This is a genomic window from Nocardiopsis rhodophaea (genome assembly GCF_039530945.1).
GTDB lineage: Bacteria > Actinomycetota > Actinomycetes > Streptosporangiales > Streptosporangiaceae > Nocardiopsis_C > Nocardiopsis_C rhodophaea.
Window position 1 is genome coordinate 1 of the sequence record NZ_BAAAPC010000008.1, and the last position, 55,136, is coordinate 55,136.

General features: G+C 68.8%; 57 protein-coding genes and 1 rRNA gene (1 of these 58 running past the window's edge). 34 read left to right on the forward strand and 24 right to left on the reverse strand.

Going from position 1 to position 55,136, the window contains the following annotated elements:
- Positions 1-34: 34 nt before the first annotated feature.
- Entirely contained in the window at positions 35-472 is a 438-nt protein-coding gene (locus ABD259_RS10445) for a hypothetical protein (RefSeq protein WP_344161811.1), read from the reverse strand.
- A gap of 191 nt (positions 473-663) precedes the next feature.
- Between ABD259_RS10445 and rrf the strand changes: the two genes are divergently transcribed.
- Positions 664-782: ribosomal RNA gene (gene rrf / locus ABD259_RS10450) — 5S ribosomal RNA — on the forward strand.
- Between the two features lie 357 nt (positions 783-1,139).
- Here the strand turns inward: rrf and serB are convergent.
- The 4 genes from serB to ABD259_RS10470 all read right to left on the reverse strand — a co-directional run bounded on the left by serB (position 1,140) and on the right by ABD259_RS10470 (position 4,971).
- The gene (serB, locus tag ABD259_RS10455; protein ID WP_344106954.1) at positions 1,140-2,381 is read right to left on the reverse strand and encodes a phosphoserine phosphatase SerB; all 1,242 of its coding nucleotides are present in this window, start codon (positions 2,379-2,381) and stop codon (positions 1,140-1,142) included.
- Between the two features lie 112 nt (positions 2,382-2,493).
- On the reverse strand, positions 2,494-3,150 hold the full coding sequence (locus ABD259_RS10460) for a DUF1707 SHOCT-like domain-containing protein (protein WP_344106845.1): 657 nt from the start codon (positions 3,148-3,150) through the stop codon (positions 2,494-2,496).
- 65 nt (positions 3,151-3,215) lie between these two features.
- Entirely contained in the window at positions 3,216-3,938 is a 723-nt protein-coding gene (locus ABD259_RS10465; RefSeq protein WP_344161814.1) for a DUF1707 SHOCT-like domain-containing protein, read from the reverse strand.
- 247 nt (positions 3,939-4,185) lie between these two features.
- Entirely contained in the window at positions 4,186-4,971 is a 786-nt protein-coding gene (locus tag ABD259_RS10470; protein WP_344106848.1) for a hypothetical protein, read from the reverse strand.
- Between the two features lie 223 nt (positions 4,972-5,194).
- Between ABD259_RS10470 and ABD259_RS10475 the strand changes: the two genes are divergently transcribed.
- The 3 genes from ABD259_RS10475 to ABD259_RS10485 all read left to right on the forward strand — a co-directional run bounded on the left by ABD259_RS10475 (position 5,195) and on the right by ABD259_RS10485 (position 8,257).
- Entirely contained in the window at positions 5,195-5,980 is a 786-nt protein-coding gene (locus tag ABD259_RS10475) for an ABC transporter ATP-binding protein (protein WP_344161817.1), read from the forward strand.
- A gap of 352 nt (positions 5,981-6,332) precedes the next feature.
- On the forward strand, positions 6,333-7,289 hold the full coding sequence (locus tag ABD259_RS10480; protein WP_344106852.1) for an SPFH domain-containing protein: 957 nt from the start codon (positions 6,333-6,335) through the stop codon (positions 7,287-7,289).
- A gap of 209 nt (positions 7,290-7,498) precedes the next feature.
- Positions 7,499-8,257 (forward strand): sulfite exporter TauE/SafE family protein, encoded by a 759-nt coding sequence (locus ABD259_RS10485; RefSeq protein ID WP_344106955.1) that lies wholly within the window; start codon positions 7,499-7,501, stop codon positions 8,255-8,257.
- Between the two features lie 211 nt (positions 8,258-8,468).
- Here the strand turns inward: ABD259_RS10485 and ABD259_RS10490 are convergent, their stop codons facing one another.
- The 3 genes from ABD259_RS10490 to ABD259_RS10500 form a co-directional block, all read right to left on the reverse strand.
- Positions 8,469-9,089 (reverse strand): HD domain-containing protein, encoded by a 621-nt coding sequence (locus tag ABD259_RS10490; protein WP_344106854.1) that lies wholly within the window; start codon positions 9,087-9,089, stop codon positions 8,469-8,471.
- 480 nt (positions 9,090-9,569) lie between these two features.
- Entirely contained in the window at positions 9,570-10,448 is an 879-nt protein-coding gene (locus tag ABD259_RS10495) for an alpha/beta hydrolase family protein (protein WP_344106855.1), read from the reverse strand.
- A 101-nt stretch (positions 10,449-10,549) separates the two neighbouring features.
- The gene (locus ABD259_RS10500; protein WP_344106956.1) at positions 10,550-11,116 is read right to left on the reverse strand and encodes a TetR/AcrR family transcriptional regulator; all 567 of its coding nucleotides are present in this window, start codon (positions 11,114-11,116) and stop codon (positions 10,550-10,552) included.
- 962 nt (positions 11,117-12,078) lie between these two features.
- On the opposite strand from ABD259_RS10500, the gene ABD259_RS10505 reads away from it, so the two are divergent.
- Positions 12,079-13,584: an aldehyde dehydrogenase (NADP(+)) gene (locus ABD259_RS10505; protein WP_344162119.1), complete on the forward strand. Its 1,506-nt coding sequence runs from the start codon at positions 12,079-12,081 to the stop codon at positions 13,582-13,584.
- Between the two features lie 218 nt (positions 13,585-13,802).
- Positions 13,803-14,843: an adenosine deaminase gene (gene add, locus ABD259_RS10510; RefSeq protein ID WP_344161820.1), complete on the forward strand. Its 1,041-nt coding sequence runs from the start codon at positions 13,803-13,805 to the stop codon at positions 14,841-14,843.
- Positions 14,844-14,922: 79 nt separating this feature from the next.
- Here the strand turns inward: add and ABD259_RS10515 are convergent, their stop codons facing one another.
- Entirely contained in the window at positions 14,923-16,098 is a 1,176-nt protein-coding gene (locus ABD259_RS10515; RefSeq protein ID WP_425573510.1) for a CapA family protein, read from the reverse strand.
- A gap of 324 nt (positions 16,099-16,422) precedes the next feature.
- On the opposite strand from ABD259_RS10515, the gene ABD259_RS10520 reads away from it, so the two are divergent.
- The 5 genes from ABD259_RS10520 (at position 16,423) to ABD259_RS10540 (ending at position 22,365) form a co-directional block, all read left to right on the forward strand.
- Positions 16,423-16,881 (forward strand): Fur family transcriptional regulator, encoded by a 459-nt coding sequence (locus tag ABD259_RS10520; RefSeq protein WP_344161823.1) that lies wholly within the window; start codon positions 16,423-16,425, stop codon positions 16,879-16,881.
- A gap of 97 nt (positions 16,882-16,978) precedes the next feature.
- Positions 16,979-18,427, forward strand: coding sequence for a catalase (locus tag ABD259_RS10525; RefSeq protein WP_344106860.1), 1,449 nt, complete (start codon positions 16,979-16,981; stop codon positions 18,425-18,427).
- Positions 18,428-19,150: 723 nt separating this feature from the next.
- On the forward strand, positions 19,151-20,263 hold the full coding sequence (locus ABD259_RS10530) for a chaplin family protein (RefSeq protein WP_344106861.1): 1,113 nt from the start codon (positions 19,151-19,153) through the stop codon (positions 20,261-20,263).
- Positions 20,264-20,471: 208 nt separating this feature from the next.
- Positions 20,472-21,332, forward strand: a complete 861-nt coding sequence (locus tag ABD259_RS10535) for an SURF1 family cytochrome oxidase biogenesis protein (protein WP_344106862.1) — start codon at positions 20,472-20,474, stop codon at positions 21,330-21,332.
- 184 nt (positions 21,333-21,516) lie between these two features.
- Positions 21,517-22,365, forward strand: a complete 849-nt coding sequence (locus ABD259_RS10540; protein WP_344161826.1) for a class I SAM-dependent methyltransferase — start codon at positions 21,517-21,519, stop codon at positions 22,363-22,365.
- Positions 22,366-22,442: 77 nt separating this feature from the next.
- Here ABD259_RS10540 and lpdA read toward each other — a convergent pair whose 3' ends face one another.
- Positions 22,443-23,846 carry a dihydrolipoyl dehydrogenase gene (gene lpdA, locus ABD259_RS10545; RefSeq protein ID WP_344161829.1) on the reverse strand — a complete coding sequence of 468 codons (1,404 nt, stop codon included), beginning with the start codon at positions 23,844-23,846 and terminating at the stop codon, positions 22,443-22,445.
- 200 nt (positions 23,847-24,046) lie between these two features.
- A complete protein-coding gene (locus tag ABD259_RS10550; protein WP_344161832.1) occupies positions 24,047-24,403 on the reverse strand; it encodes an ArsR/SmtB family transcription factor in 357 nt (118 codons plus the stop codon).
- A gap of 275 nt (positions 24,404-24,678) precedes the next feature.
- On the opposite strand from ABD259_RS10550, the gene ABD259_RS10555 reads away from it, so the two are divergent.
- The gene (locus tag ABD259_RS10555) at positions 24,679-26,289 is read left to right on the forward strand and encodes an OmpA family protein (protein ID WP_344106866.1); all 1,611 of its coding nucleotides are present in this window, start codon (positions 24,679-24,681) and stop codon (positions 26,287-26,289) included.
- Positions 26,290-26,445: 156 nt separating this feature from the next.
- Here the strand turns inward: ABD259_RS10555 and ABD259_RS10560 are convergent, their stop codons facing one another.
- From ABD259_RS10560 to ABD259_RS10570, 3 genes are all read right to left on the reverse strand, one after another.
- Entirely contained in the window at positions 26,446-27,156 is a 711-nt protein-coding gene (locus tag ABD259_RS10560) for a hypothetical protein (protein ID WP_344106867.1), read from the reverse strand.
- A 200-nt stretch (positions 27,157-27,356) separates the two neighbouring features.
- A complete protein-coding gene (locus ABD259_RS10565; RefSeq protein WP_344106868.1) occupies positions 27,357-27,818 on the reverse strand; it encodes a Clp protease N-terminal domain-containing protein in 462 nt (153 codons plus the stop codon).
- Between the two features lie 217 nt (positions 27,819-28,035).
- Complete coding sequence (locus tag ABD259_RS10570) at positions 28,036-28,731, reverse strand: class I SAM-dependent methyltransferase (RefSeq protein WP_344106870.1); 696 nt, start codon at positions 28,729-28,731, stop codon at positions 28,036-28,038.
- 251 nt (positions 28,732-28,982) lie between these two features.
- On the opposite strand from ABD259_RS10570, the gene ABD259_RS10575 reads away from it, so the two are divergent.
- The 5 genes from ABD259_RS10575 (at position 28,983) to ABD259_RS10595 (ending at position 32,985) form a co-directional block, all read left to right on the forward strand.
- Positions 28,983-29,795, forward strand: a complete 813-nt coding sequence (locus ABD259_RS10575) for an SDR family NAD(P)-dependent oxidoreductase (protein ID WP_344106872.1) — start codon at positions 28,983-28,985, stop codon at positions 29,793-29,795.
- 134 nt (positions 29,796-29,929) lie between these two features.
- The gene (locus ABD259_RS10580) at positions 29,930-30,193 is read left to right on the forward strand and encodes a phosphoribosyl-ATP diphosphatase (RefSeq protein ID WP_026126358.1); all 264 of its coding nucleotides are present in this window, start codon (positions 29,930-29,932) and stop codon (positions 30,191-30,193) included.
- 97 nt (positions 30,194-30,290) lie between these two features.
- Positions 30,291-31,145 (forward strand): ATP phosphoribosyltransferase, encoded by an 855-nt coding sequence (gene hisG / locus ABD259_RS10585; RefSeq protein ID WP_344106874.1) that lies wholly within the window; start codon positions 30,291-30,293, stop codon positions 31,143-31,145.
- Between the two features lie 75 nt (positions 31,146-31,220).
- Complete coding sequence (locus tag ABD259_RS10590) at positions 31,221-31,940, forward strand: spermidine synthase family protein (RefSeq protein ID WP_344106876.1); 720 nt, start codon at positions 31,221-31,223, stop codon at positions 31,938-31,940.
- Positions 31,941-32,151: 211 nt separating this feature from the next.
- Complete coding sequence (locus ABD259_RS10595; protein WP_344106878.1) at positions 32,152-32,985, forward strand: SDR family NAD(P)-dependent oxidoreductase; 834 nt, start codon at positions 32,152-32,154, stop codon at positions 32,983-32,985.
- 174 nt (positions 32,986-33,159) lie between these two features.
- On the opposite strand, the gene trxA is transcribed toward ABD259_RS10595, so the two are convergent.
- Positions 33,160-33,543: a thioredoxin gene (gene trxA, locus ABD259_RS10600; RefSeq protein ID WP_344106880.1), complete on the reverse strand. Its 384-nt coding sequence runs from the start codon at positions 33,541-33,543 to the stop codon at positions 33,160-33,162.
- A 235-nt stretch (positions 33,544-33,778) separates the two neighbouring features.
- Here trxA and ABD259_RS10605 point away from each other — a divergent pair, with 235 nt between their 5' ends.
- Together ABD259_RS10605 and ABD259_RS10610 are read left to right on the forward strand one after the other, a co-directional pair.
- Positions 33,779-34,147, forward strand: coding sequence for a YidH family protein (locus ABD259_RS10605; protein WP_412759448.1), 369 nt, complete (start codon positions 33,779-33,781; stop codon positions 34,145-34,147).
- Positions 34,148-34,152: 5 nt separating this feature from the next.
- Entirely contained in the window at positions 34,153-34,665 is a 513-nt protein-coding gene (locus ABD259_RS10610) for a DUF202 domain-containing protein (protein WP_344106883.1), read from the forward strand.
- A gap of 104 nt (positions 34,666-34,769) precedes the next feature.
- On the opposite strand, the gene ABD259_RS10615 is transcribed toward ABD259_RS10610, so the two are convergent.
- From ABD259_RS10615 to ABD259_RS10625, 3 genes are all read right to left on the reverse strand, one after another.
- On the reverse strand, positions 34,770-35,759 hold the full coding sequence (locus tag ABD259_RS10615; protein ID WP_344106885.1) for an NAD-dependent epimerase/dehydratase family protein: 990 nt from the start codon (positions 35,757-35,759) through the stop codon (positions 34,770-34,772).
- A 90-nt stretch (positions 35,760-35,849) separates the two neighbouring features.
- Positions 35,850-36,563: a PIG-L deacetylase family protein gene (locus ABD259_RS10620; protein ID WP_344106886.1), complete on the reverse strand. Its 714-nt coding sequence runs from the start codon at positions 36,561-36,563 to the stop codon at positions 35,850-35,852.
- A 124-nt stretch (positions 36,564-36,687) separates the two neighbouring features.
- On the reverse strand, positions 36,688-37,404 hold the full coding sequence (locus ABD259_RS10625) for a WbqC family protein (RefSeq protein WP_344106887.1): 717 nt from the start codon (positions 37,402-37,404) through the stop codon (positions 36,688-36,690).
- Between the two features lie 350 nt (positions 37,405-37,754).
- Here ABD259_RS10625 and ABD259_RS10630 point away from each other — a divergent pair, with 350 nt between their 5' ends.
- Together ABD259_RS10630 and ABD259_RS10635 are read left to right on the forward strand one after the other, a co-directional pair.
- The gene (locus ABD259_RS10630) at positions 37,755-39,323 is read left to right on the forward strand and encodes a glycosyltransferase family 2 protein (RefSeq protein WP_344106888.1); all 1,569 of its coding nucleotides are present in this window, start codon (positions 37,755-37,757) and stop codon (positions 39,321-39,323) included.
- A 289-nt stretch (positions 39,324-39,612) separates the two neighbouring features.
- On the forward strand, positions 39,613-40,029 hold the full coding sequence (locus ABD259_RS10635) for a DUF3817 domain-containing protein (protein ID WP_344106889.1): 417 nt from the start codon (positions 39,613-39,615) through the stop codon (positions 40,027-40,029).
- On the opposite strand, the gene ABD259_RS10640 is transcribed toward ABD259_RS10635, so the two are convergent.
- The gene (locus ABD259_RS10640; RefSeq protein WP_344161835.1) at positions 40,002-40,841 is read right to left on the reverse strand and encodes an SURF1 family protein; all 840 of its coding nucleotides are present in this window, start codon (positions 40,839-40,841) and stop codon (positions 40,002-40,004) included. The genes ABD259_RS10635 and ABD259_RS10640 overlap by 28 nt on opposite strands.
- 634 nt (positions 40,842-41,475) lie before the next feature.
- Here ABD259_RS10640 and ABD259_RS10645 point away from each other — a divergent pair.
- The 4 genes from ABD259_RS10645 to ABD259_RS10660 all read left to right on the forward strand — a co-directional run bounded on the left by ABD259_RS10645 (position 41,476) and on the right by ABD259_RS10660 (position 45,805).
- On the forward strand, positions 41,476-42,216 hold the full coding sequence (locus ABD259_RS10645) for a response regulator (RefSeq protein ID WP_344106892.1): 741 nt from the start codon (positions 41,476-41,478) through the stop codon (positions 42,214-42,216).
- Positions 42,217-42,218: 2 nt separating this feature from the next.
- Complete coding sequence (locus tag ABD259_RS10650; protein WP_344106894.1) at positions 42,219-43,769, forward strand: ATP-binding protein; 1,551 nt, start codon at positions 42,219-42,221, stop codon at positions 43,767-43,769.
- Entirely contained in the window at positions 43,766-44,332 is a 567-nt protein-coding gene (locus tag ABD259_RS10655) for a GerMN domain-containing protein (protein ID WP_344106896.1), read from the forward strand. Before ABD259_RS10650 ends, ABD259_RS10655 begins: the two co-directional genes overlap by 4 nt.
- Positions 44,333-44,497: 165 nt before the next feature.
- Complete coding sequence (locus tag ABD259_RS10660; protein ID WP_344106897.1) at positions 44,498-45,805, forward strand: DUF418 domain-containing protein; 1,308 nt, start codon at positions 44,498-44,500, stop codon at positions 45,803-45,805.
- Positions 45,806-45,893: 88 nt separating this feature from the next.
- Here the strand turns inward: ABD259_RS10660 and ABD259_RS10665 are convergent, their stop codons facing one another.
- The gene (locus ABD259_RS10665) at positions 45,894-46,103 is read right to left on the reverse strand and encodes a DUF5988 family protein (RefSeq protein WP_344106898.1); all 210 of its coding nucleotides are present in this window, start codon (positions 46,101-46,103) and stop codon (positions 45,894-45,896) included.
- Positions 46,104-46,324: 221 nt separating this feature from the next.
- Here ABD259_RS10665 and ABD259_RS10670 point away from each other — a divergent pair, with 221 nt between their 5' ends.
- From ABD259_RS10670 to ABD259_RS10680, 3 genes are all read left to right on the forward strand, one after another.
- Entirely contained in the window at positions 46,325-46,795 is a 471-nt protein-coding gene (locus ABD259_RS10670; protein WP_344161838.1) for a helix-turn-helix domain-containing protein, read from the forward strand.
- Positions 46,796-46,836: 41 nt separating this feature from the next.
- On the forward strand, positions 46,837-47,358 hold the full coding sequence (locus tag ABD259_RS10675; protein ID WP_344106957.1) for a VapC50 family PIN domain-containing toxin: 522 nt from the start codon (positions 46,837-46,839) through the stop codon (positions 47,356-47,358).
- 223 nt (positions 47,359-47,581) lie between these two features.
- Positions 47,582-47,935 (forward strand): helix-turn-helix domain-containing protein, encoded by a 354-nt coding sequence (locus tag ABD259_RS10680; protein WP_344106900.1) that lies wholly within the window; start codon positions 47,582-47,584, stop codon positions 47,933-47,935.
- A 79-nt stretch (positions 47,936-48,014) separates the two neighbouring features.
- On the opposite strand, the gene ABD259_RS10685 is transcribed toward ABD259_RS10680, so the two are convergent.
- From ABD259_RS10685 to ABD259_RS10695, 3 genes are all read right to left on the reverse strand, one after another.
- Entirely contained in the window at positions 48,015-48,629 is a 615-nt protein-coding gene (locus ABD259_RS10685) for an ATP-dependent Clp protease proteolytic subunit (protein WP_344106901.1), read from the reverse strand.
- Complete coding sequence (locus ABD259_RS10690; protein WP_344106902.1) at positions 48,626-49,312, reverse strand: ClpP family protease; 687 nt, start codon at positions 49,310-49,312, stop codon at positions 48,626-48,628. The genes ABD259_RS10685 and ABD259_RS10690 overlap by 4 nt, the downstream gene beginning before the upstream one ends.
- A 410-nt stretch (positions 49,313-49,722) precedes the next feature.
- Entirely contained in the window at positions 49,723-50,085 is a 363-nt protein-coding gene (locus ABD259_RS10695) for a hypothetical protein (RefSeq protein ID WP_344106903.1), read from the reverse strand.
- Positions 50,086-50,116: 31 nt separating this feature from the next.
- Here ABD259_RS10695 and ABD259_RS10700 point away from each other — a divergent pair, with 31 nt between their 5' ends.
- From ABD259_RS10700 to ABD259_RS10715, 4 genes are all read left to right on the forward strand, one after another.
- Positions 50,117-50,317, forward strand: a complete 201-nt coding sequence (locus ABD259_RS10700; RefSeq protein WP_344106905.1) for a hypothetical protein — start codon at positions 50,117-50,119, stop codon at positions 50,315-50,317.
- Between the two features lie 719 nt (positions 50,318-51,036).
- The gene (locus tag ABD259_RS10705) at positions 51,037-51,804 is read left to right on the forward strand and encodes an alpha/beta fold hydrolase (RefSeq protein WP_344161841.1); all 768 of its coding nucleotides are present in this window, start codon (positions 51,037-51,039) and stop codon (positions 51,802-51,804) included.
- 195 nt (positions 51,805-51,999) lie between these two features.
- Positions 52,000-52,539, forward strand: coding sequence for a fluoride efflux transporter CrcB (crcB, locus tag ABD259_RS10710; RefSeq protein ID WP_344106909.1), 540 nt, complete (start codon positions 52,000-52,002; stop codon positions 52,537-52,539).
- The gene (locus ABD259_RS10715) at positions 52,536-52,898 is read left to right on the forward strand and encodes a fluoride efflux transporter FluC (RefSeq protein ID WP_344106910.1); all 363 of its coding nucleotides are present in this window, start codon (positions 52,536-52,538) and stop codon (positions 52,896-52,898) included. Before crcB ends, ABD259_RS10715 begins: the two co-directional genes overlap by 4 nt.
- On the opposite strand, the gene ABD259_RS10720 is transcribed toward ABD259_RS10715, so the two are convergent.
- Positions 52,895-53,365 (reverse strand): VOC family protein, encoded by a 471-nt coding sequence (locus tag ABD259_RS10720; RefSeq protein ID WP_344106912.1) that lies wholly within the window; start codon positions 53,363-53,365, stop codon positions 52,895-52,897. The genes ABD259_RS10715 and ABD259_RS10720 overlap by 4 nt on opposite strands.
- 248 nt (positions 53,366-53,613) lie before the next feature.
- On the opposite strand from ABD259_RS10720, the gene ABD259_RS10725 reads away from it, so the two are divergent.
- Complete coding sequence (locus tag ABD259_RS10725; RefSeq protein ID WP_425573508.1) at positions 53,614-54,585, forward strand: ABC transporter ATP-binding protein; 972 nt, start codon at positions 53,614-53,616, stop codon at positions 54,583-54,585.
- Positions 54,582-55,136: the 5' portion of an ABC transporter permease gene (locus ABD259_RS10730; protein WP_344161844.1), read on the forward strand. Its footprint extends 303 nt past the window's final position; 555 of the gene's 858 nt are visible here — the first part of the coding sequence; its start codon is at positions 54,582-54,584; its stop codon lies off the right edge, out of view. The genes ABD259_RS10725 and ABD259_RS10730 overlap by 4 nt, the downstream gene beginning before the upstream one ends.

Below are 55,136 nucleotides of genomic sequence, written 5' to 3' on the forward strand. Positions count from 1 at the left end.
ACGGCCAGCTCAGTCCGGCCGAGTATGAACGTCGTCACGCCGCAGCAGCCGACAGCAGTCTGTCCGACCTGGCAGAGGCCGCGTAAAACCCAAGCTCACAGGCGTCTACCGAACCGAAGCAACTCCAATCGAGCGTTCGCCGCCGCTCTTCCTTCGCCGAGACATAGACGGCGTCGTCGTAGACGAGTGAGCCGCCGAGCTTGGCCCAGGTGTAGTTGGCCCGCACCGGCGCTTCGGGGTCCGCCTCGGATTCGGCGGCAGGTGCCGGCGCTTCCGGTGTAGGAGGTTCATTCGCCTCAGGGGTGTCTCTGGCCAACGCCGTCACCAGGGCCGAGGAGAACTCGTTCGCAGGACCGACCAGGATCGACAGCGCGGCCAGCCCGATGATCCCGGCCAGTGCCCACCGCCTGGTGACTTCCTTCTCACGCCCGCCATGACTGGGATCGCGGTTTCCATCGGAGGAGTCAGGCATGTCCGGATCCTAGGCGCTTGCGCGACGCGTCCCTGCCGTGGGGAGAGGGGGAGGAGTCGTCGCGTCGTCGACGTCGCCGCCAATGTGGTCACGGCATGCGCGCCGATGGTCTATACTCAACAGTGTTGTCGCACTCCGACGCGGCCCATAGATTTCCACGCTCCCGGTATCCGGGGGTGATGGGCAAGGTTTGCGGCGGCTATAGCGAGAAGGAAACACCCGGTCTCATTCCGAACCCGGTCGTTAAGCTTCTCAGCGCCGATGGTACTGCCCCCATGGTGCGGGGTGGGAGAGTAGGTCGCCGCCGCATTTAACGTGAGAAGAGGGTCCCTGGCTGAGGTCAGGGGCCCTCTCCGCGTCTCCGGGCGTTTTCAGTGCTGGTCAGCGCGGCATAGTGCCTAATGTCAGGGCCGCACTTCCAGTCGGACCCGGGGAGCCGACATCGGGACTGCCCCTTGCCCACGTCACGAGACGCCCGCGCCGTCGCTGTCCCCTTCGGGCCCTGGGCTTTGACCAGGACGGGAACGTACGTGGGGCGGGGGCGAATCCACCGGTGCAGCATCTCGGTACCGCCGCCGTCCCAGTTCGGCCGCCCTTCCCGACGGTATGGCGCGGGAGCTGCAGGCGCGGCAAACATACGGCGGGAGACGCCGCCGAACGCGGGACGCTAGTCGGACTCGGTACTGTCCCCACTGTCCCCGACCGCGAGGTCGGCGGCTTCGATCTCCTCCCGGGAAACACCGAGAAGGAAGACGATCGCGTCCAGGTAGGGGAAGTTCACCGACGTGTGGGCCTGTTCTTGCACCACCGGCTTGGCGTTGAACGCCACGCCGAGGCCCGCTGTGCGCAGCATGTCGAGATCGTTGGCGCCGTCCCCGATGGCGACGGTCTGCATGAGCGAGACGTCGGCCTCCTTGGCGAAATGCCGCAGCGCCTGGGCCTTTCCCTCGCGGTCGATGATCGGGCCGACGAGGTCACCCGTCAGTTTGCCGTCGACGATCTCCAGGGTGTTGGCCGCCGAGTAGTCGATGCCGAGGCGCTCCACTAGGGCGTCGGTGATCTGGGTGAATCCGCCGCTGACGATCGCGCATTCGTAGTCGAGTCGTTTCAGCGTCCGGATCAGGGTGCGGGCTCCGGGGGTCAGGACGAGTTCCTCGCGGACCGCGTCGATGGCTGAGGCGTCCAGTCCCTTCAGAAGGGCGACGCGGCGGCGCAGCGACTCCTCGAAGTCGAGGTTGCCGCGCATCGCCTCCTCGGTCACCCGGGCGACCTCCTCAGCGCATCCGGCGTGCGCTGCGAGCAGCTCGATGACCTCGCCCTGGATCAGGGTGGAGTCGACGTCCATCACCACCAGGTGCTTAGCCCTGCGGTGCAGGCCGCTGCGCTGGACCGCCACGTCGATGGACTGGGTGGCGGCCTCCATGGCGAGATCCCCGCGGAGCCGGTCCAGATCGGTTCCGGAAATGTCCAGTTCGATCGAGGTGACCGGGTAGCTCGACAGCCGCTCGATGCGGTCGATGTTGGACCCGGCCCGCGCGACGCAGGAGGCGATCGCGCCCAGCGCGCCCGGACGCAGCGGGTCTGCCAGGACCGTCACGTGCAGGCGCCCTTCGCTTGAGGCGCTCACCCGAGCGTTGCCTTTCGAGAACTCCACATCCATGTCGAGATCGATGGCGGTCTTCTCGACCGCGCTGCGGAGCTCCTCGAAGAGCCGCGCCTTACTGACGCCGGGGGCGACCGTGTCGTCAACGCTGAGCAGTGCTCCGAGTACGAGCCGACCGCCGATGACGACCTGTTCGAGATCGGAAAGTGTCACCGGAAACACGGACAGTGTGCTGAGCAGGCGCGCGCTGACGCCGGGCCTGTCGCGTCCGGTAACTGTCACCAAGAGCGTCGAATCATCATTCATGGCGTCAACTACGGTACTCGGCCAGTTCATGGGGGTGTAGGGCCGGGGGGTGAACATGTTTCCGTAGTTCATCTGACCTTCACCTGGGCGATGGTTCGAGCACGGAGAGCGATTATCGGTCCTTCTTGAACCACTTGCGCTTGGGGCCCTTGGCCCGGACCTCGATGGTGCCGAGGATGCAGGTCCCGGACAGCCTGATGGTCGGTGCGTTGGGATCGGTCGCGGCCTCGGTGCCCCGGATCTCGGAAGTACCGAGGACAGCTGTTGTGTTGTTCACCACACGTACCCCGTGTGGAACGGTGATCTCCAGGGTCCCGAGGAACACGGCGCACTGCACACCCACCTCGCGCTGGGTGAGAACAGCCTCGCGGAAGTCGAGGTCGATTGCGCCGAGCAGGGCGGAGACGTTGGTGCGCGGTTCTACCAGCCAGCGGCCTTTGCGTTCGGCGGCGCTGAGCACGGAGACGATGTTCTCCTGGCCCGTGCTCTCGGCCGCCAGCTGCCGCGCCGCTTCGGAGGAGAGTGAGGCGGTCATGGGCAGGGCAGCGCTGTCGCCCGGCCCCCGGAGGTCGGCGCCGTTCCGCGCGGGCGGCGCAGGCAGGTCGTGAGTGATGGACGCCAGGTCGCCCACCGTCGTGGCCCGGTACACCGCGTCGATTCGCTCCTCGTGCTCCTCGTGGGTGAGTCGGCCCTCCGCCAGGGCCTCTCGGAGCTGCTCGGCGACGCGGTCGCGGTCGGCGTCTGATGCGCGGATGTGTTCGGGCTCCATCGCTGTCCTCGTCTTCGGTTCCTCGCCACTGCCCCTGGTCGCCCCGACGACCCGATTATCCCCGGTCACCAACAGCAGGGTCGTGCGTCCGGTGACGACTTGACCTCAATGCCACCCAAGAGCGCGTGTCCGGTGATGACGACCTTGGGCGCCCCGGCCGCGGGTGCGGGTCGGTCCTTCTCGACGCCGACACCGCCCAGCACCGAGGTGACGCGGTTCTCGATCTCGACGCCGTGCGGCACGACCAGTGTCACTCTGCCGAGGATGACGGAGGTCTGCACGACGACCCGGTTCTGCGAGAGCAGGGCCTGGCGCATGTCGAGATCGACAGAGCCGAGCAGGGCGGAGACGTTGGTGCGCGGTTCTACCAGCCAGCGGCCTTTGCGTTCGGCGGCGCTGAGCACGGCGACGATGTTCTCCGAGCCGGTGGCCGACGCGAGGAGTTCGGTGTCCTCCTGGGACGTCGGCTGCGTGGGCGTCGCACCGGCGCCGGAGGCACTGGAGGCCCCCGAAGCCGCGGTCACAGCCGCTCTTCCGCCGGGCAGGTCGGCGGTGAGCGGGGCCAACTCCTCCAGGGTCCTGGAGGCGTAGACGGCGTCGAGACGCTCGGTGTGCTCCTCGTGGGTGAGCCGCCCCTCGGTGAGGGCCTGGGACAGGACCTGGGCGACACGGTCGCGGTCGGCGTCGGAAGCGCGCAGCGGTGGCGGGGCGCCGGGCGCGGGGTCAGGCGCGTGACCAGGGGTGTGACCAGGGGCGTGACTAGGCGTGCGGTCGGTTGTGTCGTTCATATCACCGAGTATTTGCCTCCCGAGATGGCGTGCGGATCCGGAGGCGACCCTGGGGTTCCCCTGATTCGGTGGCGGGACGACCCTGACATGCCCAGAACGGCCACCGGGCCGAGCAGGCAGCGGCCGGAACGGTCGGAGGAACTGGTCGGGGGATTCTGCCGGAGGCGCCGGCCGGAGGAACGGGTGGGGAGAGTCGGTTGGGCGAGTCGGGTCGGGGAACGGTCGGGCGAATCGGCCGGAGGTACGGTCAGCCGCCGAAGGCCGCCCCGTAGGCGGCGACCTGGGCACGGCGCACCGCGCTGTCGAGGACACGCAGTGCCTCGCGTCGGGCAGCCGCCTGGGCGGCGGACAGTCCGCGCCCACTGTCCCCGTGGTCCCGCTCGGCGAGCCGGACCACGACGGCGAGCCGGTCGGCCTGCGCGGCGAGCCGGTGCGCCCGTTGCGGGTACCCGGGGGCCAGCCCGTCGCCGGGGGCCCGCGCGGGATCGCGCAAGGCGTCCAGAACGCCTTCGACCTCGCGTCCCCAGCCGCTGATGTCGTCGACCCGGCCGAACAGGTCGGTGGACTCGCGCATAGCGAGGGTCAGTTGGTACTCCGCCTCGGCGAGCTGAACCGGTTCTGGTTCGGCGTCGGCGGCCGGGTACGGGGCCCAAGCGATGCCCACATACGACGACCCTCGCCGGTCCACGCTCGGCACCAGCCCGATCTGCCGGTCCTGCAGCCGGATCAGCACCGCCTCGCGGGCGTCGATCGCGGCCATGTTGAGGTCCGCCGCCCCCACGAGCCCGAGCGGATCGCCGGGCACCGGCAAGCACAGCCGGAAGGCGCTCAGCCCCTGGGGCCGCAGCCGCGCCAGCGCGGACCGGAGCGAGGAGCCGGGTTCGAAGGGCAGGTCCGGCGCGGTGGTCGTCCCGATGGTGTTCGGCCCGGTGCGCCGTTCCACGGCGTCGACGGCGTCGTCCAGTCCAGCCTGGCCGGCCAGCCACGCGTTGCCCCAGGCGACCAGTGGCGGGGATGACAGTTCTCGCACCATGTGTTCCAGCCTAGATCGGTGCTCCGAGCGGGACGCGCGTCAAGTAGGTTCACACCGTGCCGTCGTGGGCGGCGCGGGACGGCGGCCGGGTCTGGACGCTGCACACCCGGCCGGGTGTGCAGCGTCCAGACCCGGCCGGAGCATTGGTGATGGCGGTCCGGTCGCCCGGTGGGCGCGGGTTCGGGACATTGGGTCAAGTGCGCGGAGAGGTGCAAGGAGAACGATGAACGGTCATGTGCTGCGTATGAACGGCGTGAGCGTACGCCGCGACGACGCGGAGCTGGTGCGCGGTGTGGAGTGGACCGTCGAGGAGGACGAGCGCTGGGTCGTTATCGGCCCGAATGGCGCCGGAAAGACCACTCTGCTGAGCATCGCGGCGACGCAGCTGTTCCCGACCGAGGGCGAGGTGGTGGTCCTCGACGAGCGGCTGGGCGCGACCGACGTTTTCGAGCTGCGTCCCCTGGTCGGGTTCGCCGGTGCCGCGGTGGCCAACCGGGTCCCCGACTCCACCACGGTGCTCGACCTGGTGATCAGCGCGGCTTACGGATACCTGGGCCGCTTCGGCGAGCAGTACGCCACCCCCGACTACGGCCGTGCCCGCGTGCTGCTCAACCAGTGGGGTGTGCTGCACCTGGAGGACCGCACCTACGGAACGTTGTCGGAGGGCGAGCGCAAACGTGTGCTGATCGCGCGCTCGCTGATGGCCGACCCGGAACTGCTGCTGCTCGACGAGCCCGCGGCCGGGTTGGACCTGGGCGGCCGGGAGGACCTGGTGCGTAGGCTCGCCGCGCTGGCCGATGATATCGAGGCGCCGACGCTGGTGATCGTGTCGCACCACGTGGAGGAGATCCCGCCGGGGTTCACCCACGGTCTGCTGATGCGGGAGGGGCGGATCGTCGCCTCGGGGCCGCTGGAGGACGTGATGAACGCGGAGAATCTGAGCGAGACGTACGGCCTGCCGTTGAAGGTGGAGCGCATCGGCGAGCGGTGGACCGCGCGGGCTGTGTGACCCTGGGAGCAGATGGTCCCGGGCCGGTGGGTGCCCGGAATGCCGGGTCGTGTGCCCGGTTCGGGGTATGAGGTGGCATTCGAGATGGTGGGGAGAAGTGGGAACTAACCGCGAGTAGATTGGGCGCGGAGCGAATAAAACTTATCGAGAAATGCGCGTAAAGGGGCGGCCGCAACCCGCATTCGTGTCCGAATGTGGACATGTGATGTGGGTTTGATGTGTGCTTACGGGTGTTCCGTGCGTACGCGTGTTTGTTCGCGTTTTATGATCGCCGCGTGGGCGTCTGTGCCGGATTCGTCCGCGTCCATATGCAGCCTGTTACACCCCCGACAGGAAAGCCGGAGCCGCCTCGATGGGCACTATCGTCATCATCCTGCTGCTGTTCGTGCTGATCTTGGCCGTGATCGGCTGGCGTAGCGTCCGCATCGTCCCCCAGGCCATGGCCGATGTGGTCGAGCGTTTCGGTAGTTATCACCGCACGCTGAAGTCGGGATTCAACATCGTCGTCCCGTTCGTCGACCATGTTCGCGAGCGCATCGACATGCGGGTCCAGGTGGTCAGCTTTCCCTCGCAGACCGCCATCACCCAGGACAACCTTTCGGTCAACGTCGACACAGCGGTCTACATCAAGGTCACCGACCCCTACAACGCCGTCTACAAGATCGCCAACTTCATCCAGGCAGTGGAGCAACTGGTCTCGGCGACGCTGCGCAACGTGATCGGGGGAATGGACCTGGAGCAGACGCTCACTTCGCGCGACCAGATCAACCGCGAGCTGCGCACGGTGCTGGACGAGGCCACCGGCGAGTGGGGCATCGAGGTCAGCCGCGTGGAGCTGAAGGCGATCGAACCGCCGGAGTCGGTCCAGGAGGCGATGGAGAAGCAGATGCGCGCCGACCGCGACAAGCGCGCGGAGATTCTCACCGCCGAGGGGCAGAAGCAGTCGGCGATCCTGCGGGCCGAGGGCGAGTCGTCCTCGGCCGTACTCAGCGCCCGGGGCGCCGCCGACGCGGAGATGATCCGAGCGAAGGCCGAGGCGGACGCGACGACGCTGCGCGCTCGCGGGGAGGCGGACGCGATCACCATGGTGTTCAAGGCGCTGCACTCGGGTGACGTCAGCCAGGACGTGCTCGCCTACCACTACCTGCAGAAGCTTCCGGAGATCGCCAAGGGCGACGCCAACAAAATCTGGATCGTGCCCAGCGAAATGGGGAAGGCGCTGGAGGGCATTGGCGGCGTCTTCGATCGGGTGCGCCGCGAGACCGCCGAACAGAATGGGGATGGGAGCACCCCCGAGCCCCGGCGGTAGAGCTGGAGACGGGGGGAGGGCTCGAAAGGGGGAAGGGCCCGGCCTTCGGCTCATCGGGGGCTGCGCGGGGCAGGCGCACGGGTGATTTGTAGGCTGTATACAGGATGCACCAACTGCCGTAGCCGCGGGTGAGACGCCTGGACGGCACGGCGGAGGGTGAGAAGCAGCGATGGCAACGGCGCCGTCCACTCACCACCGAGGGGCCGGAATTGAGTCTGTGGGAAGCGCTCGCCATCCTGCTGGCGGGGGTCGGTGCCGGGGGAATCAACGCGATCGTCGGCTCGGGGACACTGTTCACCTTCCCGGTCCTGCTCGCCCTCGGCTACCCTCCGGTGACCGCGTCGATCTCGAACAGTGTGGGCCTCGCTCCCGGATCGCTCACGGGGGCGATCGGCTATCGACGCGAACTGGCGGGACAGAGCCGCCGGGTGCTCCGACTCGGGGCCATGTCGTGCCTCGGGGCGATCACCGGAGGAACCCTGCTGGTCAGCCTGCCGCCGGACGTCTTCGAACGCGTCGTCCCCCTGCTCATCGGGCTGGCCTGTGTGCTCATCATGGTCCAGCCTCGCCTTGGCGCCTGGATGCGGCGGCGCCGGGCGGGACGTTCCGAAAGAGGACCGCTGCTGCCACTGGGCGTGTACGGCACCGGTGTCTACGGAGGCTATTTCGCTGCCGCGCAGGGCATCGTCCTCATCAGCGTCCTCGGTCTCTCCCTCGACGAGGACCTGCAACGAGTCAACGCGCTGAAGAACGCGCTGACCTTCGCCGTGAACACGACGGCGGCCGTCTTCTACATCGTCTTCGCCTCGCCTGAATGGCCGGTCGTGGCCCTCATCGCGGGAGGGTCGGTGATCGGAGGCTACGTCGGTGCCCGGTTCGGCCGCCTGCTGCGCCCCTTCGCGCTACGGGTGATCATCGTGGCCGTCGGTCTCAGTGCGATGGTCCAGCTGGTGCTCGGCCAGATCTGACGGGTCCAGGTGCGCGCGGGCCAGGTGTGACGGTCCGGGGGTGATCGGCGCGGAATGTCCGCGGCCCCGCGCGGGGCGGCTTCGGTCCGCGCGGCCGCCGGGGACGGCGTCCAACGCCAGAACCGGCCCTCCGCATCCGATGCCGCGCCCGGCGCGGGCGCGGCTCGGTGCGGCATCGCGCCGCCGTCTCTCGTGGGCGACGCGGTTGCTGTCAGCGCAGGTAGCCGCGGCGGGCGGCGTCCTCGGTGAGCGCGAGGGCGTAGGCGCCCAGCGCCTCGGACCCCTCGGCGATCGTCTTGACCCTCTCGCGCACCTGCGCGGCGGTGATGCCGTAGCGGACCCAGGTGCCGCCCTCGGTGTGCCAGTTGGCGAGCATCGGGGCGAGCCTGTCGATGGCCTTGGCGAACCGGGCCTCGGGGGTCTTGCGCTCTTCGAACTCGTCCCATAGGGCGCGGGCGCGGGCGGCCTGGTCCTCAGGCAGCAGGGAGTAGATGCGGTCGGCCGCGGCGCGCTCCCGCTCAGGTTGGGAGACCGATTCCTGCGCGTCGTAGACGAAGGTGTCCCCGGCGTCGATCTCGACGATGTCGTGCAGGACCAGCATCTCGACTACTCGGTCGATGTCGGTGCCCTCCGGCGCGTACTCGGCGAAGACCCGGGCGGCCAAGGCGAGATGCCAGGAGTGCTCGGCGTCGTTCTCCCGCCGTGAACCGTCGACGAGCATGTTCCGGCGCAGAATCCGCTTGAGCTTGTCGGTCTCCAAGATGAACCGGAGCTGGGCCGTGAGCCGTTCGTGATCGACCCCGCTGGCAAACACCGGTGCCGGTTCTGTCACGTAAGTCGCCCTCCTAGCGCGCTGCATGGTCACCTAGAACCAGGGGGATGCCCGGCCGCCACACGGATGATCCCATGGAACGGGGGCCCGTTGGCCCCGGAGCGTCCGAGAAGAGAGAGGGCGGGAAGCGGCGGATGAACGCGCGGGTGTGCGAGACCGCGGCCGGTGTGGCTGCCATTGTCCCGTCCAGCTCCCTGCCCGTGCTCCGCTGTCGTCCCTGTGGCTGTGCGCTCCGGTGCCGCGCCCGCGCCGACGGCCGGTACCGATGGCGCGTGGCGTCATCGGGGGCGGGCGGCGGCGCGGCGCTGTGGCGAACCGTTGCGACGAACCACGAACTCCGTGCGCCGCGATCCACGCCTGGTGGGAAGAACCGTATCGAGGTTCGACGCGCGAATCATCCGCGCCCCCGTACTTTTCCGTCCGATCACTCGGTCGGCCGGGGTGATGCGACCGTCGCTCCCGGCGGTCGGGGAACGACGGTCAGAGTCTCACTGTGGCCTCAGCGTCGGCGTTGAGATGCTGGTGGAACCACTCGGTCAGGGCGCGATCGGCCAGGACGTTGCCCGGTGCGGGCGGTCCGGGCTCCAGACCTGGCTCGGGGCCCATGGTGTGAGCAAGGTCCGGAATCACGATCTGGCGTACCCCGTGCGGCGCGTAATGCGGGGCTAGGGCGTCGCGCAGGGCCTGGCCGTGCTCGGGCGGGACCACCTCGTCCATGCCGCCGTTGATGATCAGCAGTGGCGGCTGCGGGCGCCGCGTCGCGAGGTCCCCTACGCGGGCGGTGAAGTCCAGCCAGGCGGCGACCTCGCGGGATTCCTCGGTCCACTCGTAGGCGACACCGAGTCTCCGCTCGCGGGCACCGAGCACCAAACCCGGTTCGACCACCGGGTTGACCAGGCCCATCGCGCTGATGGGGAGTTTGCTCTCAGCGAGGGCGAGCAGGGCCGCGGCCGCTCCGGCGCCTACGCCCGTCAGGCCGATGGGACCGTCGTGCACCGGAAACCGGTCGCGCAGCTCGGTGACGACGCGGGGGAGCTCGGCCGCGGCCTGCTCGACGACGGGGCCGAAGAGCTGGATCAGGTAGTCGGTCTGCCCGCGCCGGTTGACCTCGGCGACCCCGCCCTCGGGCAGGCGGGCGCCGAACATCGGCAGGCCGAGGTAGAAGCGCCATGCCGGGAGCGAGGCCATGGGGAGCGTGCCCGCGAGGGCGGTCTCGCTGCGCGGGGGCTCGAACGCGTGGAGTGAGACGATCACGGGAGCGGGGCCGTCGCCCCCGGCGACTACCGGTGGCATCGCCACGAAGGGAACACCGGCCGCGGTCCCGGTCGTCGGGCGGGTGAGCGTACTTTCGGCTACCACTGGGGGATCCTCCCATGTTCGAACGCCGTGCGCCGGTCTCGATGGGGGTGGTCGCGGATCGCGAACCTCATCCGTGCGCGGCGGGCAACTTGCAGCCTAATTCAGGCGAAATGTCGGCTGAGGTAGCTGCGGAGAAGCAGTTTGGTTTCGTCGATGAGATGCTGGTCGCCCTCGGGTTCGCGGCGGAAGGCGAGTTTGAGGACGGCGTCGGCGGACTCGACGGCCACGGTGATGGCACGGTCGAGCTCCGCGCTCTCCTCCACACCAGCGATGGAGATGAGCAGGTCACGCAAGCGGGCGGCGATCACCTGGTTGTTGTCGTTGTTCGGGTCGAACAGGCGGATGTCGACCGCGTCGCCGAAGTGCAGACTGCGGAAGCCGGGTACGTGGCGGTGCATGTCGAGGTACTCGTCGATGATCACGTCGACGGCTTCGGACCAGTGCGAAAAGCCGCCCCGGGACAGTCGGTCGGTCACCCGCGTGCTGAACATGTCAAGGTAGCGCAGGCCGAGCGCCTGGGTGATGGCCTTCTTGTCCGGAAAGAACTGGTAGACCGACCCGATAGCGACGTTGGCGCGCTCGGCGATCCGGGTCGTGGACAGTTCGTCGTAGCCGACTTCGTCGAGGAGTTCGGCGCAGGCGTCCAGCATGCGCTGGACCCGGACCATGCTGCGCTGCTGGGCGGGGAGGCGGCGGAGGGGGGCTTGCGACAGGGCCTGCCCCGCGCTGTCGAGCATCGGCCATGCGGTGGGTCCGAGGTGCCCGGCGGAACCATTACTGGATTCCTCGGCCTCCTGTGGCCTGGCGGTGGAACTGCGGGAAGTAGTCATCACGTCTCTATGATGCCTTTCCGGATCGGAATGGTTCCCGTAATATCGCGCTTTTAGGGCGCTGACTCGCTGGAAGCGGGGATATGGCCGGTTCCGGTCTCTTCGAGCGCGGGATTCGGGGCCTACTTGTACGGTAAGGCGATCTCCGCAAGTTTGTCCCACGTCTGGGGGCCTTGCCCGTGCCGCCCGCGGCAGAAGAGGCGAAGAGGACGCGCACAGCGCGGGGTATGCGCCGGGACGCCGTAGGGGGAGGCCTGTGTACGGGGGCTGCCACCACCGTGTGGGCGCGGTTGCCCCGATGGAGTCCCCTTAACCAGGGGGAACGTGGCGGCGAGGAGGGGCGGCGCGGCCGATCCTGGGCGCCTGGGGAACCGGCCCCGCTCGGTTTGCGACGCGTTTTCGGTCGAATGCCCAGCGCCCTCGACGGCCGGTTCGGCGACGGTGGCGCGGTACTGGTTAAGTCGCGGGTCTTTCGGGGGCCGATTTTGGAACGTTGCTGTGAATTATGCCGACTTGTCAGGGCAGAAACCCCCTGGTGGTCGCGCTGTCGACTCCTCTCCGCGATGAGCGCCGAACCGGCCGAGGGAAGTGACGGAGGCAGGAAGCAGCGGAGGAAGTCGCTGCGCACGCGAATCTCCGGCTCCGTCCAAGCCGAAGATTGGCGTCGGGAGAATGGGGTCCCGACAGGGGGTGTCCACAGGTGGACAAGGTGCTCTTCCGTCGGGCGGCGAAAGGCGATTGAGTAGGAGCGGGATTACACGCTGTCCATGCTCCGGAGGCGACCGATGACCGACACCGGGATGACCAACGCAGGGACGACCAGCAATCCAGGGGCAGCCAGCACCGCCATCCCCATTCCCGACACCGGCCCGGCCGAGCTCGATGACGTCATGGCCGCCGCTGCGGCCGCCGCCCCCGTTTTCGGCGGGCTGCGGCCGGCTCGGCGCGCGGTCATGCTGCGTGCTGTCGCCGACGCGCTCGACACCGCGGCCGATGAGCTCGTTCCGGTGGCGGTCGCCGAGAGCCACCTCCCCGAGGCCCGCTGTCGGTCCGAGCTCGGCCGGACCACGTTCCAGCTGCGCTTCTTCGCCGACCTGATCGAGGAGGGGAGCTACCTGGAGGCCGCCATCGACGTCGAGGACGCCGCGTGGGCGATGGGACCGCGCCCGGACGTGCGACGGATGCTCGTCCCCTTGGGCCCGGTCGTCGTCTTCGGCGCGAGCAACTTCCCGTTCGCCTTCAGCACAGCCGGGGGCGACACCGCCTCCGCCCTCGCCGCCGGGTGCCCGGTCGTTGTCAAGGCGCATCCCGGCCACCCCCACCTGACCCGGCTCACCGGGCGGGTGGTCGCCCAGGCCCTCGCCGACGCCGGAGCGCCGGCCGGCGTGTTCGCCGTCGTCCACGGGATGGAGATCGGGCAGCGCGCGGTGCTGCACCCGCTGACACGGGCCGTCGGGTTCACCGGGTCGATCCCGGGCGGGCGCGCCCTGCACGACCTCGCGGCATCCCGCTCGGAGCCCATCCCGTTCTACGGCGAGCTCGGCAGCGTCAACCCCGTCTTCGTCACCCGTGCCGCGATGAAGGCGCGCGGCGAGAGCATCCTCTCCGGCTTCGTCGGATCCTTCACCCTCGGCGCGGGGCAGTTCTGCACCAAGCCCGGCATCCTGCTGGTGCCCGAGGAGAGCGACCTGAGCACGCTCACCGGTGACGTCGCCGAGAGCGCCGAGGCGCCGCTGCTCAACCAGCGGGTGGCCGAGGGCTTCGAGCACCGTCTGGGCGAACTCGCGGAGCAACCGGAAGTCGAGGTGCTCGTGCGCGGGACGCACACCGCCGAGGGGTGGACCCCCACACTGCTGCGCACCAGCGTCGAGGTGCTCCTGCGGCACCCCGGTGTGCTGCTGGAGGAATGCTTCGGCCCGGCCTCGCTGGTCGTCGGCTATGGCGAGGAGGACCAGCTCGCGGACGTGGCCCGGCTGCTGCACGGCCAGCTCACCTCGACGGTGCACGCCGAGGAGGACGATCCCGTCGCGCCGCGGTTGCTGGAACTGCTGACCGAGCGGGCCGGGCGGGTGCTGTGGAACGGGTGGCCCACGGGGGTGTCGGTGACCCACGCGATGACCCACGGCGGCCCGTACCCGGCCACCACGTCAGTGCTGCACACGTCGGTGGGTGCCACGGCCATACGGAGGTTCCTGCGTCCGGTGAGCTACCAGTCCGTTCCCAACGCCCTGCTGCCCGAGGCGCTGCGCGACGACAACCCGCTCGGTATCCCCCGCAAGGTGAACGGGCGGCCCGAGTCCGGCTGATCGCGGCGGCGCGGTGTTCGGCCACGGTGCGGGGGATGGGAAAGAGGTCGGGGGCACGGCACTCCGGAGGACACAGGGGAAAACACAGGGGAGAACACAGCGGACGGCACAGGCGGCGAGCCGCGGGAACAGCGAAGGGCGTGAGCAAGCTGACAAAGTGGTGTCAAGAGATCGATTATGGCTTGGAGGGGCGGTTGGGCGCCGAGTAGCGTCGCGGCATGGACCGCTCCGTGACAGCCGATGCCTCCGGTATCGAGGCATTCATTCGCGACCTCCCCAAGGTCGAACTCCACGTCCACCTCGAAGGCTCCATGCGTCCCGCGACGCTCATCGAGCTCGCCGCCCGGCACCGGGTGGAGGACATCCCCGGAACGCCGGACGAGATCCGGGCCTGGTACGAGTTCCGGGACTTCCCGCACTTCATCGAGGTCTACCGCGCCTCTGTCGAGACGCTGCGCGACGAGGAGGACTTCGCGCTGCTGGCGGCCGACGTGGCCACCGCGCTGGCGGCGCAGAACGTCCGCTACGCCGAGCTGCACGTCAGCCTCTACTGGCACCTCATGCGCGGTATCCCGGCGCGGGTCGTGTTCGACGGCATCGAGCACGCGCGGCGCGAGGCCGAGCGCGAGCACGGTATCCAGCTGCGCTGGATCCCCGACTTCTCCGGCGATTTCGGCCCGGAGGCCGGTGAGGAAACCCTGGAGGCGGTGCTGCGGGAGGGCCCCGGCAGCGTGGTCGGGTTCGGTGTGGGCGGAATCGAGGTCTCGCGTGCCCCATTCGCCGACCTGTTCGGGCGTGCGCGCGCGGCCGGACTGCACAGCCTCCCGCACGCGGGCGAGAACGGCGGCGCGGACCGCGTCTGGGAGGCGCTGGACCTCCTGCACGCCGAGCGCATCGGGCACGGTATCGACAGCATGGGCGACGAGCACCTCGTCGGCCGACTCCGCGAGGGGCAGATCCCGCTCGACGTCTCGCCGACCTCCAACTTGCGGACGCGCGCCGTCGACACCATCGGTGAGCACCCGCTGCCCCGGATGTTGGAGACCGGCCTGCTGGTCACCCTCAACTCCGACGATCCGCCGATGTTCGGCACGGACCTGCTCAACGAGTACCGGACCGCCCACCGCCTGGGCCTAGGGGCGCCCGAGCTCGCCGCCCTGGCCCGCAACGGCGTGCGGGCCTCCTACCTCGACGAGTCGGCGAAGCGGAAGATGATCACCGAGATCGACGCGCTGCTCACCCGCTTCCCGGCCGCGTAGCCCAGCTGTTGAGGGGGCCGGCAGCGGGTCGGGCCCCAAAAAACCAGTGCGGTGCAATCTCGGGCCGCGCTGGTGGCCGTCAGCCGGTGGGATCGCCGGGGTCGGCGGCCGCGCCCTCGCTCGCGTCGGCTGTGCCGGAGGGCAGTGTGGAGGGCATGGTGGAGGGAACCACTGCCAGGTCCGTCGCGCAGCTCGTGCGCGTCCGTTCCCACTCGTCGTAGGCAGCGTCGGCGGCATCGCCCTCATACGGAATCGGGACCCCGCCCTCGATCCGCGCCGGCAGCCAGTCGTCATCGAGGACCGCGCCCTCCTGCATGGTCAGGGTCAGCACGCCGCTCTCGGCGGTGGGGCCGCTGAAGTTGTAGAAGGCGAAGTTCCCCAGGCCGTAGTGGACGTAGGCGTCGCCGACGTAGCCTCCGGGCGAGAGCACGTGTGCGTGGCCGCCGACCACGGCGTCGGCACCGGCGTCGATGAGATCTCGGGCGAGGCCGGGTGCGTGCGGTAGCGGACAGTGCGAGCCCTCGACACCCCAGTGCAGGAAGGTGACGACGGTGTCGGCCTCCGCGGCGGCGGAACGCACCGCCTCCGTCAGCCGCTCGCGCATCCCGTACTTGGCGGACGCCAGGCCGGGCTGGTCTGTCCCGGCCGTCCACGTGGGGATGAGGTGCTCGTCCATGACGTCCGTGGCTCCGATAACCGCGACGGAGTTGCCGTTGACTTCGGTGGTGTAGGGCGCGTAGGCCTCGTCGGCGTTGGTCCCGGCCCCGACCACCCGGACGTCGGCTTCCTCCGCGTTGCGCAGGGTGTCGCGTAGCCCGTCGACGCCGTAGTCCATGCCGTGGTTGTTGGCGACCGACACGATATCGACACCGGCGGCGTCTAACGCGTCAAAGGCCGTCGCCGGGGCGCGGAACACGAAGTCCTTGCCGGGGACGGGTGTGCCGCCGTCGGTGACGGCGGTCTCCAGGTTCACCATCGCCAGGTCGGCCGCGGACAGCGTGTCGGCGATCGGTCCGAGGGCTGTCGCCGGGTCGCTGTCGAGCCGCTCGCGTAGCAGGCCGTCGAACATCACGTCGCCGCCGAAAGCGATGGTGAAAGGGGAGCTCGCCGCCCCCGCGGGGCCGGTGGGGGAGGCGCTCTCGGCGGTCTCTTGGACGTTGCTGCCGGCGGTGCAGGCGGCCGCGACGGCGATGGTGACCGCGAGCGATCCAACGCGCAGAGCAGGGGGAAAACGAGTGGGCAGAGCGGCGGGCAGAGGGCGGGCTCTCCACGGGGGACCTTCGACTGGGCTGGTCAATGGGGGTCTCCTGAACGTGCGAGGAGGACGTATGGGTTTGACGCTTGATCACCGGGACGGAGTTGACCGTCGTGGATGTCCGGATCCGGACATGCGAGTTCGCCGGACAGGGGAAGGAGCACCCCGACTGCGACCGAACCCAACGCGAGGTGGAGTAATCACCGTGCGCGGAGGCCGTGTCCGACGCTTGACCGGGTGGAGTGGCTGCCGGTAGGTCCCGAGCCTCTTCTTGATTGGGTCATTTTCTTGAACTAATCCATTCTGTGTCCTAGGCTGAGACACATGGACGACGCCACCGACCTCCGTTCGGCCGGGCTGCGGGTCACCGCGGCGCGGCTGGCGATCCTCGACGTAGTGCGCTCGGGCAACCACCTGGAGGCTGAGCGCATCGCGCGGGGTGTCCGCGACCGGGTTGGTCACGTATCGACCCAGGCCGTCTACGACGGCCTGAACGCGCTGACCCGGGTCGGTCTGGTACGCCGGATCGAACCCGCGGGCTCGCCCGCACGCTACGAGGTACGCGTGGGGGACAACCACCACCACCTGGTCTGTCGGGTCTGCGGCGAGGTGACCGACGTCGACTGCGTGGTCGGGGCCGCTCCCTGTCTGGAACCGGCCGGCGACCACGGGTACTCCGTCGACGAGGCCGAGGTGGTGTTCTGGGGCGTCTGTCCACAGTGTCGAGCGGGAAGCGCGAGGCCGGAGGAGAGTGCCGTCCCCGCGACAGGGCGCACGCCATGATCCGTCCGGTTTCCCTATCGGCGCGACGGACATGGGAACGGCGATCCGCCGCCGCTCCCACGAGGTCGCTTTTTCCTTATCCCGAAAGGTGCGAGCAGTGAGCGTTCCCTACAGCACGGACGACGCCGGCCACCCGGCGCCGAGCGATGGTCTCTCGCAGTCGGTCGGCCCTAACGGGCCGCTGCTGCTCCAGGACCACTTCCTGATCCAGAAGATGGCGCACTTCAACCGCGAGCGGGTTCCCGAGCGCGTGGTGCACGCCAAGGGCGGTGGTGCCTTCGGCGAGATGGAGATCACCGAGGACGTCAGCCAGTTCACCAAGGCTGACCTCTTCCAGAAGGGCAAGAAGACGCCCCTGCTGCTCCGCTTCTCCACCGTCGCCGGTGAGCTCGGCAGCGCCGACAGCGCCCGTGACCCGCGTGGCTTCGCGCTGAAGTTCTACACCGAGCACGGCAACTACGACCTCGTCGGCAACAACACGCCGATCTTCTTCATCCGCGACCCGTCGAAGTTCTCCGACTTCATCCACTCGCAGAAGCGCCGCGCCGACAACCAGCTGCGCGACAACAACATGCAGTGGGACTTCTGGACGCAGAACCCCGAGTCGGCCCACCAGGTCTCCTTCCTGATGACCGATCGCGGTACCCCGAAGAACTGGCGCCACGTCAACGGCTACGGCAGCCACACCTTCCTCTGGTACAACGCCAACGGCGAGAAGTTCTGGGTCAAGTACCACTTCAAGACCGACCAGGGCATCGAGAACCTCACCGCGGGTGAGGCCAAGGCCCTGGAGGCGGAGGACCCGGACGCGCACCGCCGCGACCTGTGGCAGGCCATCGAGCGCGGGGACTTCCCCTCCTGGACCGTCAAGGTGCAGATCATGCCGTTCGAGGACGCTGCCGACTACCGGTTCAACCCGTTCGACCTCACCAAGGTGTGGCCGCACGGGGACTACCCCGAGATCACCATCGGCAAGTTCACGCTGAACCGGAACCCGTCGAACTACTTCGCGGAGATCGAGCAGGCCGCGTTCGAGCCGTCCAACCTGGTGCCCGGTATCGGTTCCAGCCCGGACAAGATGCTCCAGGGCCGCCTGTTCTCCTACCCGGACACGCACCGCTACCGCATCGGCCCGAACTACCTGCAGCTGCCGGTCAACCAGCCGAAGTCGCCGGTCCGCAGTTACAACTTCGACGGCCCGATGACCTACACGAACCAGGTCGACCCGGTCTACGCGCCGAACACCGTCGGCGGTCCGACCGCTGCCGAGGCGATGTACGAGGGCGAGCAGTACGAGGTGACGGGTGAGATCATCCGCTCCGCCTACAAGCTGCACAAGGAGGACGACGACTTCGGCCAGGCGCGCGCGCTCTGGGAGAACGTCCTCTCTGAGACCGACCGCGCCAACATGGTGAGCAACATCGTCGGCCACGCGTCGGCTCCCGAGGTCACCGGCGACATGAAGAAGCGCGTCGTCGAGTACTGGACCAACGTTCACCCCGACCTGGGCGCCGGTGTCGCCAAGGGCTTGGGCGTGCAGGGTTAGTACCCGCTTCACCCACCGTGACCGGTAGCGATCGGCTACCGCGCCGCCCGACGCGAGTGTGACGGTCCGAGTGGAGGCGTCGGTGCTGGTGGCCGGAGGCTGGGGCGCGCCGGCGGTGGAGTGAGGGAGGAGCACGAGCGCGGAAGACAACAGAGCCCCGGGTGCGGATCCATTGATCTGCGCCCGGGGCTTCCTTATGTCCGGAACCAGGGACGCAGAGTAATTGACGAAAAAGCGACGTTTGCGGATAAGGTGCAATATCTTCGGCTATTTCATGGGTCGTGCTTCTGTGGTTCTTCCATCTCCGTGGGCTCAAGTTGTGTCCGATTAAAGGTTAAATGTCGGTTTTCGGTTGAGTGTTCGCGAGAAAGTTGGCGCCGATTCGGGCGGGAAACCCTGCGGGTTTCGATCTCACTGCCTGCTTCTATAGCGCAACGTGAAGAGAATAATGCGGACGGTTGTCGCTCTATCGGGAATTACTCGCCAAAAAGGTCGCGCATCCTCGAAAAGCTGCTAGGTTATGGACATCGGCGGCTCGGGAAACGTTCCGTCGCCTTTCCCTCCACGTGATGGGGTTCGGCTGGCTATAGCCGCCGCCCAAAGCACAGGACAGAAATCCCCCCGCATCAGCGGGACCTGCGGCCACTGCTACCCGCTCTCAGGTGGCGTCAGGGTCTTCCATGCACGTCTTGCGAATGCGTCTGCGAAAGGTCATGCCTGAACATGATGCGTAAGAAGCTCTCCACCACCGCCTACGCGACTCTGCTCACCGCGGGCCTGGTCGTCGCGGCACCCATCCCCGCCTTCGCCAGCCCCGAGACCAGTGGTTCCGGTGGTGTGGGCAGCGGCAACCAGGTCAGCGTCCCGGCCGAAATCGAGGCCAAGATCTGCGGTAACTCCGTTGCAGCCCTGGGTTACTCCAAGGCCAAGTGCAAGGAGGTCGCCAAGGCCCTCTACGCCTCCTCCGACAAGGGCGGTGCGAAGACCGACGGCTCTGGCGGCGTCGCGAGCGGCAACCAGATCATCATGCCGGTTGACGCGGCCGTGGAGGTCTGCGGCAACTCCGCCGCGGTGGCCGGGGTCTCCAAGGCCAAGTGCGTCGATATCGTCAAGGGCGTGGCCTCGTCCTCGAAGAACGAGGGCGGTGCGAAGACCGACGGCTCTGGCGGCGTCGCGAGCGGCAACCAGATCATCATCCCCGTGGACGTCGCGGTCGAGGTCTGCGGCAACTCCGTCTCGGTCGCCGGGACCTCCAAGGCGGACTGCACCAAGGTGGTCAAGGCCATGTCCTCGTCCTCGGACAACGAGGGCGGTGCGAAGACCGACGGCTCTGGCGGCGTCGCGAGCGGCAACCAGGTCATCGTCCCGGCCGACGTCGCGGTCGAGATCTGCGGCAACGCCGTCTCCGCTGTGGGGATCGCCAAGGCCGACTGCATCAAGAAGATCTCCGACGGCAAGGGCGGGGACGACGGCAACGGCTCCGACGACAACGGCGGGGACGACTCCGACGACAACGGCAACGGCGGGGACAACGGGTCCGACAAGGGCGACGACAACGGCAAGGACAACGGTAAGGACAGCGGCAAGGACTCCAACGGGGACGACAAGGGCAAGGACAGCGGCAAGGACAGCGCCGACGAGGGCGCCGAGTCGGGCGACGACGCTGAGGTGGACCTGGTCGCCGATGACAAGAACGCCAGCGGCGGCCTCCCGGTGACCGGTGCCGCGCTCGGTGGACTGGTGGCCGCCGGCATCGCGGCTCTCGGCGGTGGCGCCGCCGCCATGCGGTTCGCCCGCAAGCGCAAGGCCGCGGCCAACACCGACGCCGAGGTGTGATCCGAAACCCGCTGACCGACCGGTGTGAATCCGGTTATCGCTTCTGATCACGTGATGCCGGGCCCGGGGAACGTCCCCCGGGCCCGGCGTTCGTGTTGCCCTGTCCGGCTCGTGAACGGGCATCCGGTCGGCCCGGCTCGTTCGCCGGTCCGCCGCTCAGCCCCGGGGCGATGCGCGCGGCCTGTGACCATCTCCTAATCTCGAAGGTGTGTTCCGGGTTCTCTTCTCATCGCGCATGCTGGCGTTCCACGCGCTGGTGCTGCTGATCGTGCCGTCGTTCATCTGGTTGGGCTTCTGGCAGCTCGGCAGGTGGGAGGAGAAGCAGGCGGCAGCGGACCTGCAGCAGGCCAACATTGAGTCGACCCCGGTCCCCGTCGAGAAGCTGACCGAGGTCGGCACGGACGTCGACCGCGACGACCGGTGGAAGCCCGTCGAAGCTACCGGCACGTACGACGCGGAACACGAGCTCCTGGTGCGCAACCGCGACGGCTCACGGGGCGTCGGCCTCTATGTCCTCACCCCGCTGGTGACCGATGCCGGCCCCGCCCTCCTGGTGAACCGCGGCTGGGTGCCGATGCCGGCCACCGCCACCTCACAGCCCGATGTTCCGCCCCCGCCCACGGGGGAGGTCACCGTCACCGGCAGGATCCAGTACAGCGAGACCCCTCAAAACACGGGCATCCGCGAGCGCGGGGGCCTCCCCGAAGGGCAGATCATGATCATCGACGTCGATAAGATCGCCGCCGACCTGCCCTACCCCGTCTACGGCGGCTTTGCCGAACTCACCGACCAGGACCCCCCATCCGACCCGGCCCCGGAACGCGTCGCCGCTCCCGAAACCAACATGGGGATGAACCTGTCCTACGCGGTGCAGTGGTGGGTCTTCACCGTCGTCGCCATCGTCGGCTGGATCTTCCTCATGCGCCGCGAACTTCGCGACGCCCGGGCCGCCGAACAGGATCCGTCGGCTGACGAAGCGTCGGTGCGCCCGACGCGCGGGTCCGATGCGCACGACGGAACGGCGGAAAACCCGTCGGACATGCCCGTGCGCACCGAATCGGGGAGCTGAGCGAAGTTGGGTGAGAGGCCGCTTACTCCCGCGGACCGATCCCCGCGCCGTCGGTGACGCTGCGGTGTTCACCCTCCTTCGGCGCGCAGACTGGCCTGAACCGGACGTCGGCGCAGGTAAACCCCCTCGGATGGGAGCGGAACGGCGCTGCGTGGCAGGCCGCGTCGGCTGCGAGGATGTGGGCATGACCGATCACTTGGACGCAGTCGACCCATCCCCGAGCGCCCGCGTAGCGCGGCGGGCGGCGGACGCCGACGAGAGTGCTCGGGCCAGCCGCGTGTGGTGGGAGGACGCGGCCGACGATTACCAGGCCGAGCATGGGGGATTCCTCGGCGACGCCGCGTTCGTCTGGGGTCCGGAGGGCCTCGACGAGGCGCGGGCCCGGTTGCTCGGAGAACCGGATGAGCTGCGCGGAGCCCGCGTCCTCGAAGTCGGCTGCGGCGCCGCCCAGTGTGCGCGGTGGCTACGGACCCAGGGGGTGGGCGAGGTCATCGGGATCGATGTGTCCTACCGTCAGCTGCAGCACGCGCGGCGGATCGACGAGCAGACCGGCACGGGGGTGGCCGTGGCGCAGGCCGACGCGCAGCGTCTTCCGTTCGCGGACGGCTGCTTCGACGCGGTCTGCTCCGCCTACGGCGGTTTCCCGTTCGTCCCTGATGCCGTGGCCGCGCTGACCGAGTGCGCGCGGGTGCTGCGTCCGGGGGGCCGACTGGTGTTCTCGGTCAGCCACCCGATCCGCTGGTGCTTTCCCGACGACCCCACCGATGTCGGCCTGGTCGCCCGCGACTCCTACTTCGACCGGCGGGCCTACGTCGAAGAGGACGAGGCGGGCCGCGCCGTCTACGTCGAGCATCACCACACCCTCGGAGACTGGGTGCGCTCCATCGCCGCCGCCGGGCTGCACCTGCGCGACCTTGTCGAACCCGAGTGGCCCGAGGGCAACGAGCAGACCTGGGGCGGCTGGAGCCCCCTGCGCGGCCGTATCATCCCCGGCACCGCCATCTTCGTCGCCGACAGGCCGCCGATGCCGTAGCCGGATCGGCGGGAGTCGGGCGGTCGATGGCGCGGGGCCGGAGAAAAAGGATCACAGCACGGGATCACAGCACGGAATCAGAAGTTGATCATGTGCCCGGCGAGGCCGTGCACCGCTTCCTTCACCGCCTCGCTGAGCGACGGGTGAGCATGGATGTTGCGGGCGACCTCGTGGACAGTGAGGTCCCACTGCTGGGCCAGTGTCAGCTCGGGGAGCAGCTCGGTGACCTCGGGTCCGATCATGTGGGCTCCGATGATCTCCCCGTACGCGCCGTCCGAGAGGATCTTGACGAAGCCGCGCGTTTCGCCGAGCCCGTGCGCCTTGCCGTTGGCCGTGAACGGGAACTTCGCGACCTGCACATCGAACCCGGCCTCGCGCGCCTCGGCCTCGGTGTAGCCGAAGGAGGCGATCTGCGGCTGGCAGTAGGTGGCGCGCGGGACCATCCGGTAGTCGATCTCCATCGTCTCGGCGTCGGCGATGGTCTCGACGGCGACGATGCCCATGGCTTCGGCGGTGTGGGCGAGCATCAGCTTGGCCGTGACGTCGCCGATGGCGAAGATGTGCGGCACGCTGGTGCGCCCCCGGGAGTCGATGTCGATGGCTCCCCGCTCGGTGACCTTCACCCCGGTCGTGTCCAGCCCGTAGCCCTCGATGTTCGGCGCGAAGCCGATGGCCTGGAGGAGCTTGTCGGCCTCCAGCGTGCGGCGGCTCCCGTCGGACGTTGTGATCTCCGCGCGGACCTTCTCCCCGGTGTCCTCGACGGACTCCACCCGGGTGGAGGTCAAGACCTCCACACCGAGCCGCTTGTACTGCCGGGCCAGCTCGGCGGAGACATCGGCGTCCTCGGTTGGCGCCACTCGGTCGAGGAATTCGACCATGGTCACTTCGACACCGTAGTTGCGCAGTACGTAGGCGAACTCGATCCCGATCGCCCCGGCGCCGGCGACGATGATGCTTTCCGGAAGCTCCTCGGCGAGAATCTGCTCCTCGTAAGTGACGACCCGCTCGGACAGTGATGTGCCGGGAAGCAGCCTGGCGGAGGCCCCGGTGGCGATGACGGCGTGGTCGAAGGTGATGGTGGTCGTCTCGCCGTTCTCCGAGCTCACGCTGAGGGTGTGGTCGTTGGTGAACGTCCCGCGCCCGGTGAACTCGGTGATCGCGTTCTTCTTCATCAGGTAGTGGACGCCCTTGACCCGGCCGTCGGCCGCTGTCCTGCTGCGCTGGTAGGCCTTGGCGTAGTCGAAGCGAACGCTCCCCTCGACCTCGATCCCGAAGGTGGCGGCCTCGTTGGCGAACAGGTGGGCGAGTTCGGCGTTGCGCAGCAGCGCCTTGGACGGGATGCAGCCCACGTTGAGGCAGACGCCGCCCCAGTACTTCTCCTCGACGATCGCGACTTCCATACCCAGCTGCGACGCCCGGATCGCGGCCACGTAGCCCCCGGGGCCCGCGCCCAGAACAACCAGATCGAAATGCTGTCCCATCAGGGGACCTCCTTGGATGTGGACTGTGTCGGTGGGTTGTGCTTGGTGGTGGGCACTGCCGGTGCGAGCGTTGGCTTCGGGCCGGACGGGCCGGATCTGCTCACGACCGTAACGCGGGTGAGGCGACACGGCTGTCTACGACCGGTCCCTCGGCGGGTTTTCTCCGGGGAGGGGCGTCCCGCGGGATCCAGCAGGACGGTTCACGTCGCGTTTTGTGCTCGCTCCCGCTCCAGCTCCTCGGGAAGTGCGGCCAGGATCGACGGAATCAAGCCGGGAAAGCGTGCCTCCAGATCGTCGTAGCGCAGTCGGACCCACCTCCTGCGGCCGTCGAGCCGGGTCGAGGTCACGCCCGCTTCGCGGAGGAGCCGGAAGTGGTGCGACAGCGTCGACTTGTGGACGCCTACGCTCCACTCCTCCACCGCGCAGCGGCGCTCGGAGTCGAGCTCGTGGTCCTCGGACAGGTGGGCGAGGAGCCGCAGGCGCACTGGCTCGGCGAGGACGTTCAGGACGGTGGAGAGCCGGAGCTCACTGCGGTCTGGCTGGGGCAGCACGGACATGCGCGCGGCACCTCCTCCGGGCTAGTGTTTGACAACTTTCAAACAATGTTTCCGTACGTTCGGTTTGATGTCAATCAAACAACGCGGAGCTCGGGAATGGCCGCGCCCGCCGCCCCCATCCGGGGCTCCCGCGAACGCCGCGGATGAGCGTTACCGCTCACGGCCCCCACACCGGCCCAGCGAAGTGCGGAAACCGGGAATCTTTCGCGTTTCTGGGCGGATGTGCCGGAGGATAGCCCCGGTACATCTCCCTCAAGGATCGGAGTTCTGCTCATATGGCGCGGGCACTTCACAGGCGGCGAGCGCTGGGGGCCGTCGCGCTGCTGGCCGCGGGCAGCGTTCTGCTCGGCGGATGCAGCATCATCGGCGATGTCTCCTCCTGGTTCGGGGGCGGCTCCGGGCCGCCGAAGGTCGAGGAGAACTTTCCCTACACCAAGGAAGGGCGCATCTTCCAGGACACGGGGCAGGACGCGCGGATGCGCTTCTCGATCACCGGCTTGGAGCGCACGCCCGACTACACGGTCATGTACTACGAGGTGGAGTACATCGACGACATTCGGGGCGGCAACCGCAACCTCGCCATGCCCAACACCCTCGTCGACCCGATCACCGGCCGGGTGTACCGCGAGTACCTGGATGAGGAGGGCCTGAAATACGGCTCGGTCAGCCCCGGCCCCAAGGGCCTGTATCCCGTGTTCGACGGGGTCGCAAACTCCTACCGGCGCTACTTTCCGCCCATCCCCGAGGAGGTCAAGCAGGTGACCTTCGTCGGTAGCGGCCTGGGGGCGATGACCGGGATCCCGATCCAGGACGTGGACCAGGAGCGGCCCGACCCGGAGAACCCCAACGGTCAGGACCACCTCTCCCCCTCCAACCCGCCGCCGTCCGGAGAGAAGCTCACCTTCGAGAACCGGCGGCCGGACGACGATGCCGTCGCCGACCAGGGCGCGGTGGAGAGCTTCGTCGACTCCGAGATCGCCTCGACCACGCGCGATGGCGACAAGGAGACCATCGCGCTCCACTCCGACGTCATGTTCGAGTTCGACAAGTCAAATCTCACCGACGAGGCCGAGGAGGTCGTGCGCCAGGCCGCCGCCTCTCTGGCCAACAACGTCGACCCCGACGACCGGGAGATCACCGTCATCGGTCACACCGACGGCATCGGCAGCCACGACTACAACGACAAGCTCTCCCTGCGGCGCGCCGAGACCGTGCGCGAGCTGCTGCGGGAGGAGATCGGAGGCGGGGACACCTTTACCTACGCGGTGGAGGGGCGCGGCAAGAGGGAGCCGATCGCGCGCGAAGGCGGGCCCGACGACGAGCAGGCGCGGGCGCGCAACCGCCGGGTGGAGTTCTCCTACAAGGTCGACGTGTCCGCCGACCCCGCGGAGGACGAGAACGATGACGGCGGCCTGGGCGTCGCGGAGCGCAGCGTCGGCTGGCCCGCGCCGTTCACCGACGACAACGGCTCGGTCGCCGCGACCGCGGAGAAGGACGGGGTGAAGCTGGACGTCTACCCGCTGCGCCGGGACGGCGCCTACCTGATCGGGACGGTGGAGCTGACCAACACCACGCGCGAGCCGGTCTCGCCGGATATGGGCGGGGCGGACGCGCTGCAGGCGGGGGGCCCGGAGAAGTTCAGCAAGGGGACCCTGGGCGGGTTCCAGCTGGTGGACCCCGAGGCCAAGTTGGTGCGCTACGTCGCGCAGATGGACTTCGGCGACGACAAGTACAGCGGGTTCGCCGAGGACGTGCACGAGCTGCAGCCGGGCAAGCCCTATGAGCTCGTCGCGGTGTTCCCGGCTCCGCCGGAGGGCGTCGCGGAGCTGACCCTGCGGGCCGGCCCCTTCGGGGAGCTCCCGGAGATCCCGATCGAGCAGCGGTAGCCCGGGGCGCGCCCCCGTTCATCCCTCCGCGTTCTGTCGCGCCCGGTACGTCACACGGAACGGGTTCTCCGCTCGGGACGCCGCGTCGGAGCGGGGAACCCGTTGTTGGTTCGGCGGCCGGAGGCCGTTGGCGGCTTCGCCTGTCGTCCCGTTCTCTTACCGCCGCGCCTTCTCGGCGGCCGCGAGGACGACCCGCTCCAGGTCCTCCTTGGTGGCGTCGGAGAACATGGCGCTGGCCGACACGTGGAAGTCGCCGGGCAGGGAGAGATAGAGGTGCTTGGCGGAGCCCTCGGCGGTGGAGATGTACTTCAGCTCGCCGCCGAGCTCCACGGTCGTGTCGGTCCGGTAGGTCTCGGTGTCGACGGGCACGTCGACCTCCCAGTTCATCTCCTCCTGGCCGCCGGGCACCGGGATGATCTGGGCCCGATTGCTGGGGTCGGTGTCGACCGTGAAGGTGAGGATGATCGACGGGGTGCCCGCCGCGTCCGCCCCGTCCTCGACCCCGCCGGGAGCGCTGCCCGGGTCACCGGCCTCGCCCCCGGACCAGGAGCACGCCACCTCCTCGGCGCCGGACGCGCCCTCGACCTCCCCGACGGTCTCGTCGGCGGTGCTGCCCCGCGGCACCAGGTCCCCGACGAGCTCGGCGGCGCCGATGCCCTCGCAGGATTCGGGCAGGGAAAAGGCGGGCCCGGCCTGCTGGGCCGAGGCGCTTGGGGACGGCGACGGCGAGGCCTCCGCGCCCAGCCCCTCCCACAGGTTGCCGTCAGTCGGGATGACGTCGCAGCCGACGAGGACGGCGCCGCCCACGACGACCGCGCCGAGAGCCACGACAGAGCAGGACACGGGGGAGGAGGGAACGAGTCGCATGGAAAAGGCCTTCGGGGTCGGGGACACAGGGGCACAGAAACGGCCATGCGCCACGGGGGAAGCGCACCGGCGCGGACGACACACGGAACCGTAGCAAGAGGGGGGATTCCGGCGACGGGGATCGGTTCCGCACCGGTGCACCTGGCGCCGACGATGACGGGGCGGTCCAGGGGAGGCCCAGCCGCCGAGCACCGGTTGCCTCACCCGTGCGCCTCCTTGGTGCGCCGCTCGGTCGCCGCGCGCAGGGCGCCGAGATCCGTCCCGGCGTCCGTGAGGACGCGCACGGCGGTCCCCTCCTCGACGTACAGCGTCCCCAGCAGCACGTGTCCCGCGGTGATGGTCTTGTGCCCGAAGTGGATCGCGTAGCGGAGGGAGAGTTCCAGGGCCCTCTTCGCGTTCTCGGAGAAGGGAGTGTGCGCGATCGGCAGGACGCCGCCCCGGCGGCGCGGTGCGTTACCGGCGGCGGTCCGCCGTACCGCTTCGCGCAGCTCGTCGAGGGGCGGAGCGTGATCGCGGAGCGCCCGTCCCCCGGCGCCGCCGTCTTCGGCCATGAGGGCCAGGAGCAGATGCCCGGTACCGATGCTGCGGTGCTCCAGGTCCTGTGCCTCCGATTGGGCGCCCACCGTGACCCGGCGGGCTTCGTTGGTAAATCGCTCGAACATGGTGCAGGCACCCCGCTTCGCGTTTGTCACAGCGGCAGTGGGTGGTTTTCCCCAGCCGTGTTGTCAATCTATGTTGACAACATCAGGGTGTCAACCTTTATTGACGGCGCTGGAGTGTCCGGGGGTGTGACGCGGGGTGCGGGCCCCGAAACGACGCAACCCCCGCCGCGCGGCAGGGGCGCGACAGGGGCGGTGAAGAAGGGGAAGGGCGGGCGGGTCACCCTTTCGCGGGTTTGCGCAGGTGGTGGATCCACGCCGGGGGGATATTGGGCAGTATCCGCTGGGACTCGACGCCGTAGCGGTTCACCCACTCCTCCACGACCCAGCTGGACCGGACCTGGCGTAGGTAGTCATGGCGCGACGCGACGATCGCCTTGATCTCCTTCGTGTAGAGGTAGCCGAAGAAGGACAGGTGGCCCCCGGGGCGCAGCACGGTCAGGTAGTAGTCGAAGATCTCCCGCACCTCCTCCGCCGTGAAGTTGGCGAAGGGGAGGCCGGAGACGATGACGTCGTACTCCCGGTCTGTTCCCAGGTCGGTGACGAGGGTCTGGTGGACCGTCGTCTGCTCGGCGACCCGGCCCAGGGTCGGGTCGGTGTCCAGCAGGCCCCGGAGATAGGTGGCGAACTCCGGGTTGGACTCCACGAGATCGAGGGTGTCGCCGGGCCGCATGGCGGCGGCGATGGCACGGGACACAGGGCCGGTCCCCGAGCCCGCCTCCATGATGCGCAGCGAAGCCGTCGGGTCCTCGCGCTCGGCAACGAATCTGGTCAGATGGTTCGCGAGCACCGGCCCACTGGGGAAAACCGCACCGGTCGCCCGGAAAGTGCGGAATGCCTCTCGAAAAAACAGACCAGTGTCGCGCAGGCGGGCATCAAGGCTGAACGGCTCGGAGAAGCTCTGGGTCGGTGCCATGACCCTACGCTAGCGTCCTCTGTCTAAGCTCCCTGTTAATCGGGGGGCCGCCGAGGTGCGCAGCTATCATGCAACGCCTTGATTATGCCTGTTCGTCCGTTTTTTGTATGGGTCTTGTGTTTTTCCACAAAGGCCCGCAACACAGGCCAGCAACAGGGGCCTTCAAAGCGTCGACTAACGCGATAATGGACTGACGCAATCACCCGTTGCCCCCTGTCTCATAGGGCAACCTGTCGGTAACATGGCGCCGTATGAGCGGATCGCGCAGTCCCCGAACGGCACTCGTCACCGGCGCGTCAACCGGGATCGGCGAGGAGTACGCCCGCAAACTCGCCGAACGCGGATACGCACTCGTCCTCGTCGCCCGCCGGGCCGAGGCCATCGAGCGGCTCGCCGCCGATCTGAGTGAGCGCCACGGGGTCGACGCGCGGGTGCTCCCGGCCGACCTGACCGACGACGCCGACCTGGCCGCGGTGGAGGAGCGCCTCCGTGCCGATGGCACCGGCGACGACGCCCCGATCGACCTGCTGGTCAACAACGCGGGCCGCGGCGAGGGCGGGACGTTCGCCACGATGGACCCCTCCGCCATCGACTCCATGGTCGACCTTAACGTCCGCGCGGTCCTCCGCCTGGCGCGCGCGGTGCTGCCGGCCCAAATCGCCCGCCGCGAGGCGGGCGAGCACGGCGCGCCGCTCGGCGTGATCAACGTGGCGTCGATCGCCGGCGAGCTGACGGTCAACCCGCACGGATCGGTCTACGGTGGCAGCAAGAAGTTCGTCACGCTGTGGAGCGAGAGCGTCGCCCTGGAGGTCGCCAAGCACGGCGTGCATGTGACGGCCGTGCTGCCCGGCTACGTGCGCACGGATATGACCCGCGCGGTACAAGAGAAGGGGTTGCCCGACATCGCGTGGGTCCCCAAGGAGCGCATCGTCCGCGACTCCCTGCGCGCCTGGGCCAGCGGGCGCACGAAGGTCGTCCCCGGCGCCCAGTACAAGGCCGCCGACAATCTGCTCCGCGTCGTGCCGCGCAGCGTGTTCAAGTCGCTGGCCCGCAGGTTCGGCTGACGGGGATTAAGAGATAAGGTTCGCCTCCGCGTCCCCTGGCTTCGCTTCTCCGCCGCCGATCCGCCGGGTCGGGTCACCAAGCGGGCCGCGATGCGCCTACCCTGGGAGAGCACGTCGTCTAGCGAAGAGTGATCATGAAGACCTTCGAAGAGCTGTTCGCCGAGCTGTCCGAGAAGGCCGAGACCCGACCCGAGGGGTCGGGCACGGTGGCCCAACTCGACGCCGGCGTGCACGCCATCGGCAAGAAGGTCGTCGAGGAGGCCGCGGAGGTCTGGATGGCCGCCGAGTACGAGTCCGACGAGGCCGCCGCCGAAGAGATCTCGCAACTCCTCTACCACCTCCAGGTCCTGATGCTGGCCCGCGGCCTGCGCCTGGAGGACGTCTACAAGCATCTGTAGGTCGATCCTGGACCTGCGACACCTCGCCCCGGGATCGACCGCGCAGTCGACGTCCACACCGACATGCTTGAGCCGATGAGTAGGGGAAGCACCTCCAATGACGGACTACCTCCGTATCGCCGTGCCCAATAAGGGCCAGCTCTCCGAGCCCGCCAGCGCCATGCTCCGCGAGGCCGGATACCGCCAGCGCAAGGACTCGCGCGACCTCGTCCTGGTCGACCCCGACAACGAGACCGAGTTCTTCTTCCTCCGCCCCAAGGACATCGCCGTCTACGTCGGCGAGGGGATCCTGCAGGCCGGTATTACCGGGCGTGACATGACGCTCGACTCCCAGGCACCCGTCGACGAGGTCCTGCCGCTGGGCTTCGGCGGGTCCACGTTCCGCTTCGCAGCGCGCGACGGCGCGTCCATGAAGCTGGAGGACCTGCACGGCAAGCGGATCGCGACGTCGTTCGACGGTCTGCTCCGCTCCTACCTGGCCGAACGCGAGATCGATGCCCGGGTCATCCACCTCGACGGTGCCGTGGAGAGCTCCATCCAGCTGGGCGTGGCTGATGCCGTGGCCGACGTCGTGTCCACCGGAACGACGCTCCGCCAGGCCGGGCTGGAGATTTTCGGCGACCCGATCCTGCAGTCCGAGGCCGTCCTGATCCGGCAGCGCGACGCCGACGACGACCCCAAGATCGAGCAGCTGCTGCGCCGCCTGCGGGGGGTCCTCGTCGCCCGCGACTACGTGATGATGGACTACGACGTGCACGCCGAGCGTCTGGACGACGCCGTCGCGCTCACCCCCGGGATGGAGGGGCCGACTGTCTCGCCGCTGCACCGCGAGGGCTGGGTCGCGGTGCGCGCCATGGTCCCGCGTCGTGACGCCCAGCGGATTATGGACGACCTGTGGGGAATCGGCGCCCGCGCCATCCTCGTCACCGACATCTACGCCTGCCGCCTGTAGCGTCCCGCACATCACCGAACCGCCCTCGACGCCCGGCCCCACACGCCGCGGGGCCGCCCTGTTGGAGCCGCCCCGATGTCCACCCACGGCCTGCGACCCGACCCCGAGCCCGAGGTCATCGCGCGCGCCATGGGGGAGACCGGCGGCGACCTGGTGCTGCGTCGGGTCGGGGCCGAATTCGAAATCTTCAGCAACGGCGTCGCGCTCATGGACACCCGGGACGGCGCGTCCGAGCGGCGGATGGTGCGGGCCGCCTTGGACGCGCTGCCCGGCGAGCCCGCCGCGGCACGCGTGCTGATCGGCGGCCTCGGCATGGGGTTCTCCGCGCGCGAGGCCCTGGACGATCCCCGCGTCGGCCACGTCCGGGTCATCGAACTGGAGCCGCTGGTCATCGCGTGGCACAGTGGCCCGCTCGCCGAGGTCGCGGGGGACCTGCCGGCCGATCCGCGGTGTGAGCTGACCCGCGCGGACATCGTCACCTGGCTGCGGGACGCCGCCGACCGGGCGTCGGCCGGCGGCGCGCGAACCGGCTACGACGTCATCTGTCTGGACACCGACAACGGCCCGGACTGGACTGTCGTGGAGGGCAACGGGCAGCTGTACGAGCCCGCCGCACTCGGCTGGCTGGAGCGCCTGCTGCTCCCCGGCGGCGTGGTCGCCTTCTGGAGCGCGATGCGGGCGCCCGCTTTCGCGGCGTTGCTGGAACAACGTTTCGGCGGCATCGAGACGATCGAGGTCCCGGCGCGTCGGGGCGAACCTGATGTCGTCTACCTCGCGCGACGATCGGCCGCCTGATTCGGGCTCCCTATTGCCAGAGCGCTCTTGTCGGAGCGTGACTGCCGGAACCACCGCGGCCGGAACGCGACCGGCGGCGCGGCCTGCCCCCGTTCTCGCTTCTGCGTCTGCCAAGCGCATGTTTGATAATGCGCAGAACGGGCGGGTACCTCCCACTGGGAAAACGTCAATCGGAGGGGTCCCCGACGGGACCTACAGGGATGAGGCCCAGATGGATGCGGAGCAGGCGGGCACAGAGCGCACCGACGTGGAGCGCGCGAATACCGAGCACAACGGTCGTCGCTACGTCGGCAAGGCGGCCGTGCTCACAGGCGCGGCCTCGGGAATCGGCCGGGCGACGGCGTTGCGGCTGTCGGCTGAGGGGGCAGGGCTGCTCGTCGTCGATCGCGACGAAGACGGGCTGGAGGAGACCGTGCGGCTGGCCGAGAAGAGCAACGGGCCACAGGGGCCGCGTCTGGTCCCGGTGGTCGCGGACGTGGGCGATGAGCGGGAGGCGAGAGCGGCGGTGGCCACGGCCGCCGAGCGGTTCGGCCGGATCGATCTGCTGGTCAACGTCGCCGGGATGCTCAGCGTGACGCCGCTGGCCCAGCTCGGCGTCGACGAGTGGCGCCGTCTGCTCGACGTCAACGCCCTCGGCACGATGCTGTTCTGCCGGGAAGCCCTGCCGCACCTCATCGAAAGCAGGGGAGTAGTGATCAACACCGCGTCGACCTCGGCGACCCACGCCCACCCCCTGATGACCGCCTACGCGGCCTCGAAGGGAGCGGTGCTCGCGTTCACCCTGAGCCTGGCCGCCGAGGTGGCGCCGCACGGCGTGCGGGCTGTCGCGATCTCCCCCGGCGGCGTGATGACGCCGATGACGCGGTCGACGCTGTTCCCCGAGGGGTCTGAGCCTGTCTCCTCCTACTACCGCCGGATCGTTCCGCAGACGGGGACGCTCGGGGCGCCGGAACAGATCGCCGGGACCGTCGCCTTCGCGGGATCCGCGGACGCCGGCTTCATGACCGGCGTCGAACTGCGTGTCGACGGCGGATCGCACAATTAAGCGGCTCTTCGCCCGAACGGGAAAACCGAGGCAATAGGACCGAGGCAACAGGGCCGAGGCAGCAGGGCCGAGGCGGTCGCGCCCGTCACCGTGGACCACACGCGGGGACCGCCCCCTATGCGGGGTGCGGTCCCCTCCATGGCCCCGCACCGTGCGGCGGAGGCCCGGCGCCGGTCACTCGGCGGAGGCGCGGCCGTCGGCCTGCTGCTTCTCGATCTCCTTGCGGACCTCGTCCATGTCGAGTTCGCGGCACTGCTTGATGAGGTCGTCCAAAGCGTCCTTGGGAAGTGCACCGGGCTGGTTGAAGATCACGGTCTTGTCCCGCACGACCATCAGCGTGGGGATCGACTGGATGTCGAAGCCGGCGGCCAGTTCCTGCTGGGACTCGGTGTCCACCTTGGCGAAGAGCAGGTCGGGGTTCTCCTCGGACGCCTGGTCGAAGATCGGGGCAAAGGTCTTGCACGGGCCGCACCACGAGGCCCAGAAGTCGATCAGGACGAACTCGTTATCCGTCAGGGTCTCGTTGAAGTTGTCCTTGGTGAGCTCGATGGTGGCCACGAAGTCTCCTGAGTCGTTGATGCTGTGTCTATCGGTTGGTCCCTCGTAGAGCGGTCGTGCCCACTGATTTGTTCCGCATGCGTGCCGCGGATGTGCGGACCTGGGAATCGTCACGCTCGGTTTTCCCTACAAAACACCTGGTGAATACCGAGTTGGGAGGAAAAGCCCATCGTGGCTAGTGTCGACTGATATGAGGATGAATCGTCTCGGTGTGCGGGGGGGGAACGGCGTGGGCATAGGCAGGCCGTCGTTGTTCCGGCGCCGTGACGCGGCGGAGGGCGAGGAGCCCGACTACCGGTTCACCCTGGCCAACGAACGCACCTTCCTCGCCTGGATCCGCACGTCGCTCGCGCTGGTGGCCGGAGCGGTCGCCGTGCTGCACCTCGTCCCGTTGGACTGGCGTGCGGAGCTCAAGCTGGTGGTCGGCCTGGCTCTCACCGCGCTCGCGGTCATCATCACCATCTACGCGCCCGTGCGCTGGGTGCGGGTGCAGCGCGCCATGCGTCTCGGCCAACCGCTTCCGATGAGTGCTCTGCCGGTGATCACCACGATCGGCATCGCGATCGTCTGCGTAGCGGTCCTGCTCGGCAACTACTGGCGGTGAGCCCGATGGGCAGGTCGGAACCGAGGAAAGCGCGGATCCGGGCCGCCGCCGAGGACAGGCCCGTCACCGAGGACAGAGCCGACACCGAAAGCAGGGCCGCGGAGGGAGCCGACCGGGGAACCCCGGACCGGTCGGCGGACCGGGACGCTGGGCTGCAGCCGGAGCGGACGTTCCTCGCCTGGCAGCGCACGCTGATCGTCATCTTCGTTGTCGCCTTGCTCTATTTGCGCGATCCCTTCCAGAGCGGCGAGGCGGGGCCGGGGAGCGGGCCCGACCCCATCTACCGGTTGGTGGCCGTGTTGGTTGTGGCCGTCGCGGTGGGGGTCCTCATGGCGCATCTGCGTCGGCGCTGGCACGCGACTGACCACGGTCTGCATGATGACGCCACGGGGACCCCGCCCGCACCGCTTGCCGCGCCGTGGGCGATCTACCTGCTGAGCGGGTCAGCGGCGGCGGTCGCCATCGTGGTCGCGGTGAGCGCCCTCCTCGGATTCGGATCGGGCGAATCGGGATCGTGATGGGGATCTTGGTCGGGATTCTGCGTGGTGGGGCGCACTCAGTGGGGACGGTGGGGGTGATGGCCCCGGTGGGCCGGACGGACGGGATCCGGCCCGGAGGGAGGTCAGACCGCCGCGGCCTGGGGCGCGGAATCCTCGTCCCTCGTGTACTCGATGATCGACGTGATGATGTCGTTCAGGTCGCGCTGTGGCGCGTAGTCGATAAGGCGGTTGGCCAGGCTGGTGTCGGGCATGCGGCGCTGCATGTCCTCGTAGCCCTTCCCGTAGGCGTCCGCGTAGGAGATGTAGGAGATCTCGCTGGAGGAGCCGGTGAGTTCGATAACGCGGTCGGCCAGTCCCTTGATCGAGACTTCCTCCTGTCCCCCCAGATTGACGGCTTTGTTGTACGCGGCGGGGGTGTCCATGAGCCGGACGACGGCGGGAATGATGTCGAACACCGAGCCGAAGCAGCGGCGCTGGGTGCCTTCGCCGTAGACGGTGATGGGTTCGTTGTTCAGTGCCTGGGAGACGAACCGGGGGACGACCATGCCGTAGCGCCCGGTCTGGCGGGGGCCGACGATGTTGAAGAACCGCGTGATGACGCAGGGGATGCCGGACTGCTCGCCGTAGATGTGGGCGACGAGTTCGTCGAGGCCCTTGGCGGCGGCGTACGACCACCGGCTCTTCAGAGGTGACCCCAGGATACGGTCGGCGTCCTCGGTGAGGCCGTCGGCGTCGTTCTTGCCGTAGACCTCGCTGGTCGAGGCGACCATGAAGCGGGCGCCGTGCGAGACCGCGGCGTCGACCACGTTCTCGGTGCCGTGGAGGTTGGTGTGGAGAGACCGCAGCGGGTTGTCCACAATCGTGTGGACGCCGACCGCCGCGGCGAGATGGAAGACGGTATCGCTTCCCGCGATCACGTCGTGGACCAGACTCTGGTCCAGGATCGACCCCTTGACCAGTTCGAACGATGGGTTCTGGGCAACCTGTTCGAGATTGGACTCCGATCCGGTGGACAAATCGTCCAGCACGGTGACCTCATGCCCATGGGCGATCAGGTAATCGCAGAGATGAGAACCGATAAACCCGGCACCGCCGGTCACTACAGCCTTCAACGTAGCCTCCCCCTCCAAGGGTGCGGTTGTACATAGCTGATTCGGTTTGCGTGCGGTGAACTGGTAAGGGAGACACGGGGGTTTCGACGCTCAGGCAAGCCAGCGCAGGGCGTGATAGCCCTCGGCCAGTGCGACTCCGCTCTGCATTCCGCGCAGGGCGGCCAGACTCCGGAGCGTGAGCTCCGACCGGGTGTGCGGATGGTCGTGGACCTGGGTGCCGTACAGGCTCATGCCGGTGATCTTCGCGTCGAGGTCGTGTTCCTGCAGTTCGACAAGGAGGTTGGGTGAGGCGGCCGCCTCGTACCGCCACTGGTCGGCAGCCTCCTCGTAGGCGAGCACCAGATTGGGGTGGTGTCGCTGGACATTATTGGACGGGCGCAGGGCCGTGTGGACGGCCTCCGCGGTGACTTGGTGGTCCTGGTTGTAACTGGTCCGATGCGGGGCGAGCACCATCGTCGGTTTAAGGTTCGCTATGGACAGCGGGCTCTGGCGCTCGATCGCGTTGCACAGCTCGAAACGGGGTACCTGGTCGAGCTTGAGGTGGTACTCATCGCCGGGGAAGGCGACGTGCCAGTCGTCCCAGCGGAAGTAGTCGGCGACCTCCTTGATCTCGGCGTACCGCTCGTGGGCGGTGGAGAAGCCTTTGGGGGACAGGTCGGCGGTGTCGCCCACGGTGAGGAACTGGATGAAGATTTGGGCACCGGCAGCCTTGGCTTTGTGCATCAGCCCGCCGCAGCCGAGCGTCTCGTCGTCGGGGTGGGGGGCGAAGATGAGGATGCGCTGCTCGGACCAGTTGATCGTCATGCCATGTCCTTCGGAGACGGGGGATTATTCAGGCAGTACGGCAGTAGGCACGGTGCGGATCACTCCACCTGGTCATAGAAGACGTCTACGCAGGTGTGATGGTTGGCATACCGCGTCGAACCGGTCAGCTCCCGGTTGTTGGGGCGCGTGCCGCGCGGAGCAGCCCGAGGCCGTCGGGGCCGACGTTGAACAGCAGGTCCAGAGCGGCCATGCGGGGCAGGAACTCGCCCTTGCCACGGGCGGGCTGCGGATACTCCGGATGCTGGAAGTTCTGCCACTCGACCTCGATCCCGTACTTCTGGAAGAGGCCCTGGTCGACGTAGTCGCGGGCGCCGTCGCCGGAGAGCATCACGTCGGCGCCGACCTTCGCGCAGATCTGTGCCAGCAGCTCGGACTTCTGACCGGGAAAGTCGCCGAGCTCGCTCGCGAGGACGATCGGCGTGGTGATCCCGAAGCTGGTCAGGAGGAAGCGGGTGGAGGCCATCGACAGATCGATGAGGCGCTCCCACTCGGTGTCGTAGAGGCGCAGGAAGTCCTGGCCGAACGGGTCGAAAAACGGGGCTCCGCGGTAGCAGTGCTCCGCCAGTGTGCGGCGGTGTTTCTCCCGCCACTTCTGATCGTTGTTGATCAGTTTGTCCATGATGCGTTCGTCACGGTTCCCCTGGAATACCGGGACGGAGAGCAGTACTGGGCCGCTCTTCGAGGCGACGTAGTTGCGATTCTGCCAACCTCGGCGCTCGTACTGAACGTGATCGAGTACGACAAACAGGTCACATCGATCGATTTTGTCGATGAGGCCCAGCCAGGGCAAGTAATGCGGCTGGTGCATGGCGACGCGCACTGCGGTTCCTCTCCGAGGCGGGGAATACACGCGCCATGGGCGCGTGCCGGCGATGGTCGGGGTCGGTCCGGGGTGAGGATCCGCCGCTGTCCTCTGTGGATCGAACGTCGGGGGGCAGGTCGTTGAACAAAGTTGAAATACGAAGAAACTACGTATACGGGATGAGTGGATCCCATCCCCACTCGGTATTGCATCAACACGACTCACTGACCGCAAGTCCATGCATACGATTTGTGTGGCCTACATAGGTCGCGGAAGTCGGTGAACTTCCTGCTTATGGGAAACGTCATCCTAATGCTGGCTTTGTCGGTTGCCGTCAGTCCGAAACTGTCCCCCCTGGAGGGTTACCGGTGCGTACCGCCCGTTTCATAGGGAGTTGGGTCGCGGGGCTCCTCGCCCTCACGCTCGCCGTGACGCTGTTCGTCACCTGGCTGCGGTTCGTCTTATCTTCAGGCACGGCCGGCCCCACGCCGCTCTTCCTGTGGATGGCCCTCGGCGTGAACCTCTTCGTGTGGACCGTCATCGGCGGCGTCCGCCTAGGTGATGATGGCGTGCGCGCGCTCCTCGCGAGGAGGACCGTACCCGAGCGGCGGGGTGCGCATGCCACCGGCCCCGGTGGTGGACGAGCGCCCAGTGATGAGCGCGCGTTGGTCCGCCAGAACGCGGTGAAGGACGTCGGCGGCAGCGGCTCCGCGGTCGGCACGGTCACCGTAACCGGTGGGGGCGGCGCCGGCGGCGGATCGGCGACGGGCACCGGGACCGCGGCCGAGGGGGCGACCGGGACCGACCAGATCGCCCTCGCGGTCATCATCCCGGCCCACAACGAGGAACCGGTGATCGACGGGGCCATCAAGTCGGCCCTGCGGCTGTTCAACCGCTGGGACATCTATGTGGTGTCCGACAGCTCGAAGGACGCCACGGCCGATATCGCGGCCGAAACCGGCGTCAACGTCCTGGAGCTGCTCACCAACCGCGGCAAGGCGGGGGCGATTGAAGCGGTGATCCAGGAATTCGACCTAACCGAAAACTACGACGGTGTGGTCATCCTCGACGCCGACACCGCGCTTGACGAGAAGTACGTGTCAGGGGCGCGCAAGCAGCTCAGCGACCCGTCGGTCGCCGCCGTGGCGGGTTTCGTGGTCGCGGAGTGGAAGCCGAAGGAGCGCACCCTGATCGGTCGGCTCATTTCGGCCTACCGGGACCGGCTCTACTGGCTCCTCCAGTATCTGCTCCGCTTCGGCCAGACGTGGCGGCACACCAGCTGCACCTTCATCGTCCCCGGATTCGCCAGCGTGTACCGGAGCTCGGTGCTCAAGCAGCTCGACATCAACCCCAAGGGCCTGGTCATCGAGGACTTCAACATGACGTTCGAGGTGCACCACCGGCGCCTGGGCCGGATCTCGATGAACCCCAACACCAAGGCCTACTGCCAGGACCCCTTCACCATCCGCGACTACGTCAAGCAGGTGCGGCGCTGGACGCTGGGTTTCTGGCAGACGGTGCGGCGGCACGGGGTGTGGCCGAGCCTGTTCTGGTTCGCGCTGCTCTTCTACATCCTGGAGGTGCTGTTCGTCGCGGTCATGCTGATCATCATGGCCGGGCTCGCGCTCTTCACGCTGCTGCCGGAGGTCACCGGTGACGCGGTGCTCTCGCTCGGGTTCTACGCGACGGGATACGACGCGGTGACGGCGGTGCTGCCGCTGACAGCGATCGCGGTCGGGCTGTTCGTCCCGGACTACGTCCTCACCTGCGTCATGGCCACGATCCGGCGCAGGCCCAGCTACCTCATCTACGGACTGTTCTTCCTGCCGATGCGCCTCGTCGACTCCTACCTGACGCTGCGCACCATCCCGCAGGCCTGGACCGCCACATCCGACGGCCGGTGGAGCAGCCCCACCCGGGAGTCCGGCTCGCTGTAGCCCGAGAGCGCCCGAACCCACCGTCCGCGGGTCGACGCCCCTCACCCGCCGCCTGAACCGCTGACCCTCGTAACCCCCGCCGGCCTCCACCCGCATCCCCTGTCAGCCCGCCCGCCACCAGCCACCCCGCCAACCACCAGCCAATACGACGCCATCCTCTTCGCCCGCCCCGAACGCTGACCGCTCTCAGCAGCACTTAGGCTCGAAGGACAAGAGGTTCTCCGGGGGTGGCCACATCGCGCCACCCCCGCACCCATGCCGTTCGACCGATCGTCCCGAGGTGCCACCAGTGGATAAGAAGCGTCTGCCGTTCACGCTGTACCGCGTGTTGGCCTATGTGACGGGTGTCCTCCTCCTGCTGCTGACATTCGTCGCCATGCCGGCCAAGTACCTGGTCGGTGAGGCCGCACGGTTCTCGCTGGTGGCGGCCCCGGCCGGGATGGAGCAGTGGTTCGGCGACGACACCGTGCTGATGAAGCTGGTGGCGCTCCCGCACGGCTACATCTACATGCTCTACGTGCTCGTCGTGGTATGGCTCGCCATGGACCGCCGGTGGAGCGCGGGCCGCACGGTCGGCGTCGCCCTGGCCGGAACGATCCCGTTCCTGGGGCTCATCCTGGAGCACCGACTGGCCAAGGCGGAGAAGGCCGCGATGGACGCCGAGGCGGCGTCGCCCGGTCAGGAAGCGGCCGCAGCCGACCGCTGAGCGTCGGACTCCTCGTCCCCAACGCGATCCTCGGGAGCTTCGCCGCCCGGGCGGCCGCTCCCGTTCTCGCGGCGCATCAGCGAGATCCAGAACACGATAGCGGCGATGCCGAAGATCACCCACTGGGCGGCGTAGCTGAGGCTCCGCCAGTTCCAGATGATCTCCGTGGGCGGACTCGGAGGGGGGATCACCTCGGTATGGGGAGCCGAGGCGGCCGCGGGTGGATCCGCGGGGTCCTGCTCGGCCATGGTGAGGTACCCCTCATAGAGCCGGTAGGGCCACTCGTTCACCAGCACGGCCGGTGAGATCCGGTCGATTTGGCCCTTCGGCACCGTCAGCGGAACGTACCCGTCCTCCGCTGTCTGCGGAGGACGGAGCCAGCCGGTCACCGTGACCTTGCCCTCGGGCGGCGCGGGCAGCTCGTCGACCCTGTCGATGTCCTCCGCGCGGATCCAGCCGCGATTCACCGCGACCGCGACACCGTCGCCCGTGACCAGTGGGAAGACGACGTAGTATCCTTCGTCCCCGTCGGGCGACAACGCGGGCGCTAACCGCCGCGCGTCGGCGTCGTAGGTACCGGTGGCGGTGACCGCCCGGTTCGCGTCATCGTCCGGCATGTACTCGCCGGGCGTGAGGACGGCCGTCAACCGTGCCGCTTCGTCGAGGTCCTGCAGCGGGTTGGTGATCACTTCCCGCGAGGGCTCCTGCGCTCGGACGTACTGCCAATAGCCCAGGCCAAAGCAGGACACGGCGACGACCACGGCGGCCAGGTGGATGCCGATCCAGCGAGGTTGCAACAGCGGGAAACGCACGTCCCCAGGTTATGTCCGGCACAGCGGGCGGCTGCCATGACCCCCGTTTGACGATCGCCTCGCAGGCTTGGTCCGTTGAAGAGCCACGAGTGGAGATCACTTTAAGTAATTTCCTGTGACTGAGGGTTGTTTAGCCAGGTCGCCGTGGGTAATGTACGTACTAGCGCGAGAGGGACATCACCGAAATCGTGCTACGCGAGCTTTCACAGGTCGCGACTCCAGGGGGGAGGAGTCGGCGACCGTTCCCAAGCGAGGGCCGCCGCCGTGATTTTGAGGGGGGACACGGCAGCGGCCCTCGCATTTTGCTTGGGTGGGGTTACCCACGCTGGTCACGGCGTCGCTTCGCACCCCCGGTTCACTGGAAGCCACCGGTGGTGATACGTCTGCCCCTCGCCGCTGGCTGCGGTGAAGGGCCCCGCTTCAGCCGATGGCGGGGGAAGAGCGGGTAGCTGATCCAAGCGGCCATCCACCCACCGGCACGAGGGGGCGGCGGGCCTGTCGCGGGGAGCTGTCACCGGGTCGTCATGGAACGCGAAACGCCTTGTCAAAGCAGATGTCCACGATAGCGGGGTGACCGTCATCCGGTCGTAGGCTGATGCGCGATGCCAAGCTCGGGGGAGAGTGCCGCGCCGTCATGACACGTGTACTGCTGATCGAGGACGACACCGCCGTGCAGAAGGGGGTGACGCTCGCGCTGCGCCGACGCGGCCATGAGATCGAGGTCGCCGACAGCGGTGAGGCCGGTCTGCTCGCTCTGCGGCGGTTCGACCCCCAGTTGGTCCTCCTGGACCTGATGCTGCCGGGCATGAGCGGACTGGAAGTCTGCCGCCGTATCCGGGAGGAGCGGCAGGTGCCGCTCATCATTCTCTCGGCCCGCGGCGACGACATCGACATGGTGGTCGGCTTGGAGGCCGGGGCCGATGACTACGTCGTGAAACCGGCCAGCGGGGAGGTCCTCGAAGCGCGCATGCGTGCCGTTCTGCGGCGCGTGGTGCCGCAACAAGCGACGGCCGACGCAACCGCCGACGCAACCGGCGCCCCGGATGTCTCCAGCACCGTCGTGGCGGCGCCCCAGGTGGAGACACACGATGCGCTGGCCATCGATCGGGCGGGCCTGTTGGTCTCCAAAGCGGGCGAGGATGTCGTGCTCGCGCCGTCCGAGCTCAAGCTGCTGCTGTTCCTGTCTGCCGCGCCCGGGCAGGTCTTCAGCCGCCAGCAGCTGTTGGAACAGGTCTGGGAGCACAGCTTCTACGGCGACGCGCGCCTGGTAGACGCGTGCGTCATGCGGTTGCGGGCCAAGATCGAGGATGATCCCCGCTCACCCCGCTACGTGCAGACCGTGCGGGGTTTCGGATACCGGTTCGGGCCACTGTGACCGTGACCCCGCGCATGCCGCGGCGCCTGGCCCGAGCGGCAGCGCAGCGCTGGGGGCTGCGACCGCGGCTGGTCGTGGCGTTTCTCGTCGTCGCCGTTCTCAGCGCTCTGCTCACCGCCACCGTCACCTTCCGCCAGGCACGCGGGGCCATCCTGGAACGCACGCAGCAGGCCGCCGTCAGCGACCTTCGCACGCAGGTCGATTCACTCGGACCCGACCTCGCCGTCCCGCCTCAGGAGGAGGACCTGCGCGACTTCGCCCTGCGGCTACAGCAGGCCGGAGGCTCGCACCCCTGGCGTATCTCCGTTTCCTATGAGGATGGGCCGATCGTCCCCGGACCGGCGCGCGAGACGCGGAGGACCGTTCAAGGGCCGTTGCGCGCGGCCGTCGACGACGGGCGTTCGGCCGTATACCAGCGAGTGAACCGCGACGGTGACCCCCGGCTCCTCATCGCTATGCCGGTCAACTTCGCCGACAGCGACACCCCTTCCGGCGTCGTGGTCTACGCCGACATGTCGCTTGGCGGCGAGCGGGACGACATCGCCGCGCTGGTGACCGCCGCCCAGGTCGGGGCGGTGCCCGCGCTTGTGCTCGCCGTGGTCCCGGCGCTCCTCGCCGCCCGGCGCGTGCTGCTTCCGGTCCGGCGGCTCCAAGAGGCCGCCGAGCGCATCACCACCGGCGGGCTCGACACCCGCCTGCCCGTCTCTGGCAACGACGAACTCGCGGACCTCACCCGCACGTTCAACACCATGGCCGCCGCCCTGGAGGCGGGCGACGCCGAATTGCGCCGAATGGAGGCCAACGCCCGACGCTTCGCCGCCGACGTCTCGCACGAGCTGCGCACCCCGCTCTCCGCGATGACCGCGGTCACCGGCGTGCTTGACGAGGAGGCCGAGCGACTCGCCCCCGACACCGCCGACGCAGTCCGGCTTATCAGCCAGGAGACCGCCAAACTGGCCCGCATGGTCGAGGACCTCATGGAGATCTCCCGATTCGACGCCGGAGCGGCCGCGCTCCAGCTCGACGAGGTCGACGTGGCCACGGCGGTCCGCAAGACCCTGCAGCTCAGGGCCTGGGACGACCACGTCGAAGCGGAACTCCCCGAGGGACTGCGGGCGCGTTTCGACCCCCGCCGCATCGACGTCGTTCTGGCCAACCTGATCAGCAACGCGCTGCGGCACGGCAGCGTGCCGGTCCGGTTGCGCGCCTGGGCCGCGGAGGGGAGATTGCTCATCGACGTCGCGGACAACGGCCCCGGAATCGCCCCCGAAGCGCTCACGCGCGTGTTCGACCGCTTCTACAAGGCCGACGCAGCACGCCCACGCTCCGAGGGCAGCGGGCTGGGTCTGGCCATCGCGATGGAAAACGTGCGGTTGCACCACGGCACGCTGACCGCCGCCAACGCGCCGGGGGGAGGGGCCGTGTTCACCGTCTCCATCCCCGTCGACCCCAAGGCCCGCGGCAGTACAGGGGCCGGCTCCAACGGTGCTGACCGACCCGACGATTCCGATGGTCCCGACGAGCCCCGAGCCACGTCGCGGGGGCCGATGTGATCCGGTCGATCCGTCCGCGCGCGGGCGCCGCGACCGTGCTCGCGCTGGCAGCGCTCACCGGGTGCGGTATTCCGCCGACCGACCCCAGCGTGGCCGGAGGCCCCGCCCAGGGCATACGACGACCAGGCGCGGACACCCACACCGCACGCATTTTCTTCGTCGATTCTGCGGGGCCCCGGGCGGTCGCACGGCCGGTGGACCGTCCCCCCGATGCGCCGGAGGCCATAGATCTCCTCCTCGACGGACCCTCCCCCGCGGAGCGCGAGCGCGGGCTGTTCACCGAGGTGCCGCCCATGGGCCGCGACGTGAGCGTCACCGCCACTAAGGGAACGGTCAATATCTACATCCCCGTGAAGGCGTCCGCCGTGCCGGTGACGGCGATCAGCCAGATCGTCTGCACCGCCGCCAACGCCGACATTCCCGGGGGCCGCCCGCCCGCCGAGGTCGTCGTCCGCATCTTCGAGGAGAAGCGGGATCCCTGGCCTCTGCGCTGCGGCGACTCCGGTAATGCTTATCCCGCCAGCATCGCCAATCCCACCGGCGACGCTGACGGCCCCAGCTGACCCGGGCGGCCCCGCCTACGGCTGGGCGACCTCCGCCCACGGGCTGTCACACTACGCTCATCCGCAGCGCACACGGCGGTGACGGCGGGACCGCGGGCCCGTCACACCGGCTCCTTAACGTCGGCCGCGCACACATCACGCGAGGCAGTTCCTGTGAGGAGTCCGATGACTGACACGCCCGCCGCGGAGCGGATACCAGCCCCCGATCCCGCCCAGCACCGCCACCCGGCCCCCGGCCGCCGCCCTGCGGTCGGCCGCCTGCTGGGCGTCGACGCGGTACGCACGCTGGCGATCTTCGGCATGGTCTGGATGCACTTCGTCCCCACCGGGTGGCTGGAGCCCACCCCCATGGGGCAGGAGTGGCCGACTTTTCTGGAGTGGCTGAACCAGTTCACCGACACCAGGGCGCGGAGCCTGTTCTTTCTTCTGGCCGGGGTATCGGTCGCGCTGATGACCGGCGGATCGTCCCCGCTGGCGGGCCGGGAGATGCGCGCCGCGCGCCTGCGCATCGCTGTGCGTGCCGCCGTGCTCTTCCTCCTCGGCCTCTGCCTCGCGGAGGTGTCGGGAGTCGCGAACATCATCACCGCGTACACCGGCTGGCTGCTGTTCCTACTGCCCTGGACGGCGCTGCGCACGCGCACGCTGTTCGGCGCGGCCGGGGTTTTCGCCGTCGCGTCCCCGGTGTTCAAGATCGCGTCGATGAACTGGGGGCAGGACTGGGGGTTCATGCCCGCGCACGGGCCGGACGCGCCCCAACCGGCTCAGGGCCTGGCCCTCCTGCTTTCTCCCGGCGACTGGCTGACCACCTTCCACAACTACGTCTTCGGCGCCGACACCATCTACGCCCTTCCGCTGCTGCTCGCGGGTTTGGCCATCGGCCGACTCGACCTGCGCGACCACGCCGTCCGGGTGCGGATGGCCGTGGCCGGCCTCGGCCTGGCCGCCGGTGCGTGGGTGGTCTCCTGGATCCTGCTGGCACCGTTGGGGCTCGGCGCCGCGATCGACCGCTACCAGGAGGCCATGGCCGCGCCGCCCCCGCCCGCCGCGGACGGTGCCTGGCAGATGCCCGTGGTGCCGTGGGCTGAGCTCGCCGCTCTGTCGTGGCCCGGCCCGGGAATGCCGCAGCTCAGCGTGCTGGAGATCGTGTGGATGGTGGGCGTCGCGCTCGCGCTGCTCGGCGGGCTGCTGATCCTCATGGACCGCGCCGTGTGGCGTACGGTGCTGTGGCCGTTGGCGGCAGCCGGGAGTATGGCGCTGACCTGGTACTTCGTGCAGGACGTCATCGGTCACCGACTAATGAGCGCCAGTGGGGTGCCGGGCAACCAGGACCCGCAGTCGCTGGTGCCGTACGTCCTGTTCGTCGTCGCGGCACTCGCGTTGTCGGCGGCCTGGCGGTACTTCTTCCGCCGCGGCCCGCTGGAGGCCGTGGTGCACCGGGCGATCACGTGGGCGGTCCCGCTACGGGCACATTGACGGCCCCGGTCCACCAGCGCTGATGTGCCCCTGGCCCCCGCGCGCTTCGTGCGTGGACTGCCACGCGCGCGGGGGCGCCGCCAGGGCTTTACGCGTCGGGCGTCTCGGTTCGGGAGATCCACTCGTAGACCGGAAGTCTCCCTTCTGGCGTGTCCTCATGCCGAGGTGTCACTTTGAAGTGCTCATACCCGCCTTGGAAGGGGATTCTGATCTCGATCCCCGGTGGAGTGATGGGCACGATGCGCGCGGGCAGGTCCTCAGGCCCGCCCTCCAGGAAGGCTTTCACGCGACTGGTCATACCCCTGAGACTTCCACCTGGAGCCCCGATTGACCAGCACCAACGCCGGTGCGAGCGTTCGGGTCACGTGGCCAGGGCGCGATCCTCCGTGCGATGTGCAAGAGCGTCGGCAACCTCGTCGACCGACAGGCCCAGGGGGCGGCACAGGGAGACGAACGTGAAGGGGGTGCAGGCCCGCCAGGGGCGATTTCGTTTTTTTCGATTATGACTACAGTGGAGGCATGATGAGCACCCTTAGAGAGCGAACGGTCCTGCCGCCCGACGATCCGGCGGAACTGGCCAGATTCGCTCGCGGACTGACCGAGGACCGCTCTCCGTCGCGGGCGCGCCTGGTCGGGCCGGACGGCTGTGAGATCGAGGTCCCCGAGGAGGTCTACGGTGTCCTCCGCGACGTGGTCTGTGCCCTCTCCCAGGGGCTGGCGATCTCGATCGCGCCGCACAACACGATGCTGACCACGCAGGAGGCCGCCGAGCTGCTCGGTGTTTCTCGTCCCACCCTTGTTCGGCTCCTGAGCGATGGCGAGATCCCGTTCAGCATGCGGGGCAGGCACCGCCGCGTCCTCTTGCGTGACGTCCTCGACTACCAGACGCGTGCCCGCCGGGAGCGTGAGGACATCCTGGATGCCATGGCCGGAGAGGCTGAGGAGTCTTCTCTGTACGAAGCGACGGCCACGCCCCCGGAAGCCCGGTAGATCGGACCACAGTGGCGTTCCCCGCTTTCCTCGGCACCTGTGTGCTCTATCCCGCATATCTTTGCGACACATTCCTGCGCCTGGCGAGCGCAGGTGCCTACCGGCCCCTTTGGTCGCGGGACGTCCTAGACGAGCTCAGCCGAAACGTTGCCCAGCGTGGTGTCGCGCCCGACTGTGTGGAACGCAGGATCGCGCACATGGACCGTGCCTTCCCCGACGCGACGGTGCGCGGTTACGAAACACTCGTCGAGGGGATGGAGAACCACCCCAAAGACCGCCATGTGCTAGCCGCGGCTGCACGAGCGGGCGCCGAGGTCATCGTCACCTTCAACACCAGAGACTTCCCCGACGCTTCGCTGAAGCCCTACGACATCCTCGCTGTGCACCCGGACGATTTCCTGCTCGACCAGCTCGACATCTACCCGGGACTCACACTCCGAGCACTGGAGCGGCAGGCCGCCTCCTACCGCCGGGATCCAACAACGGTGCCGGGCGTACTGGCGCTTCTGGAACGAGTCGGCGTTCCCGGATTCGCTGCGGAGGTGCGACGGCACCTGCTGTGAAGGGCCTGATCCGGAGCCGATCACCAAGATGCTTCTGGTCGAGCGGGCCGCACGCGCCGTCCAATGTTACTCCGGATCGCCGAGACTCCTCCGTGCCGCGGCCGATTACGCCCGGCGCGGAAGCCCGTGGATTTCGGCGATCGCTCATGGTCTGGCGCGGCAGGGCGGCATAGGGTCTATGCCATCTGAAGCGATGGTGACGCGGTCGGCGGTGGAGGGTGCCATGAGCGAACGCGTGTTGCATTCCGTCCCGGAGGCCCGGGAGGAGGACGAGCCGCTGATGCGGGACCTGATCGGCGACGTGCTCCGTCGGGCACGGTTGGAGCAGGGGCGCACTTTGCGCGAGGTCGCGGAGGAGGCCCAGGTGTCGCTGCCCTACCTGTCGGAGATCGAGCGCGGTCGCAAGGAGCCCTCCTCCGAGGTGCTGGCCGCGGTCTACCGCGCGCTGGGGCTGCAGCTCATCGACCTGGTGGGCGATCTGCACATGCGGCTCATGCCGGGCCCCGGCGCCGTGCGGCCGTCCCCGGCGTCCCGCGCGGAGGGCCGCAGCCCGCAGGCCATGCTGCTGGCCGCCTGACCCGCGCCCGGTCCGGCCGGGCGGCCGCGGCCGGTGGCGTGCCCCCGCACCACCACCAGCCGCGTTTGCCCGCTGGTGTTCACGCGGCCGTGCGGGAGGCGAGCTCACGTGTCGTGATCAGGCTGTCTACCAGGCCGTACCCCTTGGCCTGCGGCGCTGTGAGGATCAGGTCCCGGTCGGTGTCCTCCCGCAGCCGTTCCACGCTCTGCCCGGTGTGGCGGGCGAGGATCTCTTCGATCTGGGAGCGGATGCGCAGCACCTCGGCCGCCTGGATCTCCAGGTCCGCGGCTTCGCCCTGCCCCTGCGACGACGGCTGATGCAGCAGTACCCGCGCGTGCTCCAGCGCCATCCGCTTGCCCGGCGTTCCGGCCGCGAGCAGCACCGCGGCCCCCGACGCCGCCTGTCCCATGCACACGGTCGCGATGTCGGCGCGGACGAACCGCATCGTGTCGTAAATGGCCGTCAGCCCGGTGATGGAGCCGCCCGGTGAGTTGATGTAGAGGTTGATGTCGCGCTCGCTGCTCTCGTAGTCGAGGTGGAGCAGCTGCGCCATGACCACATTGGCGACGCTGTCGTCGATGCCCGTCCCCAAGAAAATGATCCGCTCCGACAGCAGTCGGCTGAAGACGTCGAAGGAGCGTTCCCCGTTGGGCGTGCGCTCGATGACCATCGGAACCGTGTACTGCCCGCTCATGCCGTGTCTCCCTTGCCCTGTGCCGTGCCGTGCTCCGTCGTCCGGGCCGCCGCGGGGCTGAACCCGAACCTGCGAGCGGCGTCGCCGCCCAGGTCGGCCGCGGACTGGACCACGCGGTCGACGAACCCGTACTCCCTGGCCTGCTCCGCCGTGAACCAGCGGTCACGGCGCTGGTCCTCGGCGATCGTCTCCACCGCCTGGCCGCTGTGCTCGGCGATGAGCTCCTGCATGGTGCGCTTGGTGTACGCGAGGTTCTCGGCCTGCACGGCGATGTCAGCCGCTGTTCCGGCCAGCCCGCCGGACGGCTGGTGCATCATGATCCGCGCGTGCGGCAGGCTGTAGCGTTTGCCCGCTGTCCCCGCGCAGAGCAGGAACTGCCCCATGCTGGCCGCGAACCCCATGGCCAGCGTCGCGACGTCGTTGGGGACGAACCGCATCGTGTCGTAGATGGCCATGCCCGCCATGACGGACCCGCCCGGGCTGTTGATGAACAGCGTGATGTCGCGCTTGGGGTCCTCCTCGGAGAGCAGCAGCATCTGCGCGCAGATCCGGTTAGCGGCGGTGTCGTCTACCTGCTGTCCCAGCACCACGATCCGACCGTGGAGCAGCCGGGCCGCGATCTGGTCGTCGAACGGCAGCGCGGCGGCCTCCGCCGCGGCGAGCCGGGGAACGGTCGAAACCACGTTTCCTCCTCCTGCCGGCCTCTGTGGGGCTGGGCGGTCGCCTGCCCGGGCCGGTTCGACTCCAGCCTGTGCTGCGGTCGCGGGCACAAGCGAGCGTTTCTGCCGTGCGGAGATCTGCTGCGGGCAGAGCGGGCCGAGAGTGGAACAGGAGGTCCAGGTCAGCCGGGTGGGCAGCCAGGCGGAGGCGGGCTCGGCGCCGCCTTCGCGGAGGGCGGTGGCGGCCGCCCGCGGCAGGCGACGGAAGGAGGGGACGGCCGAGGGCGGCGCGCGGGCTGTGAACGCCCACGGGCCCTCAGCCGCGGGGGACATCCGGGTGGGGAGGGGCCTGTGCCAGGGCGGCCCCTCCCCACCCCGTCCGAGGACAGCAACGAATCCGGTGGTGCGCCGGATGCGCCTCGGCCGACGTCCGCCTAAAGGGCGAGGCGGAACGTGGGGTTGGTGACGGTGGCGACCACACGGGCGGAGTCCGGCTTCTGCGGGATGCCGTACCGGACCTCGGCCTGCGGGGCTCCCTTGAGGAACGTGGTGTCGGCGATCACCACCTGGTAAGGGTCGGGTGTGCTGGACATCGGTATATCGGTAACCAGGAACCAGCCGTGGTAGCCGGTGTCCGGCGCGTAGAGGAAGAACTCACCGCCCGCGTAGTCCTCTCGCAGCAGGTCCTCGTTGAGGACAAGCGCCCAGAACCGTACCGGGTTGCCAGCGGGCCACATGGTCCGTTCTTCGGCGTGCAGACCGGTCAGTTTCAGGTCGGTGAAGGGGTTGTCCGACATACGAGCTCCAGGAAGTGAAGACGGCCGCGCTGTGGGCGACGGCGTGCTCTCGGCCGCGAAGGCCGGTCCGCTCGGCACGGTCGCCAGTGTGACGGCGGACGCCGTCAGGGTCGCGGTCAGTCTGCGGACAACGTTGCGCATCTCGTCCTTTTTCTCGGCGGAAGTGAGCGACCAGGGGTGTGTGCTCAGCGGTATGGCGTCGCAGCGGGAGCGGTTCTCGTTCCATCCGTGAACGCGTGGCCACTATGAGTGATGTTGTCAGGTGTCCGACTGCTCGGCAAGAGCGGCAGATTGGCCGCCCTTGTCGCGTTTTCGCTGGTAGTTCGGGTTTCCCACTGTTCTGCGGGGATAGGTTGCCTGGTAGCGCGGGGTGCGGTCTTCTTCGTCCTTCTGTCATTGATGGCGACCGCACGAGGCAGCGCTGGCGTTGCCGCGCGAACCTCGGGGGAGGGCGGCACCGCACCTCCGCCGCGGGCCCTCGACCGTGTTTCCTACCGCGTGGACTCCGCGGCCCAGGCGGCGGTGGTGGAGGCACCGTCCAGGGACTCGTGCAGGATGTCGGCGTGCCCCGCGCGCTGGGGAGTCCTCCCGAATGAGGCGAAGCAGGATGCGGCGGGCGGCCCCGGAGATGTTCGGCGGAAACGACGGTGCGCCCGGGAGCTCGGCCGCGACATCGCGGCCGGGGAGCGCGGCGACGGCCTCCTCGGTCTCGCGGGTCACGCCGTCGTAGAGGTCGAGCACGCCACTCCGTGTGCCGCCGAACCTCAGGCGGAAATCGTCGGCCCACCCCGCTTCCTGTTCGGCGGGGTCAGGAGAGGTCTGGTGCGAAAGAGCTCCGGTACGTGGGCCGCCTATCCACCCGATGGGTGCCTCAGGGGCACATCCTGCGAATTCCGGCCCCCAAAGGGGGAATGCGGATACGCTTTCCCCAGCTGTCCCAGGAGGTCACACATGACCGTCGCTCCTCTTCACTACCGGTTCGACGGGTCACGGCATGCTCCGCTGGCGCTCCTGATCCCTCCGCTCGGTACGAAGTGGTCGGTGTGGGAGCCCCAGATGCCGGAACTGACCCGGACGCTGCGGGTCCTGCGGATCAACCATCGCGGCCACGGGGCCACACCCGCGCCGGACGAGCCCTACACCATGGACGACCTGGGCAATGACGTGCTCACGCTCCTCGACACGTGTGAGATCGGCCGGTTCTCGATTATCGGGGCCGGAACCGGAGGAGCGCTCGCGTCGTGGGTCGCGGCGGCCCGTCCCGCACACGTGCGCCGCCTGGCGTACGTGGCGGGGACGACCGGCGCGCCTCCCGCGCTTCCGTGGGGCGACATCGCGGCGCGGGTGCGGAAGGGCGGGATGGCCGCGGTGTCGGCGGAGATCACCCGCTCGTGGTTCACCCCGGAGTTCGCCGAGCAGCGCCCCGACGTGGTGTCCCGCATGGTCGACGAGTTCGAGGGCGTCTCCCCGGTCGGATACGCCGGGCACTGCCACGCGCTGGACGGTCTCGACCAGCGGCTGTCCCTCGCCCGCATTCGGGCGCCGGCCCTCGTCCTGTCGGCCGCGCACGACCCCTTCCTGCCGCCCGGCCACGGCCGGCGGCTCGCCGACGCCATCCCGGGCGCACGGTTCGACGTGATACCGCGGGCCGCCCACCTCGTCGGGATCGAGCGCGCAGATCGCGTCAACGAACTGCTCATGGAGCACATCGGCGGCTGAAAGGCCGGGACAGCGGAAGAGGATATGATCGGCTGTGGCGGTGGGGCCCGCCACCCCGACGCACAGCGGCGGGGAAACCGCGACGTCATCGTCGCCCCGTCCGTGCGACGCGGGAAGCCGCACGGAGGCGCAGCAGCCGTCGTCGTCGCCAACGGTCCCTGTCAGCCGTGGAACGTTCGCTGATGGGAGCCGTTCATGACCCGCCTCGGGGGAGCGCACGCGCCCGAGCCCGATCCCGCGCACCTGCCGGTCGACTCCGACGTCGACCTCCACTTCCCGCGCCACGTGGGCGAACTACGCGACGCCCCGTGGGCCGTCCCCATGGCCATCGCGCTCGGCGGCGCGCTCGGCGCCGCCGCCCGCTACGGGGTCGACATGCTCCTGCCGCACGCCCCCGGCGAGTTCGCCCTATCGACGCTCCTGATCAACGTCTCGGGCTGCCTCCTCATCGGCTTCCTTATGGTGGTGGTCACCGACGTGCGGCCGGACCTGCGCCTGGCGCGCCCCTTCTTCGGCGTCGGGATGCTCGGCGGCTACACCACCTTCTCCACCTACATCGTCGACGTGCAGCAGATGCTGAACGCCGGGGTGGCCGGGCCCGCGCTCGTCTACCTGGGCGGCACGCTCATCGGGGCGATGGCGGCCGTATGGGCGGGGATCGCCCTGGCTGAGCGGATGTTTCGGCGGCGGATCGCCGCCCAGCGCGCGCGGAACGAGGCGGGGGCCGCCCGATGACCGTGCTCATGGTCGCCCTCGGCGCCGCGATCGGGGCGCCGCTGCGCTACTTCACCGACCGCTTCGTGCAGGCGCGACACGACTCGGTCTTCCCCTGGGGGACGCACGCGGCCAACGCCACGGCCTGCCTGCTGCTTGGTTTCGTCAGCGCGCTCACCCTGCCCGGATGGGCGGTGGCGCTGTTCGGCACGGGCCTGCTGGGCGCGCTGTCCACCTACTCGACCTTCGGTTATGAGACGTTCCGGCTGCTGCAGAACCGTGCACGCTTTCTCGCCTTCGCCAACGCCGCCGCCTCCATCGGAGCCGGGCTGGGAGCGGCGTTCATCGGGGCGGCCTTCGCCGGTGCGCTGATTGGCTAGCGGGTGTCCGCCGCGTTCTCCTCGGCCCCCTCGGTTGCCTCTCCTTCCAGATCGTCCAGGGATGCCTGCTCGGACGGCCGCAGGGGGCGGCTGATCTCGATGAGGTAGCCGTCAGGGTCGCGGAAGTGCGCCGCGCGGATGCCCCACGCCGACCAGTTCTTGGGCGCGGAGGCCTGCGGCGCCCCGGCCGCGACCAGCTCGGCCGCCTTGGCGTCCACATCCGCGACCTCGAAGACGATCGAACAGCGGTCCTGGCCGGGCAGCGCGGCGCTCTCGCCGGTGGTGCCGAGCGCCTCGGCGATCACGTCGCGCTCGCAGACCACGAGCCGGGTGTGCGAGTCGACGTCGAACTCCGCGTACCGGGTGACCTCCGATCCCCATAGCACGGGGAGCTTGAGTATGTCGCGGTAGAAGCGGAAGCACGTGAGCTGATCGTCGACCAGTAGGCGGATGTAGCTGCAGCGCACAGCGGGCCTCCCCGAGTCCGAGTCAGTGACCGCGACAGTGCCAGCATCCGGTCACATCCGGCGTCTCCCTTCCCATCTTCCGTCCTAAGACCAGTATTCGCCCGCCCTCCACGCCCGAGAGTCTGTCCGGATCCGGTCAAGCCGGAGGTCACGCTCTCTGGGAGCACAGCGGACATAGTTCTGATTCGCCATCATGTAGTACTTCTGCTATCAATTGTTGTGGAACACAGATGGAAAGGCGTAGTCATATGACAGTGGCTAGAGTGGCGGGCCTCGCCCCGCACCCTGCCTCGGGGGACACCGAGGGCGCCGTGGTCAGCGTTCGCGACCTGCGGATGCGCTATGGCGACGTGGACGTACTCAAGGGGGTGGACTTCACCGCGGAACGGGGCGAGGTGGTCTGCCTGCTCGGTCCCAATGGCGCGGGGAAATCCACCACCATCGAGATCCTCGAAGGTTTCCGGATGCGCTCCGCGGGCGCCGTGAACGTGCTCGGCGTGGACCCGGCCAAGGGCGACGAGGCCTGGCGGGCCCGGCTCGGTATCGTCCTGCAGTCCTGGCGCGACCACGGCAAATGGCGGGTGCGGGAGCTGCTCGCGCACATGGCGCGCTTCTACGCTCCCTACGCCACGGCCGCCGCTGCCCGCCCCCGCGACGTCGACGAGCTCATCGCGACGGTCGGCCTCACCGAGCACGCCGACAAGAAAATCTCCGCGCTCTCCGGCGGTCAGCGCCGCCGCGTCGACGTCGCCATCGGCATCGTCGGAAAGCCCGAGCTGCTCTTCCTGGACGAGCCCACGGCCGGGTTCGACCCCGAGGCGCGCCGCGACTTCCACGATCTGGTGCACCGGCTCGCCGACGAGGAGGACACCACGATCGTGCTCACCACGCACGACCTGGACGAGGCGGAGAAGCTGGCCGACCGCATCCTCATCCTGGCCGGGGGCCGCATCGTCGCCGACGGCAGCGCCGACCAGCTCGCCACCCAGATCGAGAGCGACGCCGAGGTGAAGTGGCGACGCGACGGGCAGAAGTTCGTGCACTCCACGCCCGACGCCGCCGCCTTCGTTCGCGAGCTGTTCGCGCAGTACGGCGACGACATCACGGACCTGGAGGTACGCAGGGCGACGCTCGAAGACGTCTACATGACCATGGTGCACCGCCACGAGACCGGTCACGCCGACGACGCGGCACAGGAGTTCACGAAGGAGAGCCGATGAGCACGACCGCCACCATGCCCGCCGTCAAGGCAGGGCTGTCCCGGGGCTGGATAGAGTATCGGCAGTCGTTCAGCACCTTGCAGGATTTCTTCGGCTACTTCGCCTCGTCCCTCATCTTCCTGACCATCGCGTTCACCCTGAACGGTGAGTGGGACGACACCGGCGTCCCCGTGGGCGCGACGACGCTGGCCGGGGCGACCGGCTTCCTGCTCACCATGAGCGCGATGGTGACGGTGGCCCAGGTGCTGGCCACCGAGCGCGAGGACGGCACCCTCCTGCGCTCCAAAGCCCTGCCCAAGGGCATGCTCGGCTACTTCGTCGGCAAGACCGTGCACATCATGCTCATCACGCTGACCAGCCTGGCGATCCTGCTGCTTCCGGCGTTCGTGCTGATCGACGGCTTCTCAGCGCCGGGGCCCGCGCGCTTGATCACGCTCGTGTGGGTGGTGCTCCTGGCCATGCTCGCCGTCGCCCCCATCGGCGCGATCATCGGCTCGCTGGTCACCAACCCGCGGCTCGCCACGGGCGTGATGATGGTTCCGCTGATGGGG

What these genes read in the sequence shown, in the direction of transcription:
- ABD259_RS10445 (WP_344161811.1), bottom strand. Translation starts at nt 472, where the DNA reads ATGCCTGACTCCTCCGATGGAAACCGCGATCCCAGTCATGGCGGGCGT.
- serB (WP_344106954.1), bottom strand. Translation starts at nt 2,381, where the DNA reads ATGAATGATGATTCGACGCTCTTGGTGACAGTTACCGGACGCGACAGG.
- ABD259_RS10460 (WP_344106845.1), bottom strand. Translation starts at nt 3,150, where the DNA reads ATGGAGCCCGAACACATCCGCGCATCAGACGCCGACCGCGACCGCGTC.
- ABD259_RS10465 (WP_344161814.1), bottom strand. Translation starts at nt 3,938, where the DNA reads ATGAACGACACAACCGACCGCACGCCTAGTCACGCCCCTGGTCACACC.
- ABD259_RS10470 (WP_344106848.1), bottom strand. Translation starts at nt 4,971, where the DNA reads ATGGTGCGAGAACTGTCATCCCCGCCACTGGTCGCCTGGGGCAACGCG.
- ABD259_RS10475 (WP_344161817.1), top strand. Translation starts at nt 5,195, where the DNA reads ATGAACGGTCATGTGCTGCGTATGAACGGCGTGAGCGTACGCCGCGAC.
- ABD259_RS10480 (WP_344106852.1), top strand. Translation starts at nt 6,333, where the DNA reads ATGGGCACTATCGTCATCATCCTGCTGCTGTTCGTGCTGATCTTGGCC.
- ABD259_RS10500 (WP_344106956.1), bottom strand. Translation starts at nt 11,116, where the DNA reads ATGGTCCGGGTCCAGCGCATGCTGGACGCCTGCGCCGAACTCCTCGAC.
- ABD259_RS10505 (WP_344162119.1), top strand. Translation starts at nt 12,079, where the DNA reads ATGACCAACGCAGGGACGACCAGCAATCCAGGGGCAGCCAGCACCGCC.
- add (WP_344161820.1), top strand. Translation starts at nt 13,803, where the DNA reads ATGGACCGCTCCGTGACAGCCGATGCCTCCGGTATCGAGGCATTCATT.
- ABD259_RS10520 (WP_344161823.1), top strand. Translation starts at nt 16,423, where the DNA reads ATGGACGACGCCACCGACCTCCGTTCGGCCGGGCTGCGGGTCACCGCG.
- ABD259_RS10530 (WP_344106861.1), top strand. Translation starts at nt 19,151, where the DNA reads ATGATGCGTAAGAAGCTCTCCACCACCGCCTACGCGACTCTGCTCACC.
- ABD259_RS10540 (WP_344161826.1), top strand. Translation starts at nt 21,517, where the DNA reads ATGACCGATCACTTGGACGCAGTCGACCCATCCCCGAGCGCCCGCGTA.
- lpdA (WP_344161829.1), bottom strand. Translation starts at nt 23,846, where the DNA reads ATGGGACAGCATTTCGATCTGGTTGTTCTGGGCGCGGGCCCCGGGGGC.
- ABD259_RS10550 (WP_344161832.1), bottom strand. Translation starts at nt 24,403, where the DNA reads ATGTCCGTGCTGCCCCAGCCAGACCGCAGTGAGCTCCGGCTCTCCACC.
- ABD259_RS10555 (WP_344106866.1), top strand. Translation starts at nt 24,679, where the DNA reads ATGGCGCGGGCACTTCACAGGCGGCGAGCGCTGGGGGCCGTCGCGCTG.
- ABD259_RS10560 (WP_344106867.1), bottom strand. Translation starts at nt 27,156, where the DNA reads ATGCGACTCGTTCCCTCCTCCCCCGTGTCCTGCTCTGTCGTGGCTCTC.
- ABD259_RS10565 (WP_344106868.1), bottom strand. Translation starts at nt 27,818, where the DNA reads ATGTTCGAGCGATTTACCAACGAAGCCCGCCGGGTCACGGTGGGCGCC.
- ABD259_RS10570 (WP_344106870.1), bottom strand. Translation starts at nt 28,731, where the DNA reads ATGGCACCGACCCAGAGCTTCTCCGAGCCGTTCAGCCTTGATGCCCGC.
- ABD259_RS10575 (WP_344106872.1), top strand. Translation starts at nt 28,983, where the DNA reads ATGAGCGGATCGCGCAGTCCCCGAACGGCACTCGTCACCGGCGCGTCA.
- ABD259_RS10580 (WP_026126358.1), top strand. Translation starts at nt 29,930, where the DNA reads ATGAAGACCTTCGAAGAGCTGTTCGCCGAGCTGTCCGAGAAGGCCGAG.
- hisG (WP_344106874.1), top strand. Translation starts at nt 30,291, where the DNA reads ATGACGGACTACCTCCGTATCGCCGTGCCCAATAAGGGCCAGCTCTCC.
- ABD259_RS10590 (WP_344106876.1), top strand. Translation starts at nt 31,221, where the DNA reads ATGTCCACCCACGGCCTGCGACCCGACCCCGAGCCCGAGGTCATCGCG.
- ABD259_RS10595 (WP_344106878.1), top strand. Translation starts at nt 32,152, where the DNA reads ATGGATGCGGAGCAGGCGGGCACAGAGCGCACCGACGTGGAGCGCGCG.
- ABD259_RS10610 (WP_344106883.1), top strand. Translation starts at nt 34,153, where the DNA reads ATGGGCAGGTCGGAACCGAGGAAAGCGCGGATCCGGGCCGCCGCCGAG.
- ABD259_RS10620 (WP_344106886.1), bottom strand. Translation starts at nt 36,563, where the DNA reads ATGACGATCAACTGGTCCGAGCAGCGCATCCTCATCTTCGCCCCCCAC.
- ABD259_RS10645 (WP_344106892.1), top strand. Translation starts at nt 41,476, where the DNA reads ATGACACGTGTACTGCTGATCGAGGACGACACCGCCGTGCAGAAGGGG.
- ABD259_RS10660 (WP_344106897.1), top strand. Translation starts at nt 44,498, where the DNA reads ATGACTGACACGCCCGCCGCGGAGCGGATACCAGCCCCCGATCCCGCC.
- ABD259_RS10665 (WP_344106898.1), bottom strand. Translation starts at nt 46,103, where the DNA reads ATGACCAGTCGCGTGAAAGCCTTCCTGGAGGGCGGGCCTGAGGACCTG.
- ABD259_RS10670 (WP_344161838.1), top strand. Translation starts at nt 46,325, where the DNA reads ATGATGAGCACCCTTAGAGAGCGAACGGTCCTGCCGCCCGACGATCCG.
- ABD259_RS10680 (WP_344106900.1), top strand. Translation starts at nt 47,582, where the DNA reads ATGAGCGAACGCGTGTTGCATTCCGTCCCGGAGGCCCGGGAGGAGGAC.
- ABD259_RS10685 (WP_344106901.1), bottom strand. Translation starts at nt 48,629, where the DNA reads ATGAGCGGGCAGTACACGGTTCCGATGGTCATCGAGCGCACGCCCAAC.
- ABD259_RS10695 (WP_344106903.1), bottom strand. Translation starts at nt 50,085, where the DNA reads ATGTCGGACAACCCCTTCACCGACCTGAAACTGACCGGTCTGCACGCC.
- ABD259_RS10705 (WP_344161841.1), top strand. Translation starts at nt 51,037, where the DNA reads ATGACCGTCGCTCCTCTTCACTACCGGTTCGACGGGTCACGGCATGCT.
- crcB (WP_344106909.1), top strand. Translation starts at nt 52,000, where the DNA reads ATGACCCGCCTCGGGGGAGCGCACGCGCCCGAGCCCGATCCCGCGCAC.
- ABD259_RS10715 (WP_344106910.1), top strand. Translation starts at nt 52,536, where the DNA reads ATGACCGTGCTCATGGTCGCCCTCGGCGCCGCGATCGGGGCGCCGCTG.
- ABD259_RS10725 (WP_425573508.1), top strand. Translation starts at nt 53,614, where the DNA reads ATGACAGTGGCTAGAGTGGCGGGCCTCGCCCCGCACCCTGCCTCGGGG.